Source organism: Yinghuangia soli (assembly GCF_021502675.1).
GTDB classification, from domain to species: domain Bacteria; phylum Actinomycetota; class Actinomycetes; order Streptomycetales; family Streptomycetaceae; genus Yinghuangia; species Yinghuangia soli.
The window spans coordinates 139596-196535 of the sequence record NZ_JAKFHA010000005.1 but is presented as its reverse complement, the minus strand read 5'-3'; the positions used below and the strand labels follow the sequence as shown (position 1 = coordinate 196535).

The window sequence follows — 56940 nt, the reverse complement described above, 5'->3', positions numbered from 1 at the left end:
CCAGGACAACACCAAGCTGACCCGCAAGCACGGCTACCTCTTCGAGGTGCCGCTGGACCGCAAGGCGAAGCGCGAGCCCATCCGCAACGCCGGGCGGTTCCAGCACGAGGCCGCGGCGTTCGACCCGGTGTCCGGCGCGGTGTTCCTCACCGAGGACAACTTCGTGGCCCCGTGCGGCTTCTACCGCTACCTCCCGCCGGTGCACCCGATGAAGGCCGGCCGCCTGCTCGACGGCGGCAAGCTGCAGATGCTGGCGGTCCGCGGGAAGCCCAACGCCGCGCTGCAGCTCGGCCACGAGCGCGGCACGACGTACGACGTGGACTGGGTCGACATCCCGAACCCCGACCCGTCGTTCGCCCCCGGCACCAGCTGGTTCGTGGCCTCGGCCGCGGTCAGCTCGCAGGGGCTGGCCGCCGGGGCCGCGATGTTCTCGCGGCTCGAAGGCGCCACGTACTGCAACGGCACGGTCTACTTCTGCTCCACCCAGGGCGGCGCTACCGCACCCGGCGACGAGCTGCCGCCGGTGCCGTACCCGCGCTTCGGCGAAGGCCGGGGCCAGGTCTGGGCGTACGACGTGCGCCGGAAGCGGCTGCGCCTGGTGTACGAGTCGCCGCACTCGCAGGTCCTCGACCTGCCGGACAACATCGCGTGCTCGCCGAGCGGCACGCTCATCCTGTGCGAGGACGGCGACGGCGACAACTACCTGCGCGGGGTGACCACTTCAGGGGCGCTGTACGACCTCGCGAAGCTGGTCGTCGGGGCGGGCGACGACGACGCGGAGTTCGCGGGTGCGACGTTCTCCGCGGACGGCGAGACGATGTTCGTGAACATGCAGGCGCTGGTCGGCCGCACGTTCGCGATCCGCGGCCCCTGGGACCGCTGCTGACCCCGGCCGCGGCCGGCTGAAGGGGCGGCTGGGCCGGGGTCACACCCGGCCCAGCTCCCGTCCCGCAGCCGCCGTGGCGGCCAGCAGAGCCGCCGCCCACACGCGGCATTCCGCGACGGTCACGCACGACCGGGTGGCCAGCACCGTGAGGCTGTAGCGCTGCACGCCGTGCCGGTCGTACACCGGTGCCGCGATGCCGGACACCGGGACCGGCTCCCCCGGCTCCCCGGGCAGCCCGGTGGCGAACTCGGCCCAGTCCGCGGGCGGCATGCGGCGGCGCAGCTCGGCCAGCACCGGCCTTGGCAGGCCTGCCACTTCGAGGTTGGCCAGGATGATGTTCTGGGTCGGCGCGGCACCGCTCCGCCGCTCGACCAGGTAGCCGCTCCGGCGCGCCGCGCGGACCAGCGCCCAGGTCTCCTCCTCGGCGGCCGCGATCGGCACCAGCGGCGGGCGGGCCAGCCACGCCCGCACCGAATCGTCGTCGCGCCAGGCCACGTTGGCGATGCCCAGCGGCGGCACGAACGGGAAGTGCTCGCCGACCAGGTCCCGGCTGCCGGCCAGCGCGGGCCGGCCCTGCCGGTCCACCACCACGATCCGGTCGCCGTGCACCGCGGCCAGGATGCACGGCCGGCCGAGCACTTCGTGCAGTTCCCGGACATGCGGCCGGACCAGGTCCAGCGCCGCGATGCCGGTCTCCGCGGCCCAGCCGAGCCGCAGCAGCGCGGGGCCGAGGCCGTACGCCTTGGAGGCGTCCCGGGTCACGTACTCCGCTTCCGCCAGGGCCGCCAGGATGCCCAGGCAGGTCGGCTTGCTCAGCCCGAGGCGCTCGGCGACCTGGGTGAGCGTCAGACGCCGGTGCGGGTTCTCGCCCAGCAACCCGAGGACCTGCACCACGCGGTGCGTAGGCGGCGACTGACGTTCCGTCATGGCCGACTCGGGCCCGCCTCTTGAGGGTTCGGCCAGGCTGTGCTTACCTGCACGCCATCGCACGCCCTCGAATTCGGCATTCCACATGTGTACCAGGGCGCGTCAGCCCGGAGAAGAGGCCCGCCTGTGCTCCTCGCCGACAAGACCGTCATCGTGTCCGGGACCGGCCCCGGACTCGGCCGCGAGATCGCGCTGGCCGCGATGCGCGAAGGCGCCAACGTGGTTCTCGGCGCCCGCAACGCGGACCGGCTGGCGGAAATAGCCGACGAAGTCGACCCCACCGGTGCCCGCGTCGTGTGGCAGCCCACCGACATCACCGACCATGCGCAGACCGAGGCGCTGGCCGCACTCGCGGTCAAACGGTTCGGCACCATCGACGCGCTGGTCAACTGCGCCGCGCTGGACACTGTCGCGGGAGGTCTGGAGCAGACCTCGTGGGACGACCTGCGCGCGGTCCTGGAGACCAACCTGGTGGGCAGCCTGGCGATGACCAAGGCCGCGATGCCCGCGCTGCGGCGCGACGGCGGCGCGGTGGTCTTCGTCGGCTCGCAGGTGGACATGAAGGTGGTCGTCGACCACCCGCAACTGGCCTACGCCGCCTCGAAGGCCGGGCTGCGCACCGCCGCGCACTATCTGGCGCAGGAGTACGGCCCGGACCGGGTGCGCGTCAACACCGTGTCGCCGGGGTGGATGCTCGGGCCGCCGGTCGAGGCGTACTTGGGGTACATGTCCGCGGCGCAGCAGGTCTCGCGCGAGGCGGTCCTCGCCGACCTCGAGCAGAAGATGGCGCTGCCGTATCTGGCCAGCGACGGGGACACCGCCGAAGCGGTCGTCTTCCTGGCCTCGGACCGGGCGCGCGGCATCACCGGCCAGACGCTGCTGGTGAATGCGGGCGAATACATGCGCTGAACGGCCGTACGGGCACGGCGGCTTGCCGGGCCGGCGCGGCGAAGTGCCCCGGTGCGCGGTCGGCGCACCGGGGCACTCCTTCGGGCGGCGTCACATGGCGCGGCGGCCGTAGTGCTCCTCGACCAGCCGCTGGTATCCGGAGTCGCCCATGTGCTTGTCGCGGTCGAACTCCGGGGCGCTCTCGATCTGGGACTTGCTCGCCTCGACGTAGACGCGCTTGTCCTCCACGTCGATGCTGGAGATCATCCCGGCCGGGAGCAGCACGTGCTTCCCGAAGATCCAGACGCCGGTGTCGACCACCAGGCAGGAAGCCCCGACTTCGTCGCTGTACTTGTCGATCTTGCCGATGTGCCCGTCGAGGGCCTCGACCTTGAAGCCGATGAGGTCCATGCCGGTCTGGTAGCCGGTCTCCGGGCGGTAGCCCCAGGTGTCCTCGGGCATGGTCGTGTCTCCTTCGGTTGCCTATGGCGTCTCTGCCGCCGGGTCCGCCGGCCGGAGGGGCCGACCGGAAGTCCCGGCACCGGCGCGCTACCCCGAAGCCTTGGGGGCATTCGGCGATCCGGCCGCAAGGAGCGGAACGCAAGCCTCCGGAGGCAAACGGGATTGCCCTCGGCGAATCGTGGTAGCCATGAGAAGACATGCCGTTCGGCGGCGGTGCGCGGACCTCGCGCGGCGCGGCCGGCGGCTCCTGCGGTATGGGTCGAGCAGCGGCCCTCCCGGCACTTCGGCGGCCCTTGGGACCGCCTGCTTGTGGAGGCCTCGATGCCGAATGTCACCGCGCTTGCCCCGAAGACCCGCTCCCACCCCTCCGAAACCGGAGGCGCTGCGGGCGAGCCCGGCCCGGATACCACCGGCGCGCAGATCCGCGAACGCAGCGAAGCGCTGTTCCGGCGCATGCAGATGCTGTCCCCGGGCAGCCCGCGGCACCGCACGCTGCGCAACGAGATCGTCGAGCTGAACCTCAACCTGGCCGCGGTGGTGTGCAACCGCTACCGGCGCCGCCCCGACCTGCGCGAAGACCTGCGCCAAGTGGCGGTGGTGGGCCTGATCAAGGCGGTGGACGGCTACCGGCCGGGCCGCGGCAACGGCTTCCTGGCGTACGCGATGCCGACGATCTCCGGCGAGGTCAAGCGCTACTTCCGGGACCACACCTGGCAGTTGCACGTACGGCGCGGCGAGCAGGAGCTGTTCCTCGCGGTGGTCAAGGCCCGCGACGAACTCGGTGCCGCGCTGGGCCGCGATCCGTCCGACCAGGACATCGCCGAGCGGCTCGGCATCTCCGAGGAGCAGGTGCGGAAGGGCATCGCGCTCGGCGACGCGCACCGCATCACGTCGCTGGACCGCACCCTGCGGCCGGACGCCCCGGACACCGCGCACGCGGTGCACGGCGGCGAGGACCCCGCGCTGGAGCTGACCGAGAATCTGGTGGCGCTGCGCCCGCTGATCGCGCAACTCCCGGCCCGGGACCGGCAGATCCTGGCGCTGCGGTTCTGCGACGACATGACCCAGTCGGAGATCGGCGAGGTCGTCGGGCTGTCGCAGATGCACGTCTCCCGGCTGCTCACCCGCACATGCGCCCGGCTGCGCGACGGCCTCATGGCCGGCTGACGCGCGGCACCGGCGCAGCCCGAAGGGGTGCGCCGCCGGGCCGCCCCCGGCCCGGCACCGCATCTCTTCGTTCCGCGGATCAGGCCACCACGCGCCCGTCGTCGGGCACGCCGCGGCGCAGCGTCCGCCGCATGGCGTGCTCCATCAGCAGCCCGCGCAGCCGCCGCCGGCCCTGGAACAGCCGGGTCATCACGATGCTGCGCGGCACCTCGGTGATCTCCGCGATCTCCTGGTACGAGTAGCCTTCGACGTCCGCGAAGTACAGCGCGACGCGCAGCTCGGCAGGCAGCGCGGCGAACGCATCGACCAGGGCCGCATCGGACAGCTGCTTGAACGCGGCGATCTCCGAGCTGCGCCAGTAGTGCCCGTCGGGCGCATCGAGCAGCGCCACCTCGCGCGCGCTGTCGTCGTGCCGGTAGGAGTTCTCCCACACGTTGTTCTGCATCCGGAACAGGAACGCGGCGAGGTCCGCATCGCAGCTGATCCGGTCGAAGACCCGGTAGGCGCGCACGTAGGTCTCCTGGACGAGGTCTTCCGCCTCGGTCCGGTTGCCGGTCATCCGCAGCCCGGCCGCGTAGAGCCGGTTCAGATGCGCGACCGCATCGCGCTCGAAGCGCGCGTCGCGCTCCTCCCTGGTCTCCCGTCCGGCGGCCGCCGGACGGCCGGTTGTATCGCCTTGCCCGGTGTCCTGTTCTGCAGGGCGCCTGTGTCGCGCAGCCATTGTTTCTCCCCTGGTTCGGTAGCACCTCCACCTTCCGGCCCGCGGGGTACGGCGATCAACGACGGATTCCACAACGCTCAATGCATCTGACTTAACGATAGGCAGGGGCTAATGATCACCCTGGCCGGGGCTCGCGGTCGAGCTGGTGGCCGGGCCCGCGCGGTGTCGGCATGCACCGCGCGGGCCCGGCCGGTCGGGGGTCAGGGCCGGCCGGCCCCGATGGCGGACATCAGCATGGGGAAGGCGTCGACGAGCCCGCGCCGGAAGTACGGGCTGGTATGCGTGCCGGGTCCGCTCCGGACGGTCAGGTCCAGGTGCAGCCGGCGGGCCCGGTCCGCGAACATCTGCGACATCGTGCCGCACAGCCGCTCGATGTCGTCGACCTTGGTGCCCGCGGCGTCCAGCGGCCCGGGCTGCCCGGTGCCCCACGAGGCGAACAGGCGTACCCCGCGCAGCAGGTAGGCCAGGTCGTACGGGTTGAACGCGGCCCACAGGTGCCGCTGCGCCACCGGGTCGCCCCAGAGCGCGGTCGGGTCGGCGCCGGAGAAGCCGACGAACTTGGTGATGATGCCGGGGCCGGACAGGTCGCCGGATTCCATGGCGGTGTGCAGGACGCCGCTGAACGACGCGGCGGCCCGGAACATCCCCGGGTTGCGGGCCGCGTAGGTGAACGCGCCCTGCCCGCCCATGGACAGCCCGGCTGCGGCGCGCTGCGGGCCGGCCCGGTAATCGCGTTCCAGGAGGCGGCGCAGCTCGCGGGTGTGGAAGACCTCCCAGGCCGGGGTCCCCCACGCCCCGTGGTTCCACCAGTTCGAGTAGTAGCTGGTGGCGCCGCCTTCCGGCATGACGACCAGGACGCCGGTGTCCCCGACGATGTCGCGGACGCCGTAGCGGGTCCAGGCTGTCTGGTCGCTGAACGCGCCGTGCAGGAGGTAGAGGACCGGCCACGTGCGCCGGGCGGTGCGGTCCCATCCGGGCGGGAGCAGGAGGCGCACCTTGGCGGTGCGGCCGAGCGCCGCGGAGTCGACGGTCAGGTCGAGGGTGCGGGCGTCCAGGCGCTGTTCGGCCACCACGGTGGCGGGACGGGTGAAGCCCGGCGTGGTGCCGGGTGCAGTGCCGGGTACTGCGCCGGACGGGCCGGCCGCGGGGGCGGCGGCTGCCGCGGTGCCGGACAGCAGCATCGCGGCGGGTCCGGCGGCCGCGGCGGCGGCCAGGACGGATCTGCGGGGCAGGGGTCGGTGCACGGTGGAGCCTCTCGTACTCGAAGGCACAGGGATCCGGGGGGCTGAGCGGCTTCGGGAAGCCGCCGGGTAATGCGGCCGGTCCGGCGGGTCGCGCCGGACCGGCCGGTCAGGCGGACGGCGCGGTAGATGGGGCGCCGCCGACTGCCAGGAGTTCGCGCAGCGCTGCGGTGTCGGTGCGGAGTTCCTGGGGCTTGTCGGTGGTGTGCACGACGTGGCCGCGTTCCAGGACGAGCGCGCGGTCGACGCGGCGCAGCGCGAAGTCGACCTTCTGCTCGACGAGGATCGCGGACGTGCCGCGGCCGCGGAGTTCGTCGACCACGTCGCCGACCCGGGCCACGGTCTGCGGGTCGAGGCCCTCGGTGGGCTCGTCGAGCAGGACGAGGCTGCCGTTGCCGACCAGGGCGCGGCCCAGGGCCAGCATCTGCTGCTGGCCGCCGGAGAGCAGCCCGGCGGACAGGCCGAAGCGCTCGCCGAGGACCGGGAAGCGGTCCACCACGTCGTCGATGGTCCAGGGCTCGGGTGCGGTGCCGCGGCGCACCGCGACCTTGAGGTTCTCCTTCACGGTCAGCGACGGGAAGATGCGGTGCCCTTGCGGCACCAGGGCCATGCCCGCGCGGGCGATGCGCTCGGCCGGGGCGCCGCCGATCCGGCGGCCCCGGAACTCGATCGTCCCGCGCCGCGGTCTGAGCAGGCCGGCGATGGTGTGCACCAGCGTCGTCTTGCCCATGCCGTTGCGGCCCAGGATGCCGAGCACTTCGCCCTCGCCGACGGTCAGCGAGACGCCCTGCAGGACGTGGCTCGCGCCGTAGTAGGTGTGCACGTCACGGAGTTCAAGCATCGGCTGCCTCCCCGAGGTACGCCTCGAGCACGCGGTTGTCGGTGGCCACCTCGTCCGGGGTGCCGGCGGCGATGACCCGGCCCTGCTGCAGCACGCTGACCTGGTCGGACAGCGTGAACGCGACCTCCATGTCGTGTTCGATCATGACCACGGTGATGGTGCGCGGCAGGGCCGCGACCAGGCCGGTGAGCTTGCGGGCGTCCGCGGGCGAGAGGCCCGCGGTGGGCTCGTCCAGGAGCAGCACCTGCGGGTTCCGCGACATCGCCAGGGCGATCTCCAGGATCCGCTGCTGCCCGTAGGCGAGTTCGCGCACCAGCCGGTCGCCGAAGTCGCCCAGGTCCCACTGGGCGAGGACGGCATCGGCCTCGGCGGCGAGCGTGCCGACCGAGCCGAGCGGCCGCCAGAACACCCGGTGCGCGGACGACTGCGCCGCCAAGGTGAGCTGGACGTTCTCGCGCACCGTCAACTCGTCCAGCAGGTCCGTGAGTTGGAAGGTGCGGGCGAGTCCGAGCCGGGCCCTGCGGTGGGCCGGGACGCGGGTCACGTCGCGGCCCAGCAGGGTGACCGTGCCCGAGGTCGGGCGCAGTTGCCCGGCGAGCAGGTTGAACAGCGTGGACTTGCCCGCGCCGTTCGGCCCGATCAGGGCCCGGCGTTCCCCCGCGGGGACCGCGAGGGTGATGTCGTCGTTGGCGCGGAACGTCCCGAACTGCATGGTCAGGTTGCGGCCCGCGATGGCGTAGTCGGTCATGCGGGTGCCTCCGCCGGGAGTTCGGTGCGGTCCTTGGGTGCCGCGGCCGGCGCCGCCGCCGGGCCGGCCCGGAGGTCCTTGGCCCGGCGGACCGCCCAGCCCGCGCGGCCGAGCACGCCGTCCGCGAGGAACAGCGCGGTGGCGATGTAGACGATGCCGAGCACGGTCATCCACCGGTCGGTGTAGGTGCTGACCCACACCTCGAGCCCGGTCACCATGACGGCGCCCAGGAACGGTCCGAGGAAGTGCCGGGCGCCGCCCAGGATGGCGAACACCAGCACCTCGGCGCTGATCTGCCAGTGCATGTTCGCGGTGGACACCGAGCCCTGGAGGTAGACCTCCATGACGCCGGCCACCGCCGCGAAGGCGCCCGAGACGGTGAACGCGATGATCCGCAGCCGCCCGGTGCGGTAGCCGGTGGCGCTCATGCGCGCCTCGCTCTCCCGCACGCCGACCACCGACATGCCCAGCGGGGACCGCTGGTACATCCACAGCAGCGCGACGCAGACCGCGACGACGCCGAGGCTGAGCCAGTAGAACCCGTCGCCTTCCCGGACCGCGGACGGCAGGCCGTCGCGCGAGATGCTCGGGATGCCGTTGTCGCCGCCGGTCCATTCGGTCTGGTAGAACGCCAGGCCGGCGATGGCCTGGGCCAGCGCGAGGGTGAGCAGCAGCAGGTAGATGCCGCGCACCCGCAGGCACATGATCCCGAACACCGCGGCGGCCGCCGCGCCGAGCACGATGGCGACCGGCAGGACCACCAGCGGCGGCCAGTCCCAGCGGGTGACGCCGATGCCGACCGAGTAGCCGCCGATGCCGTAGAACGCAGCGTGCCCGAGCGAGGCCATCCCGCCGAACCCGAAGACCGCGTTGTACGCCGTGGCGAACAGGCCGAGGAGCAGCATGCGGGTGGCCACGAACGTGTAGAAGGAGTCGGTGAGGAAGGGCAGCAGGACCAGCCCCGCGACGGCCGCCAGGCCGGCGGCGAGGGCGGTCAGGCGCCCGGTGGACAGTCCCCTCATCGGAACACCGCCTTGCCGAACAGGCCGCTCGGGCGCACCGCGAGGAGCGCGGCGACCGACGCGTACAGGGTGAACAGCGCCCATTCGGGGAACCAGACCTTGCCGTACTGGTCCACCAGGCCGACGATGAACGCGGCCGTCAGGGCGCCGCCGATCGAGCCGAGGCCGCCGACGACGACCACGATGAGGGCGAGCAGCAGCACCTCGAATCCGCTCTCCGGGGCGAGCGAGGTGAACGCGCCGCCCCAGACCCCGGCGAAGGCGGCGAGCCCGGTGCCGCAGCCGAAGACGAGCAGGAACACCAGCGGGACGCGGATGCCGACCGCGCGGGCGATCTCCTCGTCGTCCACCGCGGCCCGCACCTTCGCGCCGGTCGGGGTGTACTTGAGCAGCGCGCCGACGACCAGCGCGAGGCCGATCGCGACGCCGATCATGACCAGCCGGAACTTCGGGAAGATCCAGTCGCCGATGGTGACCGGGCCTTCGAGGCCGGGCGGGGTGGGCGGCGCGACCGGGTCGCCGCCGTAGTTGGCCAGGATCTGGTCGCCGATGATGTACGCGACGCCCAGGGTCAGGACGATCTGCGGGAGTTCGCGGCCCGCGAGGCGGTGCAGGAACGCCCGTTCGACGATCATCCCGCCGATCGCCGCGGCCACCACGCCGGCCAGCAGCGCCAGCCAGTAGTCGGTGCCGTCGGTGGCCAGGTCGTAGGCGAGGTATCCGCCGATGAGGTAGAAGGCGCCATGCGCGAGGTTGACCGTGCGCATGAGGCCGAACGTGATGGTCAGACCGCTGGCGACCAGGAACAGCAGGGATCCGTAGGCCAGTCCGTTGACCGAGTGGGTGAGCCAGGTCAGCACGCCGCGCCCCTCACTTGGACCACGAGCCCTTGAGCTTCTCGTAGCCCGGGAAACCGAGGTACGTGGCCGGGTCGTAGGTGCCGAACTGCGAGACGTTGGGGACGCTGGTGAGGATCGAGTTGACCCGCTTGCCGTCCTTCTCCTCGACCTTGCGGATGTAGACCGGGTAGACGGCCTGGCCGTAGGCGTCGAAGGAGAGCGGGCCGCGCGGCGCCTCGATCTTGACGCCCGCGAGGGCGGCGCGGATCTTGTCGGGGGTCGGGTCGCTGTCGATCGTCGCGAGCGCGGCCTCCAGCGTCATGCCGGCCGCCCAGCCGTCCTCGAGGTACTGGTTGCCGCCCTTGTCGGCGGCGTCGAGCAGGGCCTTGTTCTGCGGCGAGTCGATCTGCGGCGTGTAGTGCAGCGACGAGATGACGCCGTCGGCGCTGGAGCCCTCGGTGGCCAGGATGGTCTCGTCGACGGTCGCACCGTGCGCGACGATCGGGAGCTTCACGCCGAAGTCGCGGTACGCCTTGAGCAGCCGCACGCCGTCCTGGCCGGGGGCGACGACGTAGACGACGTCGGCGTCCTTCTTGACCTGGTTGACGTACGGGCCCCAGTCCTGGGTGCCGAGCGGGGCGTAGATCTCCTGGACGACCTGGCAGCCGGCGTCCTCGTAGGTGCGCGCGAACCCGCCCGCGGCCTCCCAGCCGAAGGAGTAGTCCAGGCCGAGCACGACGGCCTTCTGCTTGCCCATGTCCTTGCAGGTGTACGGGCCGAGCGGCATCGAGTCCTGCGAGCTCGTGTAGGAGAGCCGGAAGGTGTTGCCGTTCTGCTTGCGGGTCAGGCCGTCCGCGCCGGCGACAGTGATGAGGAGCGGCACCTTGGCGGTGTCCTCCATGTACGGCGCCACCGCGTACGCGATCGCCGAGTTGACCAGGCCGATGACTATCTGGGCCTTGTCCTGCTCGACCAACTGCCGGGCCTTCGTGGTGCCTTGCGCGGCGTCGGTGCCCTCGTCGGCCTTGGCGACCTTGATGGCGTAGCCGGACAGCACGCCGCCCTTGCTCTTGAGGTACGCCTCGAAACCGGCGTTGACGTCCGTGCCGAGTGCCGCGAACGGGCCGGTGGCCGGGTTGAGCAGGCCGACCGTGACGCTGCCCTTGCTGCCGGTGGCCTTGCTGTCCCCGTCCGGGGCGCCCTTCGCGGACGGGTCCTTGCCGCCGCAGGCCGCGACGAGCAGGAGGACCGCGCCGGCCGCGGCGGCCGCCCTCACCTTTGCCATGTCAAATTGCATGAGTCACTCCGATGCTTGCGAGAATCTCCGTATTTCGGGCATTTCGCCTGACCGAGGGTGTGCTGCATCGCCCCGCGCCCTGTACGCGGGGTCACGGGCGCGGGGTCAGGCCCCGGCAGGCACCGGGTAGCGGCCGGTCAGCAGTTCGCCGGCTCCGGGCACGGCGGTCTCCAGGCCGAGTTCGGCGAGCAGGCAGTAGGCGGTGGCCGCCGCCGCGGACAGCACCGGCATGCCGACGGCTTCCTGGACCTCCGGCAGCACCGGCAGCGACGGCATCTGCACGCACGCCGACAGCACCAGGGCGTCCGCCCGGGAGAGGTCCAACTTGCCCACGTGGCCGAGCAGGTCGCGCGGGTCGAGGCGGGCCACCGCGATGTTGTCCGGCACTTCGAGGCTGAGCGTGTCCACGACCTCGGTGCCGGCGTCCTCCAGGTACTCCGCGACCAGGGCGGTCAGCGGCTTCATGTACGGCGTGACGATCGCGACGCGCCGCGCACCGAGCGCCTTGATGCCGGTGATCAGCGCGCCCGCGCTGGACACCACCGGGGCGGCGACGCCTTCCTCGCGCAGCACGCCGGTGATCTCGTCCTCGGCCGTGCAGTGGTAGCCGGGGCCCTGCGCCATGATCGCGACCAGGCACGCGGTGGCGACCGCGTCCGGCCGCGCATCGGCGAGTTCGGCGGCGGCCCGGCGGGTCTGCGCGTTCATGCCGCGCAGTTCCTCCGGGGTGACGTGCTTCATGCGCATGCGGCTGCTGTGGAACACGAAGCGCTCATCGGGGAACAGCGCTTCGCGGGCCCGCATCATGCGCGGCAGCTCGGTCTCCATCGTGAGGTTCGAGCTGGGGACGATCAGTCCGACGTGGTGGTCCTTCGGGTGCTGCGGGTGGTCCGTCACGCGTACTCCAGTGCGGCGGCTACAAAGCCTCGGTCAGGCCCTCCCAGTGACCTGCGAGGGCAGCCAGCGACGTCATCAACTGCTCGCGCTGCTCGGCGTCGAACGGCTCCAGGAGCCGCTCGTCGAGCGCCCGCGCGCGCAGGTTGGCCTCGTGCAGAGACCGCTCACCTTCCTCGGTGAGGTAGAGCAACTTGCGGCGGCCGTCGTCGGCCGCGGTCTTGCGGACGATCAGTCCGCGCGTCTCCAGGCGCCGCGCGACGTCCGCCATGGTCGAGGTGTCCAGGGCGACCGCCGAGGCCAGCGACCGCTGGTCCCGTCCGGGGCCCGCGTCCACCGCGGTGAGGACCGCGAACTGCGGTCCGGTGAGCACCGGGTCGACCGACCGGACCCAGGCCGCGAGGTACGCCTGGTAGAGGCGCCGGACCTGGTAGCCGGGGGCCGCGACGAGGGCGGCGGGCGGCGCGGGAGCGGACGGTGCGGGCGCGGTCTGATCAGCCATGCGCCCATTTGAGCACGCCGCTCCGCGGCTCCGCGGTGCACCTCGCCCACGCCCCTTCCCCGAGGTCAGCGGGTCAGGTCGCGCAGCGCGTCGCGCAGCGCGCCGAGAGCGGCGGGCGGGTTGTCCCAGAACACCATGTGGCCGGCGTCCGGCACCTCGGCGTAGACCGCCCCGGGGTTGGCCGCGGCGGCTTCCGCGGCACCCGCCGCGGTCACCACCGGGCTGTCCGCGCCGCGCACGAACACCGCAGGCGCCGGCACCTCGGGCCACCAGCGGAAGAAGTCCTCCGCCTCGAACCCGCGGTGCGTGGCGGCCACCGCCTCCGTGCCGCAGCTCGCCAGCCAGCGGGCCCGCAGCTCCTGTTCCGGGCGCGGCCACCGCGGCCAGGCCCGGGCCACCTCGTCGGCGTCCGTACCGCGCTGCGCCTCGGCGAGCTGGCCCAGGAACGCCGCCGCGGTGGTCGGGTACGGGTCCCGGCCGGGCCCGCTGAGCGGCGGGTCGACCAGCACCGTGCCGCCCAGCGGGGTCTTGCCGCGGACCGCGGCGGCCGCCGCCACGCGGGCGCCGAGCGAGTGGCCGACCAGGACCGGCCGGTCCAGGCCCAGCCCCGCCACGACCGCCTCGGCGTCCTCGGCGTAGTCCTCCAGCGTGTAGGAGGCGCCCGTATCGGACAGCCCGCGGCCGCGCTGGTCGAGCACCACCGGGCGGTAGGGGCCGACGAGTTCGCGGACCGCGAAGTCCATGCCGACGGCCGGCATCGTGATGCCGGGCAGCACCAGGAGCGGGACGCCGTCGCCGCCGTAGTCCAGGACGTGCAGCCGCAGCGCGCCGGAGCGCACCCAGCGGCTGGTCGCCGGGACCGCGGCCAGGTCGGCGAGTGCCGCCTGCGGCAGCACCCGCTCCGGGGCCACCGGGGCCACCGGGGCCGCAGGAGTCCCGAAGCCGGAATTCTGCGCGGTCATCGTGCCCCTCCCCGCTGCCGGGCGCCCGCGATCGGCCGCGCCGCGCCGGACGCCCTGCGCGATCCCGCGCCTGCGGGCCCGTCCGGGCGTCCGCCGATGCTGCGCAGGTACGCCACCGCCTGGTCGAGCCCGACGACGTCGCCGTACTTGGCCTGGATGTCGAAGAGCGCCGCGTCGTGCGGGCCGCGGGCCCGGTCCCCCGCGCATTCCGCGGGGAGCATGACCGCGAAGCCGGACTGCACGGCGTCCACCGCGGTGGCCCGCACGCAGCCGCTGGTCGTGGCGCCGCACAGCACCGCGGTGTCACAGCCGAGACCGGACAGCAGCGCGGCCAGCGAGGTGCCGAAGAACGCCGATGCGCCCTTCTTGAGCACCAGGTGGTCGCCGTCCTCCCGCGGGAGGCGCGGGTCCAGCGCGACCGCGGCGGAGCCTTCGCGCAGGCTCCGCAGGCCGGGGGCCTTGCGCAGCCACGCCACCGCGTCGCCGTCCGCTTCGGCGGCCGTGTACGAGATCGCGGTGAAGACCACCGGGGCGCCGGCGAAGCGTGCCGCGTCGATGAGTTCGGTGGTGGCCGCGACCACGTCGGTCAGGTCGGTCCCGGTCGGGAAGCCGTCCTCGGTGAAGCCCCGGGTGAGGTCCACCACGACCACCGCGGGGCGGACGCCCACTCCGGCGGCGGCACCGAACCCGGCCCGGTCGTACACGATTTCGGTGGGCGACCCGTACAGGCCGGCCGTGTCGGCGGGGCCGATCCCGCCGATGCTCTCCAATGCGCCCATGGCGGTCACGCCTTTCCTTGTGCCCGGAGCTGCCGCAGCTGCCGCTCGACGCTCACCAGGCGGCCGAGGAGCCAGCCTTCGAACAGGCCGAAGGCGAAGGCACCGACGATCGGCGCGTATTTGGCGACCGCGGGGCCGCCGAGCAGCGCGAGCCCGTCGAGTTCGGGTCCGGCGACCGGCTGGAACGCCGGTGTGCCGGAGGACGACACGGGATGTCCGCCCGCATCGGCATGGGCGGCGGCCGGTCCTGTACGTACCGTCCCCACAGCCGCAAGGTGCCGGCCGCCGTCCCCCGTCCCGTCCCCCAAGACCCCCGAGTCCCCGGCCCCCGTGCCTCCCCCCGTCCCACCCCGCGCCGACGCCGCCGTGGTGGCGTTCGGCAGCGCCGGTGCGGGGTCCCCCCCTTCCAGCAGGCCGCCCAGGTTGCGGGCGAACTGCCGGAGGATCCGGTCCGACACGGCGGTGATGGCGCCCTTGCCGAACTGCGCGATCTTGCCGCGGATGACCAGGTCGGTGACCAGCTCCAGGCGGGCCCCGGCGGGGTCGTCGCGGACTTCGAGCGTGACCTCGGCCTCGGCGTCGCCGCTGCCGTGCGTGTCGGTGCCCTTGGCCTGGACACGCAGCGTGCGCTGCGCGGGGTCGACCTCCAGGAAGCGCACCGTCCCGGCGTACGCCGCGGTCACCGGTCCGACCTTGACCTTCACTCCGCCGTGCCAGGCCTCCCCGTCACGCCCCTGGAGCACCGCTCCGGGCATGCACGTGGCGACCCGCTCGACGTCGTTGATCAGTGCGAAGACCGCGTCGGGCGCGGCCGCGACCGGCACTGTGCTGGTGAACCGCATCACTTCTCCTTCAGGCGCCGGGCGGCGCAGTGGCCGATGGCCTCGGCAATGGGCTGGTAGCCGGTGCACCGGCACAGGTTGGCGGCGACGACCTCGCGGATCTCGTCGGGCTCGGGGTCCGGGCATTCGGCCAGGAACCCTTCCGCGAGCATCAGGAACCCCGGGGTGCAGAAGCCGCATTGCAGGGCGTGGTGCTCGGTGAAGGACTGCTGCAGGTCCCCGAGTCCGCCGCAGCCGTCGCCGAGCGATTCGACGGTGCGCAGTGCGGTGCCCTCGGCCTGGGCGGCGAACATCAGGCAGGCGCGGACCGGCTTGCCGTCGGCGAGCACCGTGCAGGCGCCGCAGATGCCGTGTTCGCAGCCGACGTGCGTGCCGGTCAGGCCGAGGTCGTGGCGGAGCACGTCGACGAGGGTGCGGCGCGGTTCGACGAGGATCTCGTGCTGTTCGCCGTTGACGTCCAGCGTGATCAGCAGGTGGTTCTCTCGCGAGGAAGTGTCCGTCATGGGCGGCTCTCCAGGGCGCGCTGCACCGTCTCGGGGGTGATGGGGGTGCTGTCGAGTTCGACGCCGGTCGGGGCCAGGGCGTCGTTGACCGCGTTGAGGACGGCGGCCGGGGCGCCGATGGTGCCGCCTTCGCCCGCGCCCTTGGCCCCGGTCGTGGTGAACAGGCAGGGGGTTTCCAGGTGGTGGATGGCGACGTCCGGGATCTCCCAGGCGGTCGGCACCTTGTAGTCCATGAAGCTGGTCGCGGACGGTTCGCCCTGGGCGTCGTAGGTGATCTGCTCGAACAGCGCGCCGGCGATGCCCTGCGCGATGCCGCCGCGGCACTGGCCCTCGACCACTTGCGGGTTGACCGCGACGCCGCAGTCCTCGACGCAGACGTACCGCAGGATCTCGACGCGGCCGGTGCCTTCGTGGAGTTCGACGACGACGCCGTGCGTGGCGTTGGAGAAGGTGCCGTCGTCGAAGACGTCGAAGCTCGCGGTCGCGGACAGGCCGGGTTCGATGCCGTCGGGCAGCAGGTTGGAGCGCAGGTAGGCGGCTTCGGCGATGCGCTCGTACGAGACCGTGCGCTCGGGCTCGGCACGCAGCCGCACGCAGCCCGCGCCCAGTTCGGCGTCCTCGGGCTTGGCGTCCATGAGGTGGGCGCCGAGGGCGACCAGCTTGGCGCCGAGCTTCGCGGCGGCGCGCTGCACGGCGCTGCCGCCGACCACGATGGACCGGCTGGCGAACGTGCCCCACCCGTAGGTGATGCGTTCGGTGTCGCCCTGGTGGATGCGGACCTTGCCGAGGTCGACGTGCAGTTCGTCGGCGACGATCTGGGCCATCGTGGTCTCGTGGCTCTGCCCGTGGTTCTGGGTGCCGGTGGTGACGGTGAGCGCGCCGGTGGTGTCCATCCGGACTTCGGAGATGTCGAAGCCGGGCACGACCTGCATCTTGCGGGCCGCGAAGGCGGTGGATCCGTAGCCGGTGCGCTCGCTGAAGCACGAGTAGCCGATGCCGAGGTGGCGGCCTTCGGCGGCGGCCTGCTCCTTGGCGGCGTACCAGCCTTCGTCGTGCAGGACCTTGGCGCACAGGTCGAGGGATTCGAGGTAGGAGCCGGGGTCGTAGGTGATGTTGTTGACGCCGGTGTAGGGGAACTCGGTGATGACGTTGCGGCGCCGGATCTCGACCGCGTCGATGCCGAGTTCGCGGGCGGCGCGCTCCATGAGGCGTTCGACGACCATGACGTACTGCGGGCGGCTGACACCGCGGTACGGGGCGGTCGGGGCCTTGTTGGTGGTGACCGCGCGGCCGCGGACCCGGTACGCGGGGACCTTGTAGACGCTCGGCATCTCGGCGGAGGCCATGAGCGGCTCGATGCCCGCGGTGAACGGGTAGCAGGAGTAGGCGCCCATGTCGCACACGACGTCGGCGTCGAGGGCGAGGATGGTGCCGTCGGCGGCGAACGCGGCGCGCACGTCGTAGCGCTGCTCGCGGGCCAGGAAGGACGCGGTGAGCGCGTCCTTGCGGTCCTCGATCCACTTGACCGGGCGGCCCAGCCGGAGTGCGGCGGCCGCGGCGGCGATCTCCTCGCGGCCGACCACGCACTTCTGGCCGAAGCCGCCGCCCATGTCGGGGACGACCACGCGGACCGCGCGCTCGTCCAGGCCGAGGCAGGCGGCCGCCACGGTGCGGACCTGGTGCGGGGTCTGGGTGCAGGTGTGCAGGACGAGTTGGTCTTCCTTGGCGTCCCAGGCGGCGACCGCGCCGCGGGTCTCCAGCGGCAGCGCGTTCTGCCGGCCGGTGGTGGTGTGCACCTCGACCACGCAGGGTGCGGCGGCGAAGACGTCGTCGATGCCCTCGGTGGCGAACATGGCGACGTCGACGAGGGTGTTGCGGGCGGCCGCGTCGTGCACGAGGGGCGCGCCGGGGGCCAGGGCGGCGGTGTCGGAGACGACCGGGGGGAGGATGTCGTACCGGACCTTGGCGGCCTCGATGCCGTCTTCGGCCGCGTACGCGTCGCGCGCCACCACGATGGCGAGCGGCTCGCCGACGTAGCGGACCCGGTCGCGGGCCAGGATGGGCATGTCGGTCGGCACGAACTCGTGCAGCGGCCGGTCCAGGCGGGCCGCGATGTCCGCGAGGCCGAGGTCGGCGGCATCGAAGACGGCCACCACGCCCGGGACTTCGCGGATCCCGTCGAGGTCCAGCTCGGCGATCCGGGCGTGTGCGACCGTGCTGCGCACGAACTGGGCGTGCAGCATGCCGGGCAGCGCGATGTCGTCCACGAAGCGGCCGCGCCCGGTGAGGAGGCGGGGGTCTTCGCGGCGGCGTACGGACCGGCCGACGAGGCGGTCGCCTTCGGGGCTGCCGTGGGTGCCGTGCGGCGCGGGCGCGGGGTGCGGCGCGGTGGGGCTCATCGGGAGATCGCCTCCTCGCAGGCGCGGCGGATCAGGGTGCGGATGAGGGTGCGCCGGTAGTCGGCGCTGCCGTTCATGTCGGACGGCGGGTCGGCGGCCTCGGCGGCGCGGTCCGCGCAGGCGGCGAACAGCGCGGCGCGGTCGGGGCCGCCTGTGGCCAGGACCTCTTCGGCTTCCGGGATGCGCAGCGGTGCGGGGGCGACGCCACCGAGCGCGACGCGGCCCGCGACGACGGCTCCGGCATCGTCGACGTCCAGGTCGACGGCCGCCGAGACGATGGCGAAGTCGCCGCGCCGCTCCGCGAATTCGGCCAATGCGGCATGCGGCGCGGGACGCGGGAAGCGGATCTCGGCGAGGACCTCGTCGGCTTCCAGGGCGGTGGTGTAGAAGCCGTGGAAGAACTCGGCCGCGGGGATGGTGCGTTCGCCGTGCGGTCCGACGGCGGTGATCTCGGCGTCGAGCAGGAGGGCGAGCAGGCACCATTCGGCGGTGGAGTCGCCGTGCGCGAGGCTGCCGCCGACCGTGCCGCGGGTGCGGATCGGCAGGTGGCCGATCCACGGCATGGCGTCGCGCAGCACCGCGAAGTCCCGGCCGAGGACCGCCTCGGCGGCGGTCTCGACGGTGTGGTGGGTGGTGAGCGCGCCGATGCGCAGGCCGCCGGTGCCGTCCGGGCGCAGGTAGGCCAGTTCGGCAAGGCCCCCGATGTCCACGAGATGGCCGGGGCGGGCCAGCCGGAAGTTCATCATCGGGATCAGGCTCTGGCCGCCGGCCAGCAGCTTGGCGTCCTCACCGCGTTCCGCGAGTTCGGCGAGGAGCCGGGCGGCGCCGGCCACGTCGCGGGCGCGGTGGTAGGCGAACGAGGCAGGCTTCATGAGGCTCCTCCTCCTTTCCGGGTCGGACGGGGTGCGGGGGTGGTACTGCTGGTTCGATTCAGCGGGCGATGCGGGAGCATCCGCATCACCGCGCGAACTGGTAGGCGAAAGCGCCGAGGTCGGGGTCGTCGAGCGGGGTGCCGGACCACAGCCAGTCGTACGACAGGTCCGACTCCCCGGTGAACCCGCGCCGCAACTTCTCGTCGCGGTCGCGCTGTTCGGGCCCGTCGGGCAGGTGGTAGAGGGCCATGTTGCGCACCGAGGCCTCCTGCACCATGCCCGCGTGCTTGGCACGCCGGTCGACGTACCGGCGCAGCGCGGTCTCCGCACCGTCCGCGGTCACCCGGCCCAACTCCTCGGCCAGCACGGCCGCGTCCTCCATGGCCTGGGAGGCGCCCTGGGCCTGGTAGGGCAGCATGGCGTGGCACGAGTCGCCGAGCAGCGCGATGCGGCCGTCCATCCAGACCGGGTCGCGGCGCCGGTGGTAGAGCGCGAAGCACGCGACGTCGTCCTTGGCCTTGGAGAGCATGGCCGGCACCCGGTCGTCCCAGCCGGCGAAGGCGTCGACGAGGTCCTGCGCGGTGGACGGGACGGTCCACTGCTCGGCGACCTCGTCGGTGCACGGCACGCAGCCGACCACGTTGAGGAACTCGCCGCCGCGGATCATGTAGTGCACGAGATGCCGGTCCGGGCCGTACCAGATGGTGCTCTGGTAGCGGTCCACGAGCCAGCGGGTGGCCGGGTCGGCGGCGATCGAGTCGCCGGGGATGAGCGCCCGGAAGGCCATCTCGCCGGAGAACCGCAGGGTGTCCTCGGCGCCCATCAGGTCGCGGACCGCGGAGCGGATGCCGTCCGCACCGATCAGCACGTCGGCCTCGTGGCGCTTGCCGTCCGCGGTGAGCGCCGCGGGCCGCTTCGGGTTGCCGCGGTCCAGGCCGACCACGCGGCTGTCGGTGCGCAGTTCGACGACCGGTCCGGCGCCGTCCGGGTCCGTGCAGGCGTCCATGATGACGCGGTGCAGGTCGGCGCGGTGGTAGTGCCAGTAGGGCGCGTTGTAGGTGCGCGTGCAGAAGTCGCCGAGCGGAGTGAGGCCGATGATGCTGCCGTCCGCCCAGCGCCGCCGGACCTGGTCGAGCGGCTCGGTGCGGATGGCCTCCATCTGCTCGCGCAGTCCGAGGCCGAGCAGGATGCGGCTGGCGTTCGGCGCGGTCTGGATGCCCGCACCGATCTCGCCCAGCTGGGCCGCCTGTTCGAGCACGGTCACGCGCAGGCCGCGTTGGCGCAGGGCCAGCGCGGCGGTCAGCCCGCCGAGTCCGCCGCCGACGACGGTGACTTCGTACGACTGGGTGGAGGCCACGGTTCTTTGTCTCCTTATGCGTTGTTCAGGCGGGGAGCTTGCCGTCGACGACGACGTCGGCGCCGTCCACGGTCACGGTGCAGCCGCGCATGGCGATGTCGAGGTGCGCGTAGGACTCGCGGCCGAGCACCGGGTGCGGTCCGGTGGACCACAGGAAGTTCCCGGCGAATGCGCGTGCGTCCATGCCCATCAGGTCGCCCTTGCCGTACATCGCGGTGGCGAACCAGTCGGCGGTGCGCATGAGGCCCCAGCCCATGTGCGAGAGGCTGCGCCCCCACGGGTCGGCGGCGTCCGCGAAGAAGGTCGTGAGCAGGTGCGCCTCGGCGCCGCCCGCGATGTCCTCGATGCGGCCGTCCGCGACGGTCAGCGTGACCGGGTCGCGGACGTACTCCTTGAAGGGCAGCAGGATGTCGCCGGGGGCGAGCACGATACGGCCGTTGCTGATCTCCGGCCAGCACAGCACCATCGTGCTGGGCCAGTGGTCCCAGCGGCCCGGGTCGTCCGCGAAGCCGCACTGGAACTCGGGTTTGGCTCCGGCGAGTTGCACTTCCAGGTCGGTGCCGGCCGCGGACCGCACGTGCATGGCCGAGGCCGACTTGAGCAGGTCGACGCCCTTGAGCACGTCCTCCTTGTCGGAGGCCTTGGGCAGGTTGCGGATCAGCACGTCCGGGGCGTCGCAGACGAAGATGATGCGGGTCCCGCTGCGCAGGATCTCCTGCTGCACGGGGGCGTGGATGAAGCCCTCGGAGGTGAGGTCGACGACCAGGTCGGCGGACTTGAGCAGGTCCTGGGCGGCCCGGTCGTTGAGCACCGACACCAGGCCGGGGCCGGCCCCGGTGTGCGTGCTGGGCATCGGCGCGGGGCTGCCGCCGGGGACCGTGGCGGCGATGACGTGCGCGCCGCAGGCCTTCGCGGCGCCGAACGCGGCGGCGACGTAATCGCCGCGGCTGGCCGGTTCGGCCAGCACCACGACGTGCTCGCCGGGGACGAGCTTGCACAGCTTCAGCTCGGCGGTGAAGGCGTCGAGCAGGTCGGCGGAGGAAAGATCGAACACGGTGCCGCTCCAAGGCTGGGGTGGACTTCCGCGCCCTGCTCCCCCGCGGACCCGGGCAGGCCTGGGCAGGCCCGAGCAGGTCGGTGCAGGTGGGACGGGGTACGGGAGTCGCGGGATCCGTGGGGTGGGCGGGCCGGGGAGGCTCTGCGGGCAGCGCAAGGCAGCACAGGGCACAGCACGGCCGTCGGTACTTGAGCCGGGCGGCGGGCCGCCCGACGGAGATAATCCGAACACGTACTATCTCCGTCGTGCAAGGCCTTGCGGCCGAGTTAACCGGGATGTTTCATTCCGAGCGGAGCCAACCGGTCCGGTTGTTCTGCGGCCCCGTCCGGCGTCGAGGTGACGGAATCGGCCACGTTCATGGCCTGGCGGCTGCCCTTTGCGACACGGTTCCCTGGGAGGCGAGCCAGGGTCCTGTGCAGGATTCCCACGATCCAGGGGCACCCCATGCAAACTTCCCGCACCGCCTACGCCGCGGACGGCGACATCGACCGCTCCGCCGGCGCCGACGCCGACGAGCTCGACCTGGTCCTGATCAACGCACTCCAACTGCGGCCGCGCGCCACCTGGACCGAGCTGGCCCCGGTCCTCCGCGTCGACGCGGTCACCCTCGCCCGCCGCTGGCGCCGTCTCGTCCGGGACGGCTGCGCGTGGGTCACCTGCTACCCGCGGCCCGGCCACATCGGCGATGCGAACGGCGGCCTCGCCTTGGTCGAGATCGACGTGCGCCGGGGTGCGTTGGACGAGGTCGCGGCCCGCCTCGCGGACGACCCGTACGCGGTCTCGGTGGAGCGCATGACCGGCGGCCGCGACCTGCTCGTGTCGCTCATGACCTCGCGCGTCGAGATCCTCCTCGACTACGTGCAGCGCCGCTTCACCGCGATCCCCGGCATCACCGCCACCCGCACCCACCTGGTCACCCACATGTACGCCGAGGGGAGCGGCTGGCGGCTGCGCTCCCTGGATGCCGCGCAGCGCGCCGCACTCGGCCCGCCGGCTCCGCGCAGCCGCCCCGCGCCGGGCGGCCTCGGCCCGGCCGACCCGGACCTGATCGTGGCGCTCGGCGAGGACGGCCGCGCCTCGCACACCGAACTCGCCGCGCACACCGGGAGCAGCACCACCACGGTCGCCCGGCGGCTGCAGCGGCTGGTCGCCGCCGACCTGATCCGGCTGCGCTGCGAGGTCGCCCAGCCGCTGTCCGGCTGGCCGATCCGGGCCACGCTGTGGCTGCGCGTACCGCCCGCCGCACTGGACGCCACCGCCCGGCAGCTCGCCGCGCACCCCGGCGTCCGGATGTGCGCCGGGGTGGCCGGCAGCGCCAACCTCATGCTCGTCGCATGGCTGCGGCACGTCGCCGACGTCCCGCGCCTGGAGGTCGAACTCCTGGAGCGCTTCGGGGACATCGCGGTCATGGACCGGGCCGTGACGCTGCGCATGGTGAAGCAGATGGGCCGCATCCTCGACGACCGGGGCCGCGCGGTCCGGCATGTGCCCATGGACCTGTGGGACTTCCCCGCGGCGCGGCGCGCCCGCTGAGCGGGCCGCCGCGGGCGATTTCGGCGTGCGCCGCGGCCCGGCCGGGCGATTCCGGCGGAAGACCGGCTTCCGGGCCGCCGACCTTGATCCTGATCCGCACCAAGGACCGGTGCCCCGCGCGGGCACCGGCCGCGACCGCCGGGGAACAGCCCGGCGGGCTCGTCCCCGTGGAGGAGAGAGTCCGATGACACGAGTCAACCGGCGCTGGGCGGCGGGCGTCTCGACCGCCGCCCTGGTGCTCCTGGTTCCCGCCTGTACGACCGGGGGCACCGGTTCCTCCGGTGACGACGGCCCGTCCGGCGGCGGCAGCACGGTGGTGCGCACCACGTTCACGTCCGACCCCAAGAGCTTCGACCCGGCCAAGGGCGACAACCTGAACGACTACATGGCCGCCCGGGTCCTGTACGACACGCTGGTGCGCCGCGACGACGCCGGCACGATCATCCCGGGCCTGGCGGCCACTTGGACCGTCGCGCCCGACAAGATCGAGTTCAAGCTGCGGGACGGCATCAAGTGCTCGGACGGCACGCCGCTGACCGCCACCGCGGCCGCCGCGTCGCTCAACTACTTCGCGGCCCCGGAGACCAAGGCGCCGGCCGCCAAGCAGGTCTTCGGCACCGGCAAGACCACCGCGACCGGCGACGACGCCGCCAATACGGTGCGCATCGAACTCGACCACCCCTGGGCCGACATGCTCTACGGCCTCGCGATGCCGCAGACCGGCATCGTGTGCGCCGTCAAGGACCCGGCCGCGCTGGCGGCCGGCAAGGCCCCCGGCACCGGCCCGTTCACGCTCGCGGAGAGCCAGCGCGGGGCCACCTACACCTTCACCCGGCGCACCGACTACACGTGGGGCCCGGCATTCTCGAAGATGCCCGAGGGCAAGCCGCCCACCTCGCTGGTCGCCGCGGTGGTGCCCAACGAGAGCACCGCGGCCAACAAGCTCACCACCGGCGACCTGGACCACATCGCGATCACCGGCCCGGACATGGACCGGTTCGGTACCGACTGGGCCTCGACCACGCTGTCCAGCTCGAACCAGTTCATGGTGTTCAACCAGCGCCCCGGGCACCCGGGCGCCGACCCCGAGGTGCGCAAGGCGATCGCCGCGGTGACCGACCGCGTCGCGTTCAACAACGCCTCGACACGCGGCAAGGGCCAGATGCTCACCAGCATCACCGACGCCACCAGCCCGTGCGTGCTCCAGCGGGAGTACGCCGGCCCGGGCATGGACAAGGCCACCGCCGAGGGCATCCTCAAGGGCAAGAAGATCCGCATCCTCGGCCTCAACGTCGTCTCCGGCGGGGCCGGCACCGCATACCTGCAGGCCGCACTCGAAAAGGCCGGGGCCAGCGTCGAGTTGCGCAACGTCGATCTGGCCACCTGGGCCACCGAGTTCATCGGCAACACCGGGCAGTGGGACCTGGGTGTGATGATCAACATCAACCTGTCCGCGACACTCACCACGCCGGGCAGCTTCATGCACGGCGAGGACCCGCCGAAGGGCCGCAACATCGGCGGCACCCAGAACCCGGACTACTCCAAGAACTTCCTGGCCGCGCTGGCCACCACCGACCCGGCCGAGCACTGCGCCCGCTGGACGGACGCGCAGAACGCGCTGATCCAGCGCGTCGACACGGTCCCGCTGTCCACCGTGCCGCAGAAGAACATCTACTCCAAGCGGATCTCCGCGGTCACCCCCGGCGGCTACTCCGACCTGACGCTCCTCTGGGTCAAGGGCTGAGCCGTGGCACTCGCGAACCATCCCTCTGCGGCGGCGCCCGGGGGCGCCGCCGCAGGGCCTCCCGCACCCCCCGGCACGGCCGGCGCGCCGACCGCACCCGGCGGGCTGCGCGGCGTACTCGCCTCGCCCTGGCTGGTGTTCGCCATGCGGCGGCTCGGCGGCGTGGCCCTCGTGCTGACCGTCCTGGTCACCCTGACGTTCGCCATCGTCCAGCTCATGCCGGGCGACCCGGCGCGGGTCGCGGCGGGCAACAACGCCACCCCCGAGCAGCTCACCCAGATGCGGCACGACCTGGGCCTGGACAAGTCGGTCGCGGCGCAGTTCGGCGACTACGTCGCCGGGCTGTTCCGCGGCGACCTCGGGCACAGCTTCCAGACCGAGGAGAAGGTCTCCGACATCATCACGGACCGGCTCCCCTACACCGCCGAACTCGCCCTGCTGGGCGTGGCCGTGGTGCTGGTGGTCGGCGTGCCGCTCGGCATGGCGATCGCGGTCGCCTGCCGGGACGGGCGCCGCCGCAGGCTCGACGGCGGGTTCACACTCGCCACCGGCCTGGTCGGCTCGACACCCGAATACGTGCTCGGCACCCTTCTGGTGCTGGTGATCGGCATCCAGCTGGAATGGCTGCCGGTGGCCGGCGCGGCCACCCCGTCCGCACTCGTGCTCCCGGTGGTGGCGATCTCGCTCGGCCCCGTGTGCACGATCGCGCGCATCGTGCGCCGTGAGACATCCGTCGTCCTGGCCCAGGACTACCTGCGCACCGCGCGCGGACGCCGCCTGCCGGCCCGCCGGCTGTACCTGCGGCACGCCCTGCCCAACCTCCTGACCAGCACGCTCACCCTGGCCGGCCTGCTGCTCGCCGGGCTGCTCGGCGGCACCGTGGTCATCGAGAGCGTCTTCGCCTGGCCCGGCCTGGGCACGCGCGTGGTCGAGGCCATCACGCTGCGGGACCTGCCGGTCATCCAGGGCGTGGTCCTCGTACTCGGCGTCCTGGCCTGCCTGCTCAACCTGCTCATCGACATCGTGCTGGGCCTCCTGGACCCGCGCACCCTGTCCGGGAAGGCCGCGTCATGACCGCGACGAACCTGCTGCCCCGGAACCGGCGCCCGGCCGACGGCCCGTCGCCCGGCTCCGCGCGCACCAAACGCCGGCGCCGCCCCGGGCTGATGCTCACACTCGGCCTGACCGGGCTCGGACTGCTCGTCGTCCTCGCCGTGGTCGCCCCGTGGATCTGGGGGGACCGCGCCGAGGAACTCGGGCCGTCCGTGCACCTCGGGTCGTCCGGCGAGCACTGGCTCGGCACCGACGCCCTGGGCCGCGACATCTTCGCGCGCACCATGGTCGCCACCCGGCTGACCCTCGAACTGTCCGCGCTGGCCACGCTCATCGCGTCGACCGTCGGCATCACCCTGGGCACCCTGATCTGGGTCAGCGGGCCGCGCATCCGGGCCGTGGGACTGCGCGTGATCGACGTGATGATCTCGTACCCCGCGGTGATCCTGGCGCTGGCCATCGCGGCGATCCTCGACCCCGGACCGAAGGCCTGCGTGATCGCCATCGGTGCCGCGGGCAGCCCGTCGTTCGCCCGGCTGACCGCGAACCTGGCCGCCTCGGTGGCGGGCCGCGACTTCGTCGGCTCGGCACGGCTGCTCGGCGTGGGACCGCTGCGGCTGATGCGCCGCCACATCCTGCCGAACATCGCCGAACCGCTGCTGGTGCTGCTGTCGGTGTCGTACGCGCACACCCTGATGGCGCTGTCCGGGCTGTCGTTCCTCGGCCTCGGCGTGCAACTCCCGGACTACGACTGGGGGCAGCTGCTCGCGGGCGGCCTGCAGAGCCTGTACACCAACCCGGTCGAGGCGGTCGGTCCGGCCGTCGCCATCGTCCTGGCCGGACTCAGCGCGAGCTTCGTGGGCGACGGCCTGGCCGCCGCGGCCAACCGGTCGCGGCGTGCGGACGCACCGGCCAAGGCGACCAAGCCTGCCGAGGCGAACGCGGCCGCGGCGGTCGGCACCGCTCCGGCCGTCCCGGACGACGCCGTCCTGGTGGTCGACGACCTGCGCGTGCTGCGCAAGGACGGCACCGCGCTCGTGGACGGTGTCAGCTTCCACATCGGTGCCGCCGAAATCGTGGGCGTGGTCGGCGAGTCCGGCTCCGGCAAGAGCCTGACCGCGATGGCCGCGGCCCGGCTGCTGCCGGGCGGTCTGCATGCCACCGCCCGTACCGCGGAACTGCGGCACCCCGACTCGGCGGCCCTCGACCTGGTCGCGCCGGGCGCGGAGAACGCCGAGACCCGGCGCCGCCTCGCGGTCGAGATCGGCATCGTCTACCAGGATCCGTCGGCGTCCTTCAATCCGGCGCTCAAACTCGGCGGCCAGCTCACCGAGACGCTGCGCGTGCACCTGAAGGCATCCCGCCGCGAGGCCCGCGAACAGGCCATCGAGCAGCTGGACTTCGTCCGGCTCACCGACCCGGCGTCCCGGCTGCGGCAGTACCCGCACGAGCTGTCCGGCGGCATGCGGCAGCGCGCGATGATCGCCGCCGCACTGCTCACCCGGCCGCGGCTGATCATCGCGGACGAACCCACCACCGCACTCGACGTCACCGTGCAGGCCGAGGTGCTGCGCCTGCTCCGCGCCGCGAACGAACGCGACGGCACCGCCATGCTGTTCATCTCGCACGACATCGCGGTGGTCGGCGACCTGTGCGACCGCGTCCTGGTCATGTACGCGGGCCGGCTGGTCGAGGAACTGACCGCCGAGGACGTCCGCGAGGGGCGGGCCCGGCACCCGTACACCCAGGCGCTGCTGGCCGCGACACCGCGGCTCGACACGGCCGCGGCCGCACCCGCCGAGTCCGCCGGCGGCCCGGAGGCATCGGCCGGGGAGCCGGCATCCGCCGAACCCGTGCGCACCCTCGCCGCGATCCCCGGCCGGCCGCCGCAGCCCGACGAGCGGCCGCCCGGCTGCGCGTTCGCGCCGCGCTGCCCGCAGGTGCTCGCGGCCTGCCACGACACGCCGCCGCCGGTGCACTCCCCCGCACCGGGGCTGAGCGTCCTGTGCCACCTGGAGCAGGCCGGCGCGCGTACCGGAGAGACCGGCACGGACAAGCCGCTGGAGGCCGCCCGATGACGCCCGTCCTGCAGATCCACGGCGTCGACGTGTCGTTCGGGCACGGACCGCGCCGCAAGGACGTCCTGCACGGCATCGACCTCGCCCTGCCGCGCGGCCGCACGCTCGGCCTGGTCGGCGAGTCCGGCTCCGGCAAGTCCACGCTCGCCAAGGTGGTCGTGGGGCTGGTCCGGGCGTCCTCGGGACAGGTGTCGCTGGACGGCACCGACGTGACGCGGCTGCGCAGCCGGGCCGACCTCTTCGCGCTGCGCCGCCGCGTCCAACTGGTCCCGCAGGACCCGTACGCCTCGCTGAATCCGCGCATGACGGTCGGCGAGACCATCGCCGAGGCCATCGACCCGCGGCGCGGCGGCGCGGCCCGGCACCGCGCCGCGGTCGCCGAGCGGCTCGCCCAGGTCGCGCTGGGCGCGGACGCGGCGGACCGGTACCCGCACGAGTTCTCCGGCGGGCAGCGCCAACGCATCGCCATCGCCCGGGCGCTGGCCGTCGAGCCGGACCTGGTCATCGCGGACGAGGTGACCTCGGCGCTGGACTGCTCGGTGCAGGCCGAGGTACTCAACCTGCTCGCCGCACTGCGCCGGGACCTGGGCCTGACCATGCTCTTCATCTCGCACGACCTGGCCGTGGTCCGGCACGTCAGCGACGACGTGGCGGTGATGCACCACGGCCGGATCGTGGAGTCCGGCACCGCGCAGGCGGTGTTCGACACTCCGCGCGAGGCGTACACGCAGTTGCTCCTGGCCAGCGTGCCCGGCCGCCGCCGGGACGCCGCATGACCGGGCCCCGGGAACCGGGCCCGGTCCCGGCGTACTTCCGCTTCCCCTTCCAGCACAGCACTCGGGAGACGACCAGATCATGATCAGCCGACGCAGATTCCTCGCCCCGCTGGCCGCGCTCCCGCTCGCCGCCGCGCTCCCGGCCGGCCAGGCCCGGGCCCACGACGGATCCCCGGGCAGGACCCGGGACCGCATCCGCGTGGTGTCCGAGCGCCGCGACGGCCGCGTCCTGGACCTCACCGTCGCCTCGCCTGCGCTGGGCGGCGCCGAGGCGGTGGTCCGCCTGCTGCTGCCGCGCGGCTGGCAGCCGGGCACCCACCGCCGCTGGCCGGTCCTCTACATGCTGCACGGCGCCACCGGCGACCACCGCATGTGGAGCGAGCGCACCGACCTGCCGGAGATCACCGAGGACCGCGACGTGCTCGTGGTGATCCCGGACGGCGGGCCGTTCAGCTACTACTCGAACTGGTGGAACCACGGCTCCTACGGCGCCCCGGCCTGGGAGACCTTCCACCTCGACGAGATGCGCACCCTGCTGGAGCACAACTACGGTGCCGGGACCCGCCGCGCGATCGCGGGCCTGTCGATGGGCGGGCAGGGCGCGTTCAAGTACGCGGCCGCGCGCCCCGGCATGTTCCGGATGGCGGCGTCGTACAGCGGTGTGCTCAACACCACCGCGCCGCGCGTGGTGATCGGCGGCCCGTTCGGCGACACCGACTTCGCCACCGCGCAGGGGATGTTCATCGACGCCTACGGCACCGACCACCTGCGGTTGTGGGGCGACCGGTACAAGCAGGCCGCGGTCTGGGCCGCGAACAATCCCACCGACCTGGCCTGGCGGCTGCGGGGCATCCCGCTGTATATCTCGGCAGGGGACGGCAATCCCGGCCCGCTCGACCCGCCCGGCACCAAGTTCGACACCGGCGAGGCGATGTTCGGTCCCATGTCGAACGACTTCGTGGCCGCCGGACGCAGGCACCGGCTCAGGATGACCACTGCTCTCGGCCCCGGCACCCACACGATGCCGTACTGGCAGCACCACCTGCACAAGTCGTTCCCGATGCTCATGGATGTGCTTGGTGACTGAAGCGCTCTCCCGTACCGACCGCGGCGAACTCCCGGGCCCCGGCCCGGGGTCCGCCGGACCTCCGACTGCCGGACGCGGGTACGACGACGACGGGCTGTGCGATTTCACCGCACGGGAACTGGCCGCCCTGCTGGCGGCCGGCGAGGTGTCGGCGCGCGAGGTCGTCGGGGCGCACCTGCGGCGTATCGAGGCGGTGAACCCGGCAGTCAACGCCATCGTGACGCTGCTCCCCGAGCACGCGATGGACCAGGCCCATGCCGCCGACCAGTTGCAGGCCCGCGGCGGCGATCTCCCGCCGCTGCACGGGCTGCCGATGGCGCACAAGGACACCCACGACACCGCGGGGATCCGGACCACCTACGGCACGCCGCTGCTGGCCGACAACGTGCCGGCCCACGACGAGCTGATCGTCGAGCGCATGCGGGCCGGCGGGGCGATCACCATCGGCAAGACGAACGTGCCGGAGTTCGCGGCGGGTTCGCACACCTTCAACCGGGTCTTCGGGCCCACCCGCAATCCGTACGACCTGACCCGGTCGGCAGGCGGCAGCAGCGGCGGCGCGGCCGCGGCGCTGGCGTGCGGGATGCAGCCGCTGGCGGACGGCAGCGACATGGGCGGTTCGCTGCGCAATCCGGCGTCGTTCTGCAACGTCGTGGGGTTCCGGCCCTCGCCGGGCCGGGTGCCGACCTGGCCGGAGGACATGGCGTGGGCCACGATGGCCGTGCAGGGCCCGATGGCCCGCACCGTCGCGGACACCGCGCTGCTGCTGTCGGTCGTCGCGGGCCCGGATCCGCGGTCGCCGATCTCGTTGGAGACCCCGGGCAGCACGTTCCGCAAATCGCTGCACGCGGACGTGTCCGCCCTGCGGGTGGCGTGGTCGCCGGACCTGGGCGGCCTCCCGGTGGAGCGCCCGGTCGTCGCGGCCGTCGAGGACGCCGCGGCGGTCTTCGGCGAGCTGGGCTGCACGGTCGAGCGGGACTGCCCGGACTTCACCAGCGCCGAGGAGGTCTTCCGGACGCTGCGGGCCTGGCAGTTCGAGGCCGGGCTGGGCGGCGTGCTGGACCGGAACCCGGATGCGGTCAAGTACGACCTGGCCGAGAACATCCGGGCCGGCCGCGGGTTGACCGCCGCCGACCTGGCCCGCGCCGAGCAGCTGCACACCGCGCTCTACCACCGGGTGCGGCTGTTCTTCGAGCAGTACGACGTGCTGCTGCTGCCGGTCAGCCAGCTCGTGCCGTTCCCGGTGGAGTGGGAGTGGCCGCACGAGGTGGCCGGCGAGGCGATGCACACGTACCTGGACTGGATGCGGTCCGCGTACTGGGTCTCGGCTGCGGGCTGCCCGGCCCTGTCGGTGCCGGGCGGCTTCACGGCGGGCGGGCTCCCGGTCGGTGTCCAGATCGTCGGGGCGCCGCGCGCCGACCTGACGGTCCTGCGCGCCGGCTACGCCTTCGAGCAGGCCACCCACCACGCCGCCCGCAGGCCCGTTCTGCCCTGACTGCCCTGACTGCCCGAGGTACCCCGGGTATTCGATGAGTCCGGCGGGCCCGTGGTCCGTGCCGTCGCACGACGGCACCGACCACGGGCCCGCTCGGGCGCTATGCACCTGTTGTTTCGGTATCGGCCGCCGGGCGGTGGACGGGCGACGGATTTGGCCTCATCCTGGGCCCGTGGTCGAACAAACCCAGCACCAGACCGTCGATGCCCTGGACCGCCGCATCATCGGTGCGCTCCAGGTCGACGGCCGGGCGTCGTGGCGGCGTATCGCCGCCGCCCTCGACGAACCCGAGCGCACGGTCGCCCGGCACGGCGCACGGCTGCTCGAGCAGCGCGTGGTCGTGGTCACCGGGCTGGGGGTCCGCGGCGGCGCGGTCCTGGTCCGCGGGCAGTGCCTGCAGGCGGCGGCGCGGGTCGCCGCGGGGGCACTCGCGCGGCATCCGGACACGACGTTCGCGTACATGCTCACCGGTGCCGCGGACTGCCTGGCCGAGGTCATGTGCCCGGCCGGCCGCCTGGCCACCCTGACCCTCGACGAACTCCCCGGCATCCCCGGCCTGGTGCAGAGCACCACGCTGCCCGTGCTGCGCTACTTCCGGACCGTGCACGACTGGCAGCCCGGCATCCTCACCGCCGCCGAGGCCGACGCGGTCCGCGAGTACCCCCCGCTCACCCCGCTGCCCACCGACGACCGGGTGGCCGGGCTCGGGCGCGAGGAGCGCACCATGCTGCGCGCGCTGGCACTGGACGGGCGGCGCACGCACGAGGAGATCGCCCGCATCGCGGGGGTCTCCGAGCCGACCGCGCGGCGCCGGGTGGACTGGATGCGGCGTACGGGTGCGCTGCACATCCGCGCGGTGGTGGATCCGGCGGTGATCGGGCTGCCGGTGCAGGCGATCCTGTGGGTCAAGGCCACCCCGGCCAAGGTCGAGGCGGTCGGCGAGGCGCTGCTCGTCTCGCCGCTGGTGCGGTACGTCGCGGCGGTCATGGGCGAGCACCAGATCGTCGTGGACGTCACCGTGCCCGACCGCACCGCGCTGTACGAGTTCGTGACCCGGGCGCCGTGGGTGCGGCACACCGAGGCGATCGAGACGTCGCTCGTCATCCGCACGCTCAAGCGCAGCGGGGTGCTGAGCGACGCAGCCCCCGAGTTCGCCTGAGCCATCCCTGTCCCCGGCACCGCTGCGGTGCCGTGCGGGATTTCGCCTGCCCGGCGGCCGTTTCCGTCGGAATCCTGCATTCCGTTGTCGCGCCCCGGCGGCCGGGCCATTCTGGACGCCGCGCACGGTCCCGGACCGGGCGCGTCCGCCCCGCTCCACGGCCGGCGCGCTCGCCGCGCGGCCGGCCACCCTCCCGGAGTCCACGTGCCGCCGCATGTCGCCTCGTCCGCCCGTCCCGCCGGCCCGTACAGCGCCCCCGTGTCCGGCACCGAGCCCAGCGCGATCGAGGTCGCCGGGCGGAGTCTGAGCCGGGAAGACCTCGGTGCCGCCGCCGCGGCCATCGCCGACGGCATCGCCGGAGCGCCCGCCGTCGCGGTGCGCGCCACCGCGTCCCTGGAGACCGTCGCCGCGGTGCTCGCCGGGCTCACCTGCGGCGTGCCGGTGGTGCCGGTCCCGCCGGACGCCGGACCGCGCGAACGCGGGCACATCCTGAGCGACTCCGGGGCCACGCTGTTGCTCGATCCGGATCCGGCCGGCGGCGCCGCGCTCTGGGACGACGTCGACCTCGACATCCGGCCGGTCGACCTCGGCGCCCGGGCGTCGTCCCCGCACCCGGTGCCTGACCCGGCGAGCCCGGCGCTGATCCTGTACACCAGCGGAACCACGGGTCCCCCCAAGGGCGTTCTGGTGTCGCACCGGGCCATCGCGGCGGACATCGACGCGCTCGCCGACGCGTGGGACTGGACACCGGACGACGTCCTCGTCCACGGCCTCCCGCTGTTCCACGTGCACGGCCTGGTCCTGGGCGTCCTCGGCGCGCTGCGCGTCGGGTCGGGGCTGGTGCACACCGGGCGGCCCACACCCGCGGGCTACGCCGAGGCGGCGGGCCGCGGCGGCTCGCTGTTCTTCGGGGTCCCCACCGTGTGGTCGCGGATCGCCGAAGACGCGCCCGCGGCAAGCGCCTTGGCGTCCGCACGGCTGCTGGTCTCGGGCAGCGCGCCGCTGCCCGTCCCGGTGTTCGAGCAACTGGCGGCCCGCACCGGGCACCGGCCGGTGGAGCGGTACGGCATGACCGAGACGCTGATCACGGTCAGCACCCGGGCGAGCGGCGACAAGGCCCCGGGCACCGTCGGCACGCCGATCGCCGGAGTGTCGACGCGCCTGGTCGGCGAGGCCGGCGAGCTGCTGCCGCACGACGGCGCGACGGTCGGCGAACTGCAGGTCACCGGGCCGACCTTGAGCGACGGATACCTCGGGCTGCCGGAGGCGAATGCCGAGGCATTCACCGCGGACGGCTGGTTCCGCACCGGCGACGTCGCCACCATCGCGCCGGACGGCGGGCACCGCATCGTGGGCCGGGCGTCCACCGACCTGATCAAGAGCGGCGGCTACCGCGTCGGCGCCGGCGAGGTGGAGGGCGCGCTGCTGGCCCACCCCGGAGTGCGCGAGGCCGCGGTCGTCGGCGCGCCGCACGACGACCTGGGCCAGGAGATCGTCGCGTACGTGGTGGCCGACCCCGGCGTGGACACCGCGGCGCTGGGCGACTTCGTGGCCCGCACGTTGTCGGTCCACAAGCGGCCGCGGCGCGTGGTCCTCATGGCGGAGCTGCCGCGCAACGCGATGGGCAAGGTGCAGAAGAAGCAACTCGGCTGACCGGGCCGCCGCCGCGTACTGCCGTGCGGACCGGGCCCGGCAGCACGTGGCGGCCTGCGGTGCCCTGCCCGCGCGGACGCGGCGCGCACCCGGGCACGAACGTGAAGGACCGCGGAACCTCCGACTTCCCCCGGCGGTTCCGCGGTCCTTCGCCGCATGTCAGTGGCAGCAATCCCCCGTGCCTGCCTCGGCGGCATCCGGCGCGGCGGCGTGCCTCTTCGCCGTCGAGGGGACGTCAAGGGTCGGATTGCGGTCGAAGAAGCCGACCGGCTTGAGGGTGAATCCGGCGTAGTCCACGGGCATGACCGGCCAGTCCTCGGGCCGCGGGAAATGCGTCAGCCCGAAGGTGTGCCACAGCACGATGTCCTGGCCGTCGATGTCGCGGTCCGCGGCCGTCCAGGCGGGCAGGCCCGCGCCGCCGGGGTGCTGGTTGACCAGGTCGCCGGCCGGGAACCGCTCGGCCGGGTCGTACCGGGTGACCCACAGGTGCTTGGCGGCGAACGCGGCGCGCGCCCGGATCGACGATTGCTCGTCCGCCAGCAGCACCGGCAGGCCTTGCGGGTGCAGGGCGTACCCGACGTTCTGGCCGAGCCGGTTCCGCACCTCGGGGTTGACGATGTGCCAGACCCGGCCGCGGCTGCCGTCCGCGAGGCGGGCCGCCTCGGACTCCCGCGACAGCCGGGTGCGTTGCGCCCGGAAGCCGTTGCCGTACGGGTTGTCCGGACCGATCGGCGCGGGGACCGCGTCGACCTCGTCGACCGCGTTGGCGGTGCCGTCCACGGTCATGTCGAGCCGGGCGGAGAAGAGGTGCTGGTGGTACGGCGCGCCGAGGCCGGGGGCGATCTCGGTGGCGAAGTCGTGCGGCCCGTCCGGCAGCGCCGAGGTGAAGACTATGCCGGTGGCCTTGGACTCCAGCTGAATCGTGCCGTCCAGGTAGAGGTACCAGTAGAAGCCGTAGTCATAGTTGCCGATCGTGGTGAAGAAGGAGATCACCAGGCGGCGTTGGCGGCGGGTCTCGTTCGAGCCGGTGTAGAGGTCGGTGTGCTTCCACAGCACGCCGTAGTCCTCCTCGTGCATGCAGATGCCGTTGCGTATCGTGCGCGGCGCGCCGAGTTCGTCCGGCAGCACCACGTCGAAGTAGTGGATCTCGCCGAGGCAGTCGCAGCCGAGTTCGAGCGAGTTGGTGTACCGCCCGAACATGTACTCGCCGGTGTCGAAGTAGTTCTGCCAGTAGCGCACCGGCGAGGGGTCGGCGTACGGCACGACCATCTCGGCGATCGAGGCGCGGTAGACGAGCGGTCGGTCGCGGCCGCCGTCCCGGAAGCCGATCTGGTGCAGCGTCAGGCCCTCGCGCATGTTGAAGCCGATGCGCAGGCTCCAGTTCTCCCAGCGCACCAGGTTGCCTTCGACGGTGAAGCTCGGGCCTTCCGGCTGCGTGATCGCGATCGGCTTGAGTGTGGTGCGCTGCGTGCCGACGTAATCGGGGTCGTCGAAGTTGCCGCTCTCCGCGGGCACGGCGAGGACGCGGTCGTCGACGATGCGGGTGACGCGCCGGCTGGTGGTGTCGACGTACGCGGCGAGCCCGTCGACCGGATGCGCCCAGGCGTGGTCCGCGGGGTGGTTCTGGACGAAGCCCAGCGAGCGGATGATGCGGCGGCCGGCCTCGTCGGGGTGGCCGTAGGAGCCCGCGGAAAGCGGTACGGCCCGCACGGTGGCCGGGTCGATGCCGCGCTTGGCGAGGGCCGCGCACCAGCCCTCGTCGGCGTTGAGGATCTCCTCGATCGAGGCGAACTCTTCTTCCAGGATGGGCGGTTGCCCGTCCTTGACGGGGTCGATCGGGACTACGGCCGCGACCTCGGCGCGGGTCAGCGAAACGGTCGCTTCGCACGAGGCGCCGGTGGCCACGTCGAGGAGCAGGGCCTGGACGCGGCGGTCCGGCACCGGACCGCCGGCCGCGTGGGCGAGGACCTCGGCCTTGTGCGGTTCGCTGGGGCCGAAGTAGGCGAACCGCACGGTGTCGCCGAGCAGTCCGGCGGCGTCCAGGATGCCGCGGGCGGCGGATATCTCGTCCGCGGTCAGCATGGCGAGCGGATGCGGTGCGGGTGCCGCGGGTGCCTCAGGTGTCTCGAGTGCCGCCGTGGTCGGTCGGCGAGGATCGGTCAGGGTCACGGACGCTCCAAGGGTTTGACGCGGGAGAGCACGGCGCCGATCACGAACGCGGCGCCGAGCACGACTTCGATCACCGTCGCCCGGGTCTCCGAACCACCCACCAGAGTCGGGAAGTTGGCGACCACGGGGATCAGCAGGACGAGGAGGCCGGCGAGGCCGAGAAGCGGTGCGGCCAGGGTGTGCCACAGCCGCGTGTCCGCCCGGGTGCGGCGGAAGAACCGGATCACCGCGGCGCAGGTCAGGACCATCAGCAGCATGACCCCGAGCGTCGCGACGCCGCCGAGCCAGGTGAAGACCTCGGCGATCGGCTCCAGTCCGGCGGCCGCGCACGCGCCGACCAGGATCGCGGCGGTGGCGGACTGGACGAGCGAGGCGGCGTACGGCGAGCCGTGCCTGCCGTGCCGGCGGCCGAGCGCGCGGGGCAGCACACCATCGTTGCCGAGCGCGAACATGTAGCGGGCGAGCACGTTGTGGAAGGCCAGCAGCGCTGCGAACATGCTGGTCACCATGAGGATCTGCACGGCGTCGTCGGACCAGCTGCCCAGATAGCGCGCGGCGGTATCGGCGGTGAGCGTCTCCGGCGAGGTCCGGGCACGCTCCACCGCGTTGCGGTCGCCCCACGCACTGACCACGGCCCAGGCCGACACCGTGTAGAAGACGCCGATCAGGATCAGCGAGAGATAGGTGGCGCGCGGCACGGTGCGGTGCGGGTCGCGGGCCTCGTCGCGGAACACCGCGGTGGCCTCGAACCCGATGAAGCCGGCGATCGCGAACATGATCCCGATGCCGGGCGAACCGCTCGCGAACTCGTCCGGCCGCGCGAATGCGGTCGACATGCCGCCCTCGCCGCCGCGCAGCAGTACGGCGGCGTCCAGCGCCAGCACGATGCCGATCTCGGCGATCAGCAGCAACCCGAGTACCCGGCCGCTGAGTTCGATGTGCCGGAAGCCGAACAACCCGGCCACCGCGAGCATCGCCGCGGCCCACAGCCACCAGGCGAAGTCGGGTCCCCCGTGGTCGACGACCAGCATGCGGGTCGCCTCACCGGCAAACCCGTACAGGCTCACCTGGATCGCGGTGTACGACACCAGCGCGAGCATCGCGGCACCGAGGCCGGGCGCCCGGCCGAGCCCGCGCTCGACATAGGAGTAGAACGAACCCGCCTCGGCCACATGCCGCGACATGGCCGCGAATCCGGCGGCGAACAGGAGCAGGACGGCCGCGCACACCGCGAACGCGGCGGGGAACGCGGCACCGTTGCCGATCGCGATGCCGAGCGGCGCGGACCCGCCCACCACGGTCAGCGGCGCCGCGGCGGCGAGCACCATGAGGACGACGGACCGGGTGCCGAGCGCCCCTTCGAGCCGGCCCGGCCGCGGCGCGGCGGCCGGCTCGGCAGCCGGGCCGCCGGGCCGCGGGACGGAGGATCCGGCGGGTCTGGTGGGAGTTGCGTGCGACATGGCGGCTCCGCGGTGTCGGCGGCCGCCGGGCGGGCGGACCGGAACGGCCGCAGTCTGTCCCGCCGCGGTTTCCCGGCCGTCACGACGCGATCAACGCGCCGCGGAATGCAAGCGCGAATTCAGCCGCAGGAGTTACCACTCGCCATGTGCACGGTCGTCATCCGGGCGAAACACGCCGGCAGCACGCCCCGGCTAGCCTCCGGCCCACTGCACCCGCGCGCCGGACGAGGTACCGGAATTGCCCTGGGGTCCTGCCGCCGCCTCGCCTCGGTTCGGAAGCCTTGCCCGCTTCGGCGTCCTGTTCCCCGGCCGGGAGGTCCTTGTGCACCACACCAAGGCTGTGCGCGGCGTCTCGCCTGTCGCCGGGCTGGACCGGCGCAACTTGCCTGCCGCCCACGTATGGACGCAGTCGGTCTCCGCCGTGGCCCCGTCCGCGGCGATGGCCACCACTCCCGTGCTGGTGCTGGGCGCCGCCGGGGACGCGGCTGTCTGGTCGGTGGTCGTCGCAGCGGTGCTGGCCTTGCTGGTGGCGGACTGCGTGGGGCAGTTCGCGCGGCGGATGGCGGCCCCCGGGTCGCTGTACAGCTTCACGGCACGGGGGCTGGGTGCGGTGCCGGGATTGCTGTGCGCGGCGGCGCTGCTGGTCGGATACGCGTTCCTGGCCATGGCGGCGCTGGTGGGGTGTGCGGCGTACGGGCGGTCCGCGTCGGTGCGTGCGGGTTGGCCGGTGCTGCCCGAACGGCTCGTGGTCGGGTTGCTCGTGACGGCCGCCGCGGTGGTGATCGCCGGTTGTCTGGTGCGCGGAGTGCGCGTGTCCTCGCGGGTGGCGCTGGCGTTCGAGGCCGTGTCGATCATGTCGGTGTCGTGCGTGCTGGCAGGGGTCCCGGGCGGCGGGGCGGCGCAGGGGAATGACGGCGGCGTGGCGGCCGGCACGGCGCTCGCCTTGACGGCGTTCATCGGGTTCGAGAGCGCGGCCGCGCTCGGTGCCGAGACGCGGCGGCCGTTCCGGGTGGTGCCCGCCGTCATGCGCGGCACGGTGCTCGGGGTGGCCGGGCTGTACGTCTTCGCCACGATTGCGCTGACGCGGGGCGGCGGTCCGGCGTGGAACCGGGACGGCTTTGCCGCGTACGGGTTCTCGGGCGCCTGGCCGTCCGCGCTGCTGGATGCCGGCTTGGCGTCCTCGTTCTTCGCCTGCGCGCTTGCCTCGGGAACTGCGCTGGTCCGCTTGCTGTTCTGCCTCGGCCGTGAGGCGGTAGGCCCTCGGCGGCTCGGGGCGGCGCATCCCCGGCATCGGACGCCGCATGTGGCGGTGCTGGCCGCGATGCCGGTGGTCGCCGGGGTGCCCTGCCTGCTGCTCGCCGCGGGGCTGTCGGCGTGGGAGGTGTTCGGCGCGGTGACGGGGCTGTTCACGTTCGGCCATATGACCGCCTACCTGCTGGTGTGCCTTGCGGCGCCGGTCTTCCTGCGGCGGATCGGGGAGTTGACGCTGCGTCCGGTGCTGGCCGCGGCAGTCGCGGTACCGGGGCTGGCGGTCGCCGCGGTGACGTACGCGCAGTCGTCCGCGCCGGGTGCCGACCCGCGGATGCCCGGCATCTTCGGGCTGCTCGCCGTCGCCGGCCTGGCGCTGCTGGCGGGGCCGGCGGTGCTGCGGCCCGCGCGGGTACGTGCGGTGGGGTCGTACGACGAGACGACCGCGGCGGACGTGCTCGGCGCGGCACCGGGCCGCCGCCTCGGTGCCTGAGCATGGCCGCCGAACCGTCCCCGCTCTCGCTGACCGGCCGTCAGCCGCGGGCCGTGCGGGCCGCGTTGGCGGTGCTGGAGGAGGTCGCGCGGGCCGGGCCCGGGGTGACCGCCCGGCAGCTTGCCGGCGCACTGGGCTTGGCCCCGGCCACCGCGTACCGGGTGATCAACCTGCTGGTCGCGGACGAGTACCTCGTGCGGCTGCCGGACCTGAAGGGCTTCGCGCTGGGCCGCCGGGTCGCGGACCTCGCGGTCGCGGCGCTGCCCCCGCGGCCGCCGCTGGCCGCGCGCCGGTGTGTGACGCGGCTTCGCGGGCGCACTCGCTGGGGCGTGCACCTGGCGGTGTTCGTCGGCGACCGCATATGCGTGGTCGACCCGGATCCGGACCACCCGCCCACCGACGACCGGGTGCTGACGGCCCGTCCGCAGGACAGTGCGCTGGGCCGGCTGCTCCTGGCCGAACGGGACGATCCGCGGCTGGCGGCCGCGGATCTGGCCCGGTACGTGGCCAGGGGGCGCATCGAACAGCACGGGGGCACCCGCCCGGACCGGGCCTGCCTCGCGGTGCCGATCCGCGATCCGGTCGGCGGGGCGCTGGTCGCCGGGCTTGCGGTGTCGGCGCCGCCGGAGAGGCTCGCGGTCCCCGACCCGGTGCTGGTCCACGAACTGGACATGTGCGCCGCGGAACTCGCTCCGCTGCTGGCCTGATCGGGCGGATCGAGGGACTTCCCTGCGATTTCGCTGCCAATACGGGCAATTCGCCATCCGTGGCCGGGCGATACCGCACCGAGGCTCGTGTACCGCGGCAGAGGCCGGTACGTTGCCCGCGTGACCTCCTCGATACCCCCTGGCTGGTACGACGACCCTGCAGGGCCGGGCATGGAGCGCTGGTGGGACGGCTCCCAGTGGACCGACTCGACGCGCCCGCCGAGCGGCCAGGGCTTCCCGCCCGCGGCCGGCCCCGCGGCGATGCCGCCCGCTCCGGCGGGCCCGCCGCCGATGCCGGTCCAGTACGGCGGTTACCCGTCCGCCCCCGGCACGTCGCCGGACGGCAAGCGCAACCGGAACATCATCCTCGCGGTGGTCGCACTGCTCCTGGTGGGCGGCCGGGGCGCGGGCGGCGTCGCCGCCCGCGGCGGCGCCTACAAGAAGGACGAGCAGGCCGGCGGCACCCCGACCGCGACGGTCCCCGGACCGGCGACCGGCCCCGGGAAGAACACCTCGCCGGCGCCGCCGCCCGGCCCGGCCACCGACGGCACCGTCAAGGATCCGACGACCGGCATCACCGTCCCGAAACTGAAGGGCTGGGAGGCCTCCACCGACGACGATTCGCCCGCGCTGCAGCGCAAGGACAAGATCCCTTGCGAGGTCGGCGCGTCGGCGTCCCCGGACGACGACGGCAACTGCTACCTCGGCGAAATCGACGTCGTGTACGTCGAAGGCCCGTCCCTCAGCCGGGTCGTGGCCGAAGTGAACGGCGACATCAACACGAACAGCGACTACCGTGTGGTGCAGACGGTCAAGGACGAGGCGACCAAAGCGGACGGCGCCGACGCCCATTTGCTGACCTTCGACATCGAGGAGAACCAGAAGGACGCCGCGGGGAAGAGCCGCACCGCCACGATGCAGCTCGTCTTCGTCGACTCGCCTTTCCAGTACAAGGGCACCACCGCCTACCCGGTCGTGTTCGTCGCGCTGTACACCGACCCGAAGGGGCCCCCGAAGGCGGTCATGGACACGGTCCGCGACGGCATCAAGGTGGGCACCCCGCAGCCGGCCTCGACCTGACCACCGCACTTCCCGTACGGCCTCGCGCACGGCACGGGGACCCGCGGGAGGGCAGCCGGCCGCAGACGCCGCACGCCGCCTCCGGACGGCGGCCGAAGGGGCCGAACGGGCCGCCTCGGCAACCGTTCGAGGCGAATCGCGGCGGTGTTTCCGGCCGCTCGGCGCGGCGTGGGCGATGCTGGTCCCGGGCCAGTCCGCGATCTTGAGGATGCGAGTGCATGGAACGGTTGTCCGGCTCGGCGGCAGGCGCGGCGCGCATCGTGCACGCCCGCTCCGGCCCCGGCAGCGCGGAGCCGCCCGAGTGGTGGCCCGACCTCGCGGCCGACCCGGTGTTCGCGGACTGCCCGTTCGGCATGGCGGTCCTCGACCCGCGGGCCCGGGTGCTGACCGCGAACGCCGCGCTGGCCGCACTGCACGGCGTGGTGCCGCAGCAGCTGCGCGGCCGCGCGTCGGCCCGGTTCGACGGCCCGCTGGCGCACCCCGAGGTCCAGGAGGTCGTGCGCGGCTGCGCCCGCACGGGTCAGCCGTCGGTACACCGGGTGATCCGGGGCGACCGCAGGGACTCCGGGACTTCGTACCTGTGCACGTTCGGCGTGTGGCCGATCCGGGGTGCGGACGGGGTGCGCGGCATCGGCGTCACGATCACCGACGTGTCCGGCGACCAGGCCGCGCTGACCCGGCTCGAACGGGCGCGGGCCCGGCTGGCCCTGGTCAACGAGGCCGAGTTGCGCATGGGTTTCAGCCAGGACGTGGTGGGCTGCGCCGAGCAGGTGCCGCAGGTCGCAGTGCCGTCCTTCGCGGACGCCGCGGCCATAGGGCTGTTCGACCACCCGTTACCGCCGAGCTCGGTGCCGGAGAACGGCTTCGACCCGCCGCCCGGCACCATGATGCGCATCGTGGCCGCCGCCCTGCACCCGGACCGCCCGCCGCTGCGCTCGCTGACGCCGCGCGACTACGCGCACCCGTTCCCGGTCACCCCGGAGTCGCGGGCCGCGCTGCGCCTGCAGCGCGCCGAGCTCAGCAGCACCGCGCCGCCGCCGGAAGGGCACGGCGCGGACGGGATAGGAGCGGGCACCGGCGACGTCCCGCCGCTGCGCCAATATCTCCTCGACGAGGGCCTGCACTCGCGGATCGTGGCGCCGCTGGTGGCACGCGGCCGGGCGATCGGCGTGGCGATGTTCGGCCGGCTGTCCGGCAGCCCGCCGTTCGAGGCCGACGACGTGCGCACGGCCGAGGAGTTGGGGATGCGCGCCGCCGCGTCGATCGACAACGCGCAGGCGCACGCCCGGCAGCGCCAGGCGGTCCGCACGCTCCAGCGGCACCTGCTGCCGCGCGACCTGCCGGTGGTCGGCGGCCTGGCGTTCTCGTACGCGTACCAGCCGGCCCGTACCGACCGGCTGGCGGGCGGCGACTGGTACGACGTCATCCCCTTGAACGCGGGCCGGGTGGCGCTGGTGGTCGGCGACGTGACCGGGCACGGGCTGCAGGCGGCCGCGCTGATGGGCCAGTTGCGGGTCGCGGTGCGCGCGGTCGCGCGGCTCGGCCTGCCGCCGTCCGCGCTGCTGTCGCACGTCGACTCGCTGATGGACGACTTCGCGGTGGACGGTGAACTGGCCAGTTGCGTCTACGCGGTGTACGACACCCAGCGCCGGGTCCTGACCTGGGCGCGGGCCGGGCATCCGCCGCCGCTGCTGCTCTCCCCCGGGCAGCCGTGCCGGGTGCTGGACGCGCCGCCCAACGCGCTCCTCGGCATCGGCGGCATCGCATTCGAGCAGACGTCCTGCACGGTGCCGCCGGGCACTTCGGTGGTGCTGTACTCGGACGGCCTGGTGGAGCGCCGCGGGTACGACATCGACACCGGCATCAAGGATCTGGCGGGCACGCTGGACGCCGCCTGCACGGCCGCCGAGGGCGTGCCGTCCCCGGACCGGCTGCGGGACGCCGCGCTGCGGGTGCTGCCCAGCGACCCCGAGGACGATGTCGCGCTGCTGATCGCGCACTTGGCCTGATCCCGGACCGGCTCGGCCGGATGCAGCCGGCCCCGGCGGCGTGTCCCGGGACGCGTGTGCGAGTGCGGTGCGCGCCGTCCCCGGCGCGGCGCGCACCGCATCCCGACGCGGCGGGCGCGGCACCCGGCCCGTCAGGTCATGACCGGCCCCGCCGCGAGGCGGAACCAGACCTCTTTGCCGCAGCCGGTGCCCCGTGCGCCCCACTCTTTGGCCAGCCGGTCCACGATCGAGAGCCCCCGCCCGTCCTCCTCCCCCTCATCGGCCGTCCGCATGCCGGGCAATTTGGGCGAGCAGTCCGCGACCGAGCCGAGCAGCGTGCCGCGCGCGGTGCCTTCCGGCTGGACCCGCAGCGAGACGGCGAGGTGGCTGGAATCGGTGTGCCGCAGGACGTTGCCGACCAGTTCGGAGACGATCACCTCGGTGTCGTCGATGAGATCGGCGTGCTGCCAGGCCTCCAGCACCGTGGCCGCGAAGCGGCGGACCGTGCGGCTGACCGCGCCGTGCGTGCGCAGCACCAGGTGGGCGTCCAGCGGGACGGGGACCGCCCAGGGCCCCGCCGGGTGCGCGGCGCCGGCCACGGGCATGCGTCGGTCGAGGGCGGATCGGCCGTGATTCATCGAGGTTCACCCGGTTCTCGCGCCCTGTGCGGGCCCAGTGGTCCGCACCGACGATATCCAGTAGCCGGGCGAATGGGACGTATCGCCGTCGGCCCGTCGCACCCGGTGTCACCCTCCCGTGGGAACGGGCAACGCCGGTCGGGCCGTTGGGCCGCCGACGATCCCATGACCATCCGAGCACATCAGGCATTCGTCATGACCTTCACATGATGTCCCCTATCACCCGCATGCCTCCGCCCCGGCCGGTCCGGGAGACCCGCGGCAGCGGTGCGCAGCCACCCGAACTCCGTTAAACCGTGCGGTCGATAGGTGGTATTGACAACTGTTCAAGTGCATGATTCCGTCGGGCCACGGCAGGCGGGGACGTCTGGGCACGTGGGCGTTTCCGCTCCGATCCGTCGTCCGCTCCCAGGAGGTCCAGCGCGTGCACAGCATCACGAAGCCGACCGTCGACCAGGCCACTCTCGATGCGCTGGTGACGGTCGTGTTCGGCGGCGCCGCCTTACCCGCGCTCTGCCGCGAGGCGACCGAGGGCATGTACAACACGGTCTTCCGGCTGACCCTCGCGGACGGCCGCGAGGTGGCGCTCAAGGCGGCCCCCGCGCCGGACGCTCCGCGGCTGGGCTACGAGTACAACATCCTGCGCACCGAGTCGCTGTTCTTCACCCGGCTCGCCGAGGTCGACGGCGTCCCGACGCCGCGCGTGCTGTCCACCGGCTTCGAACGCAACCTGATGCCCGGCGACTACCTGTTCATGACGGCGCTGCCCGGCACCCCGCTGGACCGCCTGCGCGCCGACCTCTCACCGGACGAACTGGCCGCGGTACGCCGCGATCTGGGCGGCATCGTGGCCCGCATGCACGCCGTGCACGGCATCCGGTTCGGCTACCCGCAGAGCGAGAGCGCGCCGGCCCGCTGGCCGGACGCCTTCCGCGGCATGGTCGAGGCGGTGCTCGCGGACGCCGCCCGGCTCGGCGCCGACCTGACGCGCCCGGCCGCCGAGATCCTCGCTGCGGTCGAGGACAACCTCGGGCTGCTGGCGGACGTGGACAGCCCGGTCTTCGTGCACTTCGACCTGTGGGACGGCAACATCCTGGTGGCGCGCGACGGCGGCGGCGCCCGGGTGGGCGGCGTGATCGACGCCGAGCGGGCGTTCTGGGGCGACCCGTGCGCGGACTTCGTCTCGCTGGCGCTGTTCGCCGACATCGAGGCGGACGTCGACTTCCTGGCCGGCTACCGCGAGGCGGGCGGCACCGTCGAGTTCACCCCCGAAGTGCGGCGGCGGATCAGCCTGTACCGGATCTACCTCTACCTGATCATGCTGACCGAGGGCGCGGTCCGCGGCTACGACAAGGAGACCGCGACCGGGCTGCGCGAGTGGGTCGGCATGCTGCTGGCCGGCGAACTCGACGCGCTGGGCGATGAACTGAGCGATGAACCGGGCGAGACGGACAGCCAGGCAGACAGCGAGGCGGACGGCGACGCGGCGGACGACGTGCCGGTCCAGGCCGGCTGAGGCCGGGCCGCCCGGCGCACGACCGGCTGCGCGCGGCGCGGGCCGACGTGCCCGACTACAGCAGCATGCCGGCGAAAGAGGCCGCGGCGGCGTGGTGAGCGGGCCGGGCGTCCCCGGCTCCGGCCGGTGCGCCGGGCCCTTGGTCCCGGGTCCGCGCCGAGGGCCTGCGGCGATTCAGATTCTTGTCCCATGAAGGCGTAATGTGACAGCGGCGTCCCCGGCACCCGGCCGGGCGGGCGTATCGGGCAAGGCGGACCGGCACGTCGCGGGACGGCCGGCCGGAAGGAGCGCGCGTGCTGGAACGCCATGAGATCGAGGCTTTCCTCGCGGTCGCCGAAGAGCTGCACTTCAGCCGGGCCGCGGAGCGGCTGCAGGTCTCGCCGGCCCGGGTGAGCCAGACCGTCCAGAAGCTCGAGCGCCGGGTCGGCGCGCCGCTGTTCGAGCGCACCAGCCGCAAGGTCCGGCTGACCCCGCTCGGCCGCCAGTTGCGCACCGACATAGCCCCGCACCACCAGGCCATCAACGACGGCTTCGCCCGCGCGGTGGCTGCCGCCCGGGGCGTGAGCGGAGTGCTGCGGCTCGGCCTGATGGGCGCGTACGGGCAGCTGATGCTCGACATCTTCGACGTCTTCGCCAGCCGCCATCCGGACTGCGAGGTGCAGATCCGCGAGATCGTCTTCGGCGACCCGTTCGGCCGGCTGCGGGACGGCGAGGTGGACATCGCGGTCGCCTGGCTGCCGATCGCCGAGGCCGATCTGCATGTGGGGCCCGCGGTCGGCACCGAGTCGATCATCCTCGCGGTCGGGGCCCGGCACCGGTTCGCCGGCCGGGCGTCGGTGGACCTGGAGGAGCTTGCCGAGGAGCGCATCGTCAAGGTGCAGCCCGGTGCCGCCCCGGACTACTGGGTCGACGCGCATGCGCCCCGGCGCACGCCCAGCGGGGTGCTCATTCCGGAGGGCCCGACGGTGGCGACCTTCCACGAGCTGCTCGGTGCGGTGTCGACCGGGCAGGCCATCTCGTACGTCTCCGGCCATGCGGCGAAGTTCTATCCGACGCCGAGTGTCGCGTACGTGCCGCTCACCGAGGACCCGCAGGTCACCTGGGCGCTGGTGTGGCGCAAGAGCGGCGAGAACCACCGCGTGCGCGCCTTCGCGCAGGCCGCCCAGGATGTCCAGGCGGCGCTGCGCGCGGCGGACGACGCGGCGACCGGGAGCCCCGCCGCGCTCTGACCGGCGGCTGCGCGGTTCTGCGGCGCTCCGGCCCTGCCGCCGTGGGGGTCAGGCCGGGGCGAGTGCGTCCTCGGCGTCCAGCAGGGCCAGGTCGGCGGCACTCAGTTCCAGGTCCGCGGCCCGGGCCGAGTCGGTGATCGACTGCGGCCTGCTCGCCCCCGGCACCGGGACCATCGCGGGACTGCGGGCCAGCAGCCAGGCGAGGCCGACCTGTTGCGGGCTGACGCCGTACTGCGCGGCGACCTTGTGGAACGCCGTGGCGTGGGCGGGCCGTGCGGCAGCTCCGGAGGCTCCGGGGCCCGGACCGTCCAGGGCGCTGCGCGAGATCCCGCCGAGCGGGCTCCACGGCAGGAACGCCAGGCCGAGTTCGGTGGCGAGCTGCAACTCGGGCTCGCTGTCCCGTACTTCCGGAGAGTAGCGGTTCTGCACCGACACCAGGGCCGGGCCGAGGATCGTGTGCGCCTCGCGGATCTGCGCGGTGTCCGCGTTGGAGATTCCGGCGGCCCGGATCACCCCGGCGTCGACCAGGTCGCGCAGTGCGCCGACCGAGTCGGCCCACGGCACGCGCGGGTCCGGCTTGTGCAGCTGGTAGAGCCCGATGGCGTCGGTGCCGAGGCGGCGCAGCGAGGCGCGGGCGGCGGCCTTCAGGTGCCCGGGGCTGCCGTCGACCGTCCACGAGCCGTCGCCCGGCCGGCCCCGGCCGCCCTTGGTGGCCACCAGGATCCGCTCGGCGCCCGGCCCGTAGGCGGCGAGGGCGCGGGCGATCAGCGCTTCGTTGTGGCCCTCCTCGCCCGCATCGCGGTGGTACGAGTCGGCGGTGTCGAGCAGGGTGACGCCGGCGTCGAACGCGGCGTGCAGCGTGGCGATCGCCCGGGCCTCGTCGGGGCGGCCCTCGATGGACAGCGGCATGGCGCCGAGCCCGATGGCGCCGACGGTGCGGTCTCCGATGCGGCGGGTCTTCATGTCAGGCGTCCTTCCCGGCGCGCCGGGTGCGCAGCGCGTCGTCGATCGCGCCGGGCAGCCAGTCGGACACGTCGGAGAACGTGAAACCGAGGCGGCCGGCGAGGTGGTTGTCCATCGCGTAGAAGCGGTCGAAGGAGTACGGCGAGGCCTCGGCGGGGCCGGCGCCGCCGGGAGTGCCGGGGTCGGCGCCATCAGGAGTGCCGACGACGGCGAAGCGCGGCTCGCGGCCGAGGTGCGCACCGATCCGGGCGGAGAGGTCAAGGGCCGACAGCGCGGTGCGGGACGCCGCGTTCACCGGTCCGGTGAAGTCGGCGCCGGCCGCCCAGGCCAGCACCCGGGCGATCTCGGTGTGCCCGATGAACGAGGTCGGCTGCGGTGCGGCGTGCACCGCGACCGGGCGGCCGTCGGCGATCCGGTCGACGTAGTGCGCGAGCCGGCCGGTGAAGTCCCGTGCGCCGCCGCCCGCGACGTGTGCGCTGCGCACGCTCGCGAAGGCGAACTCCGCCTGGGCGGCGAGGACCGCTTCGGCCTGGCGCTTGCCTTCGGCGTAGTGCGTGGCCTCGTCGTACGCGGCGGCGGCCCGGGCCGGGTCGCGCCACAGGTCCGCGTCGACCGGCCACTCCCGCGGGTCGACGGCGTCCTCGGGGATGCCCCGCAGTGCGGCCCCGCTCGGCCGCAGCCGCGCGCCGGACAGCGCGGGGGCGGTCGCCGGGTCGTACACCTCCATGGTCGAGGTGGCGACGTACCGCGCGGTGCGCCCGGCGAACACGTCGCGCGCAGTGGCCGCGTCCGCGGGGGTGTAGAGCACCTGGTCGACCACCGTGTCGAAGGTGCGTCCGCCGAGCGCGGCGGCCAGCGCCGGTCCGTCCGAGCGGTCCGCGGCAATGTGCCCGACACCGGCCGGCGGGGCCGACGCGCCGCGGTTGAGGACCGTGACGCGGTCGCCTGCGTCGCGGAGCAGTTCGACGAGGTGCCGGCCGAAGTACCGGCTGCCTCCGATGACCAGGATCTTTCGCATGCGACCGATCCTGGCTGGATAGAGTGTTCAGCGGAACTGGTCACTTGCTTACTCGGCTTTAAGGACGGCCTAATGACCGACTTGCAGCGGCTGCGCGTGCTGCGCGAGGTGGCGCAGTACGGAAGCTTCAGCAAGGCCGCGGCCGCGCTGCACGTGACCGCGTCCGCGGTGTCCCAGCAGATCGCCGCACTCGAACGCGGCCTGGGCGCCGCGGTGGTCGAGCGCAGCCCGCGCGGCGTGGTGCTCACCGAGTCCGGCCGGCTGCTGGTCGAGGCGGAGGAGATCGTGTCCGCCGAACTCCGGCACGTGCGCGACCGCATCGCCCGGCTCGCCGCGGGGCGGGCCCGGCTGACCGTGGCGACGTTCACCAGCGGCGGCCGGCACCTGCTGCCCGCCGCGCTCGCGCACTTCGCGGTCGGCCACCCGGACGTCGAGCTGAACGTGGTCCAGCACGAGCCCGAGGACGCGCTGCCGCTGCTCCGCGAGGGCGGCGCCGACCTGGCACTGGCGTACCACTTCGACGGGCCGGTGCCGGTCCGCGCGGGCGACCGGTCCGGGCTGGCCTGGGAGCCGCTGATGGAGGACCCGATGTCCGCGGTGCTGCCCGCCGGGCATCCGCTGGCCGGGCGCGACGCCGTCGACCTGTCCGAACTGGCCGAGGACACCTGGGTGATGGGCTGCAGCAAGACCGCGGCGTACCTGCGGCGGCTGGCCGCCACGGCCGGGTTCGAGCTGAAGGTCTCGGGCAGCACGACCGACTACTTCTTCGCGGTGTCGCTGGTCGCCGCGGGGCTCGGCGTCACGCTGGTGCCGTTCGTGTCGCTGGTCAACTTGCCGCCGGACGTCGCGGTGGTGCCGCTCCGGCCGCCCCGGCCCACCCGGTACCTCGGGATCGCGACTGCCCGGCGCGGCCGGGCCCTGCCGTACACCGAGGCGTTCGCGGCCGCGCTCCGGAAGGCCGCCGAGCCTGCGCGTACCGGCGCCTGAACTTCCCGGCAACCCGACGGTCCGGTCCGGACACTCCTGGGATGTGATGACCCATCAGAGGCACGACCTCACGGATCAGGCCCTGTGGCTGCGCATCGCCGAGGGGGACCGAGGTGCGTTCGCGGACGTCTTCGACCGGTACGCCGGCGCGGTGTACGGCCATCTGCTGCGCCGGACCGGGGAGCACACCGAGGCCGAGGACCTGACCTCGGCGGTCTTCCTGGCCGCCTGGCGGCGCCGGGCCGAGGTGCGCATCGACCGCGAGAGCGTCCTGCCGTGGCTGCTCGGCACGGCGAACCGCACGCTGGCCAACCGCAGGCGCGCGCTGCGCCGGTACCGGGCGCTGGTCGAGCGCATACCGCCGCCGCCCGACGTCCCGGACCACGCCGACGACGTCGCGGCCCGGCTGGACGCGGAGCGCCGCGCGGCGGCCCTGCGCCGCTCGGTCGGCCGGCTGCCGCGCCACGAGCGCGACGTCGTCGAACTGTGCGTGTGGGGCGGCCTGGACCAGCAGGCCGCCGCGGTGGCCTTGGGGATTCCGCTCGGCACGGTCAAGGCCCGGATGCACCGGGCGCGGGCACGGCTCGGCACGCTGGTGCCGGAGGAGTTGGAGAACGAGCGATGAGCCCGAACCACGACGACAGGCTGCCCGGGCACGACCGCCGGCGCCGCGAACTCATGGACTTGCTGGAAGCGGACGAGTACACCCCCGAGCCGCGCCGCATCGCCGTGCCGCTCATGGCCACCGCCGCGGTGCTGGTGGCCGCGGGCGTGGGGGTCGGCGTCGCGCAGCCGTGGGCGGACGGCGCGCAGCGGAGCGCCACCGCCGGGGAGGCGGGGGTGCCGCGGGAGTCGGCGAAGCCCGGCGACCCGGTGCCGGCGGACGTGGCGAAGGCGGTGTTGCGGACGTGCATGGAGAACGGCCGCAAGGGCGGGTCGCCGCCGCCGATGCCCACGCTGTCCCCGACCGCCAAGCCACCGATGCCGAGCATGATCCCGTCGGCGGTGCCCCGGCCGAGCGACGCCACTCCGACGTGGCCCGGGTCCGGTGCGTCGCAGCTGCCGCCCGACGCGCCGTTCTACTCGCCGCCGGCGGCGTCGGAAAGCGGCATGGCCGGGTTGCCGGGGTCGCCGGGCTCGCCGGGGTCGGTGCCCGGGAAGACCGAGCCGCCGATCGCGAGCGACCTGCCGGCGCAGATGCCGGCGAGCGCGACGATCATCTCCATGCCGTCCGGCCTGACGTGGTCCCCGACGGCCGGCCAGGCTTGGACTCCGGCACCCGGTGTGTCGTGGTCTCCGCCACCCGGCGTTCCGACCGCGTGGGCAAGCGCGATGGGGTCCGGCAAGCCGGGCTCTTCCGCCCCGATGCTGCGAGGGCTCCCCGAAAAGGAGTCCGCGTACAAGCCGGTGTTCACGGCCTGGGAGCCGGACGCCGACGGCAAGCTGGTGCCATTCGTCGTTGGCAAGGCGAATGGCCCAGTGGTGGTTCCGTGCAGGGGCGAGCCGTCGTTCCCGGACGGGCCGCTCGGGTGGCTCACCGACGACCTGAACGGTGCGTTCTCCACGTTCGCGCGCACGGCCGCGTCGAACGGCATCGCGGCGGTCCCCGCCGAGCTGCCCCGGACATCGTTCACGCTGTGGGGTCGAGCCGCGGACAATGTGGCGCGCATCGAGGTCACCGGCCCGGACGGTGTTCTGGCGCTGGCCGCGACGCGGGGCGGGTACTGGTTCGCGCACGGTGAGTTCGGTGTCGGGATGCGGATCGGCCCGGACGGGAAGATCCTCAGCTTCGGAGGGGTCGAGGCAACGGTGCGCGCCTACGACGGCGCCGGTCAGTTGCTGCGCGAGTACAAGTACGGGTCCGATCAAGGCTGATTCGCTGTCGCCGCCCCGGTCCCCTGCCGGCATCCCGCACATGCCCCGGCCGACAGGGCGGTGGGGAACCCCGATGGGCACGACGTTTCGGAAGCCCGCCCGCGTACTCGCGCGGCGGGCTTCCCCGCGTCTGCGCAGCAGGGCGGGCAACCCGCGTAGACCCCCGCCGTACTCACCGGTAAGTCGACGTGTCTATCATCTTCGCCGCGGCACGCCCGCGCCCGAAATCCGGGGGGATTCCGGGGCTCCCTCCCATTCCCGCTTTCCTGGCGCGGCTTCGCGCTGCCCGAAAGGACCCCTGCCGTGGGGCACATCCACCACTTCTCCTCCGGCCCGCTCACCCCGGTCCTCGCGTACGCGATGTCGTGCGTGGGCGCCGCCCTCGGCCTGCTGTGCACGTCGCGGGCCCGGGCGCTGTCCGGGTGGTCGCGCTCCGGGTGGTTCGCCCTCGCCGCCGTCTCGATCGGCGGCACCGGCATCTGGGTCATGCACTTCATCGCGATGCTGGGTTTCTCGGTCGAGGGCACCCCGCTGCGCTACGACGTGACCCGCACCGTGGTGAGCCTGCTGGTCTCGGTCGCGGTCGTGGCGGCCGGCCTGGTCACCGCGGCGACCGGCCGGTCCCGGTGGCCGCGCCTGGTCGCGGGCGGCGTGCTGACCGGGACGGGCGTCGCGGCGATGCACTACCTGGGCATGTCCGCGATGAACATGCGCGGCTCGCTCGGCTATGCGACACCGACCGTCGTGGCCTCCGTGGTCATCGCGATCGCGGCGGCGACCGCGGCGCTGTGGTTCGCCCTGAACGTGCGCGGTGCGCTCGCGACCACAGGCGCGGCCCTGGCGATGGGCGTCGCGGTGTGCGGCATGCACTACACGGGCATGTCGGCGCTGAGCGCGAAGGTCACTGCGACCGCGGCGAGCGTGCCGGGCGCCGAGACGTCGAGCTTCATCGCGCCGCTGATCACCGGCATCAGCCTGTTCACCGTCGTGACGCTGTTCATCGTGGCGCTGTCCCCGACCGAGGACGAGCTGCTGGAGGACGCCGACTTCGACGAGCGCCTGGACCGGCTCACCCGGGGCCGCGAGCAGTCGTACGAGAACTTCGCCGGCTGACCGGGCGGACCGGGCCGCGCAGGCCGAACGAGCCGAGGACGCCGGGCAAATCCCTTTCGGGAATCGGAAATAGCGGCGCCTGCCCCGTTGCTGCACCGGGGCAGGCGCCGCTTGGTTGCGCCGATTTTCCGCCGTCCCGAAGGGATTCCCATGCCCGCGTTCGTCCCGAACACCAACGCCCTGTCCGCCGATCTCGACTCCGAGCTGGTCCACGACGTGGTCCGCGAACTGCGCGACCGGGCCGAGATCGCGGACGCGCTCCTCAGGTTCGGTCTCGGCGTGGACGAGCGTGATCCGGACGTGTTCACCAGCGCGTTCACGCCGGACGCGGTATTCGACTTCCGTCCGGTGGCGGAGCGCCTGGGCCTCGAAATCCCGGTCATGGACGGTTTCGACGCGATCCTCGCGGTGCACTTCAACGACGGCTGGAACCTCGACACCACGCACTCGGTCACCAACGTGCGCATCGCCGTCGACGGCGACGAGGCGCGCCTGACCGCGATCGTCGAGGCCCAGCACCTGCCGAAGCACGACCACAGCCGGCACCTGCTGCTGAAGAACCGCTACGACGTCGAGCTCGTGCGTACCGGCAGCGGGTGGGCGATGCGGCACCTGCTCGTGAAGAACGTGTGGTTCACCGGCGAGCCGAAGGTGCTCGCGGGCGAGTGAGCCGCGCGGGTCAGCCGGCCGCGGTGAGCGCCACGGCCGCTTCCGGCGAGTAGAGCGAGAACGTGAGCGACTCGGTCAGGTAGAGGCGCACGGTGGACGCATCGTGCGCCTCGTACCCGATCGAGAGGTCCTGCCCGAGGTGCATCTCGAAGTCGCCGCCGCGGGTCGACAGCAGCACCGCGCCGGCCAGCGCGGGCGCCCACACGATCTCGCCGCCGGACAGCACGCGGGCGACGTGCTCGCGTACCGGGTAGCCGTGGTTGGAGGTCTCGTTGACCGCGGTGTACGTGTCGGCGCCCAGGAGCAGCGCGTACGGGCCGCCCACGCCGGCCAGGCGCAGCCCGGTCAGCGCGCGCGAGACCGCGTCGGGGTAGTCCTCGACCCGCTCCGGGAGTTCGACCGGCGAGGTGTCGGCACCGGCCCGGATGCCGGTGATGCCGGCCTCCGCCCAGCCCTCGAAGACGGCCCGGTCCTCGGCCAGCGCCATGGTGCGGGCGGCGTCCTTGACCGGCTGCCAGTCGGAGTCCTTGGAGCCGCGCAGCACGTCGTCGACGGCCTCGCGGTCGAGCGTGAACGGCACCCGCAGTTCGACCACGCGCTGGGCGTCGCGGCTGACCGCCTGCACGCCGGCGCCCGGCGAGCCGAGCGGCGTGACGTGCCCGGTGCCGACCGCGGCCAGACCGGTCCCGGACGGCCCGTCCAGGTCGACGACGCGGCGGCCGGCCAGGTGGAGGGTGAAGGTCCGGCGGGCCTCGTCCTCGATCTCCGCCCAGGCGGCGTCGGAGATCGGGGCGAGTTCGCGGTGCAGGTTGTTCATCGCGCGTTGCTCCTCTTCAGGCTGCCGATGCGCAGCGAGCCGTCGAACGGGTCGGTCACGGAATCGGGGTCGTCGGCTTCTCCATCGGCCTCGGCTTCTCCGGCGGTCTCCGCCGCGGCAGTCTCACCGGGCGGCCCCGGCGGGTCGTCCAGGAAGTCCTGGGACGGCACGAAGTACAGCGACCCGGTGACCGCGGTCGAGAAGTCGAGCAGGCGGTCGTGCACGCCGGGCGGGCTGCCCAGGAACATGTTGTCGAGCATCTCCTCGGTGACCGAGGGCGTCGCGCAGTAGCCGATGAAGTACGTCCCGAACTCGCCGCGGCCCAGCGTGCCGAAGGGCATGTTGAGGCGCACGATCTGCTGCTGGACGCCGTCCGCGTCCTCGACCGTGGTGAGCGCGACGTGCGAGTTCGGGGGCTTCTCCTCGTCGCTCATCTCGATGTCGGAGAGCTTGGTCCGGCCCACCGCGCGCTCCTGGGCCTCGACGGGCAGCGCGTTCCAGGCCTCCATGTCGTGCAGGTACTTCTGCACGATCACGTAGCTGCCACCGGCGAAGTCGGGGTCGGCCTGCGCGGTGGTGAACGCCGCACGGTGCGCGGGCGAGCCGACCGGGTTCTCGGTGCCGTCCACGAAGCCGAGCAGGTCGCGGTCGTCGAAGTATTTGAACCCGTGCACCTCGTCGCGTACCGTCACGGCGCCCTTGAGCCGGGCCATCAGGTGGGTGGCCAGCTCGAAGCACAGGTCCATGCGCTGCGCGCGGATGTGGAAGAGCAGGTCGCCGGGGGTGGAGGGGGCGCGGTGGGCGGCCCCGGTGCGCTCGGCGAGGGGGTGCAGCTCGGCCGGGCGCGGGCCGCCGAACAAGCGGTCCCAGGCGTCCGAGCCGATGCCCGTGATGCAGGTGAGGCCGTCCTCGGGGGCCCGGAAGCCGACCGAGCGGACCAGCCCGGAGATGTCCGGGACCAGGTCGCGTACCTGCTCCTCGCCGCCCGGGTCGACCGTCACGACCAGGAACACCGCAGCTTTGGTGAGAGGTGCGAGGACCGCCTGGAGGACCGGCTGCGGCTCGGCGGACGGAGCGGAGGTCATGCGGCGTGCTCCCACGGGCGTCGGGAAACGGGACAGAGCAACAGGTGCCCGGGAGTCGCGCGGGGCATACCTGACTTTCGTCCCGATTTGCCGGGCCGGACGCCCTGGCCTGCCGCGGCGCGTGTCGGACCGATGGGCGAGGATCGGACCCATGCGCCTCGAACTCTGGCAGGACACCCCCGAGCACCTCGGCCTCCTCGTGCGGCACAACGCGCCGGAGATGACCGACCACCTGGGCGGGCCCGAGACCGACGAGAAGGTGCGCGAGCGCAACGTCCGGTACGCGGCGCTGGCCGGCAAGGACGGCAGGCGGATGTTCCGCATCATGGTCCCGGCCGACGGCGGCGAGGCCGCCGCGGGCACGGTCGGCTACTGGGAGCGCGAGTGGCACGGCGCGACCGTGTGGGAGGCGGGCTGGGGCGTACTGCCCGAGTTCCAGGGCCGCGGCCTGGCCGCCGCCGCGGTGACCGCGCTGCTCGCCGAAGCGAAGGCGCACGGCAAGCACCGCCTGGTCCACGCGTACCCGGCGGTCGACCACCCGGCGTCCAACGGGGTGTGCCGCAAGGCCGGGTTCACGCTGCTGGGCGCGGAGCAGTTCGAGTACCCGGTCGGGCACTTCATGCAGTGCAACGACTGGCAGTACGCCCTGTGGCCGGCCTGACCTACTTCTTCGCGGCGAGCCGCTCCAGGAGCACCGACAGGTAGCTCTCCGCCGGATCCTTGACCGCGGTCAGCAGCGTGACCGTGCCCTTCTCCGCCGCGGCGCGCAGCTTCGCCAGCCCGGTCTGCTGCTCGGCGCCGTCCAGCTCCGCCGCGTAGCGCTCCGCGAACTCGTCGTCGCGCTCGTGCCCGGTCGCGGCGTGGAACCACTTGCGCAGCTCGGTGGACGGCGCGACCTCCTTGGCCCAGTCGTCCAGTTCGGCCTTGTCCTTGCTGAGGCCGCGCGGCCACAGCCGGTCCACCAGCACCCGCTGCCCGTCCTCGGCGGCGGGTGCGTCGTACACCCGCGCCACCCGGAAACCGGACATGGCGTCCACCCCTCGTCTCACCGGCCGACCGCGGCAACCGCCCTCACACCGCCTTGATCGATAATGCGGGAAGCTGGGCCGTACCGAGCACGAATACGCACGCGACGCGCCCGCTCCTCCCACGAAAGAGAGTCGATGACCACCCAGCTCCACACGCCCGCGGCCGACGTGATGGGCATAGCCCTCGTCGCCCACGACAGCTGCAAGCCCGACATGGTCGCGTGGGCGCGCGAACACCAGGCCATCCTCGGGCAGCACCGCCTCTACGCCACCGGCACGACCGGCGGCTTGGTCGCCGACGAGACCGGCCTCCCCGTCGTCCGCTTCCGCAGCGGCCCCCTGGGCGGCGACCAGCAGGTCGGCGCGCGCATCGCCGAGGGCGACATCGACCTGCTCATCTTCTTCTGGGACGCGCTGACCGCCCAGCCCCACGAGCCCGACGTCCGCGCCCTCCTCCGGCTCGCCGTCCTGGCCAACGTCCCCGTGGCCTGCAACCGCGCCACCGCCGACCTGGTGATCACCTCACCGCTGCTGGCCGCCCCGGACCGCGAACACGTGGACACCCGCCTGGCCGGCCGCCACACCTCCTGACACCCCGCAGCCGCCCGGACACAACTGAAGCAGACAAGAACGCCGCGCCGCCGCCTCCTAAGGCCGCGGCGCTTTCGCACGAGGCAAGGCAGTGAGCGGAATCTGCACGACCGAGACAGCCGCGCAGCGAGGGCGCGTACGGGAAAAGCATGGAGAGCTGTGGCGAGGCCGCGGTCCGCGGGCTCGCCGACAAACACCCACCTCCGACGCCCCGCAAACGCATATGGCACCAACTCGGCGCTCCCCCGACACTGCCCCTCAGAGCAGCCCCGTGCCTGAACGGAACTCAACGGGCAAGAGCCCAACTGCCTAAAGAACAAGGCATGTTGCGCCGCCGACCCGTCGGGCGGCGGCGCTTCACACACAGCAAGCAGAAGTGGCGTCCGGACGGGCCGGAGACAGCCGCAGGACGAGAACAAGTACGAGGTTGAACGTGGAGGATTCGGGGGGGCCCCCCAACCCCCGCGCGGCCCCCCAACCCC

General features: G+C 73.3%; 52 protein-coding genes (1 of these 52 cut by a window edge). 25 read left to right on the top strand and 27 right to left on the bottom strand.

Annotated features, from left to right (window positions below):
- A protein-coding gene (locus tag LZ495_RS12130) for an alkaline phosphatase PhoX (RefSeq protein ID WP_235052127.1) crosses the window boundary here: on the top strand, positions 1-886 show its 3' portion. The gene continues 542 nt to the left of window position 1, outside the view; 886 of the gene's 1428 nt are visible here — the last part of the coding sequence; its start codon lies off the left edge, out of view; the stop codon is at positions 884-886.
- Between the two features lie 39 nt (positions 887-925).
- On the opposite strand, the gene LZ495_RS43965 is transcribed toward LZ495_RS12130, so the two are convergent.
- Positions 926-1813, bottom strand: a complete 888-nt coding sequence (locus LZ495_RS43965) for an IclR family transcriptional regulator (protein WP_268822665.1) — start codon at positions 1811-1813, stop codon at positions 926-928.
- A 126-nt stretch (positions 1814-1939) separates the two neighbouring features.
- On the opposite strand from LZ495_RS43965, the gene LZ495_RS12120 reads away from it, so the two are divergent.
- The gene (locus tag LZ495_RS12120) at positions 1940-2722 is read left to right on the top strand and encodes an SDR family oxidoreductase (RefSeq protein WP_235052126.1); all 783 of its coding nucleotides are present in this window, start codon (positions 1940-1942) and stop codon (positions 2720-2722) included.
- Positions 2723-2812: 90 nt separating this feature from the next.
- Here the strand turns inward: LZ495_RS12120 and LZ495_RS12115 are convergent, their stop codons facing one another.
- On the bottom strand, positions 2813-3163 hold the full coding sequence (locus tag LZ495_RS12115) for a PRC-barrel domain-containing protein (RefSeq protein ID WP_235052125.1): 351 nt from the start codon (positions 3161-3163) through the stop codon (positions 2813-2815).
- A 321-nt stretch (positions 3164-3484) separates the two neighbouring features.
- Between LZ495_RS12115 and LZ495_RS12110 the strand changes: the two genes are divergently transcribed.
- Positions 3485-4330 carry a sigma-70 family RNA polymerase sigma factor gene (locus tag LZ495_RS12110; RefSeq protein ID WP_235052124.1) on the top strand — a complete coding sequence of 282 codons (846 nt, stop codon included), beginning with the start codon at positions 3485-3487 and terminating at the stop codon, positions 4328-4330.
- A 79-nt stretch (positions 4331-4409) separates the two neighbouring features.
- Here the strand turns inward: LZ495_RS12110 and LZ495_RS12105 are convergent, their stop codons facing one another.
- From LZ495_RS12105 to LZ495_RS12025, 17 genes are all read right to left on the bottom strand, one after another.
- Positions 4410-5051 carry a sigma-70 family RNA polymerase sigma factor gene (locus LZ495_RS12105; protein WP_235052123.1) on the bottom strand — a complete coding sequence of 214 codons (642 nt, stop codon included), beginning with the start codon at positions 5049-5051 and terminating at the stop codon, positions 4410-4412.
- Positions 5052-5251: 200 nt separating this feature from the next.
- On the bottom strand, positions 5252-6295 hold the full coding sequence (locus tag LZ495_RS12100) for an alpha/beta hydrolase (RefSeq protein ID WP_235052122.1): 1044 nt from the start codon (positions 6293-6295) through the stop codon (positions 5252-5254).
- A gap of 106 nt (positions 6296-6401) precedes the next feature.
- Positions 6402-7133 carry an ABC transporter ATP-binding protein gene (locus LZ495_RS12095; RefSeq protein WP_235052121.1) on the bottom strand — a complete coding sequence of 244 codons (732 nt, stop codon included), beginning with the start codon at positions 7131-7133 and terminating at the stop codon, positions 6402-6404.
- On the bottom strand, positions 7126-7881 hold the full coding sequence (locus LZ495_RS12090) for an ABC transporter ATP-binding protein (RefSeq protein WP_235052120.1): 756 nt from the start codon (positions 7879-7881) through the stop codon (positions 7126-7128). Before LZ495_RS12090 ends, LZ495_RS12095 begins: the two co-directional genes overlap by 8 nt.
- Positions 7878-8903: a branched-chain amino acid ABC transporter permease gene (locus LZ495_RS12085; RefSeq protein WP_235052119.1), complete on the bottom strand. Its 1026-nt coding sequence runs from the start codon at positions 8901-8903 to the stop codon at positions 7878-7880. The genes LZ495_RS12090 and LZ495_RS12085 overlap by 4 nt, the downstream gene beginning before the upstream one ends.
- A complete protein-coding gene (locus tag LZ495_RS12080; RefSeq protein WP_235052118.1) occupies positions 8900-9763 on the bottom strand; it encodes a branched-chain amino acid ABC transporter permease in 864 nt (287 codons plus the stop codon). The genes LZ495_RS12085 and LZ495_RS12080 overlap by 4 nt, the downstream gene beginning before the upstream one ends.
- A 10-nt stretch (positions 9764-9773) precedes the next feature.
- Positions 9774-11027 (bottom strand): ABC transporter substrate-binding protein, encoded by a 1254-nt coding sequence (locus LZ495_RS12075; protein ID WP_235052117.1) that lies wholly within the window; start codon positions 11025-11027, stop codon positions 9774-9776.
- Between the two features lie 117 nt (positions 11028-11144).
- Positions 11145-11936: a maleate cis-trans isomerase family protein gene (locus LZ495_RS12070; protein ID WP_372498557.1), complete on the bottom strand. Its 792-nt coding sequence runs from the start codon at positions 11934-11936 to the stop codon at positions 11145-11147.
- 19 nt (positions 11937-11955) lie between these two features.
- Entirely contained in the window at positions 11956-12435 is a 480-nt protein-coding gene (locus tag LZ495_RS12065) for a MarR family winged helix-turn-helix transcriptional regulator (RefSeq protein WP_235052116.1), read from the bottom strand.
- A gap of 65 nt (positions 12436-12500) precedes the next feature.
- Positions 12501-13397, bottom strand: coding sequence for an alpha/beta fold hydrolase (locus LZ495_RS12060; protein ID WP_235052115.1), 897 nt, complete (start codon positions 13395-13397; stop codon positions 12501-12503).
- Positions 13394-14176, bottom strand: a complete 783-nt coding sequence (locus LZ495_RS12055; protein ID WP_235052308.1) for an isochorismatase family protein — start codon at positions 14174-14176, stop codon at positions 13394-13396. Before LZ495_RS12055 ends, LZ495_RS12060 begins: the two co-directional genes overlap by 4 nt.
- A 5-nt stretch (positions 14177-14181) precedes the next feature.
- Positions 14182-15018, bottom strand: a complete 837-nt coding sequence (locus LZ495_RS12050) for an SRPBCC family protein (RefSeq protein WP_235052114.1) — start codon at positions 15016-15018, stop codon at positions 14182-14184.
- The gene (locus tag LZ495_RS12045; RefSeq protein WP_235052113.1) at positions 15018-15521 is read right to left on the bottom strand and encodes a (2Fe-2S)-binding protein; all 504 of its coding nucleotides are present in this window, start codon (positions 15519-15521) and stop codon (positions 15018-15020) included. The genes LZ495_RS12050 and LZ495_RS12045 overlap by 1 nt, the downstream gene beginning before the upstream one ends.
- A complete protein-coding gene (locus tag LZ495_RS12040) occupies positions 15518-17920 on the bottom strand; it encodes a xanthine dehydrogenase family protein molybdopterin-binding subunit (protein WP_235052112.1) in 2403 nt (800 codons plus the stop codon). Before LZ495_RS12040 ends, LZ495_RS12045 begins: the two co-directional genes overlap by 4 nt.
- A complete protein-coding gene (locus tag LZ495_RS12035) occupies positions 17917-18792 on the bottom strand; it encodes an FAD binding domain-containing protein (protein WP_235052111.1) in 876 nt (291 codons plus the stop codon). Before LZ495_RS12035 ends, LZ495_RS12040 begins: the two co-directional genes overlap by 4 nt.
- An 85-nt stretch (positions 18793-18877) precedes the next feature.
- A complete protein-coding gene (locus LZ495_RS12030; protein WP_235052110.1) occupies positions 18878-20149 on the bottom strand; it encodes an FAD-dependent monooxygenase in 1272 nt (423 codons plus the stop codon).
- A gap of 25 nt (positions 20150-20174) precedes the next feature.
- Positions 20175-21203 (bottom strand): 2,5-dihydroxypyridine 5,6-dioxygenase NicX family protein, encoded by a 1029-nt coding sequence (locus LZ495_RS12025; protein WP_235052109.1) that lies wholly within the window; start codon positions 21201-21203, stop codon positions 20175-20177.
- Between the two features lie 447 nt (positions 21204-21650).
- Between LZ495_RS12025 and LZ495_RS12020 the strand changes: the two genes are divergently transcribed.
- The 9 genes from LZ495_RS12020 to LZ495_RS11980 all read left to right on the top strand — a co-directional run bounded on the left by LZ495_RS12020 (position 21651) and on the right by LZ495_RS11980 (position 33784).
- The gene (locus LZ495_RS12020) at positions 21651-22739 is read left to right on the top strand and encodes an Lrp/AsnC family transcriptional regulator (protein ID WP_235052108.1); all 1089 of its coding nucleotides are present in this window, start codon (positions 21651-21653) and stop codon (positions 22737-22739) included.
- A gap of 184 nt (positions 22740-22923) precedes the next feature.
- A complete protein-coding gene (locus LZ495_RS12015) occupies positions 22924-24483 on the top strand; it encodes an ABC transporter substrate-binding protein (RefSeq protein WP_235052107.1) in 1560 nt (519 codons plus the stop codon).
- Positions 24484-24486: 3 nt separating this feature from the next.
- Positions 24487-25557, top strand: a complete 1071-nt coding sequence (locus tag LZ495_RS12010; RefSeq protein ID WP_235052106.1) for an ABC transporter permease — start codon at positions 24487-24489, stop codon at positions 25555-25557.
- Positions 25554-27614 carry a dipeptide/oligopeptide/nickel ABC transporter permease/ATP-binding protein gene (locus tag LZ495_RS12005; RefSeq protein ID WP_235052105.1) on the top strand — a complete coding sequence of 687 codons (2061 nt, stop codon included), beginning with the start codon at positions 25554-25556 and terminating at the stop codon, positions 27612-27614. Before LZ495_RS12010 ends, LZ495_RS12005 begins: the two co-directional genes overlap by 4 nt.
- Positions 27611-28390: an ATP-binding cassette domain-containing protein gene (locus LZ495_RS12000; protein WP_235052104.1), complete on the top strand. Its 780-nt coding sequence runs from the start codon at positions 27611-27613 to the stop codon at positions 28388-28390. The genes LZ495_RS12005 and LZ495_RS12000 overlap by 4 nt, the downstream gene beginning before the upstream one ends.
- 79 nt (positions 28391-28469) lie before the next feature.
- Positions 28470-29477, top strand: coding sequence for an alpha/beta hydrolase (locus LZ495_RS11995; RefSeq protein ID WP_235052103.1), 1008 nt, complete (start codon positions 28470-28472; stop codon positions 29475-29477).
- Positions 29470-30972 (top strand): amidase, encoded by a 1503-nt coding sequence (locus tag LZ495_RS11990; RefSeq protein ID WP_443732542.1) that lies wholly within the window; start codon positions 29470-29472, stop codon positions 30970-30972. The genes LZ495_RS11995 and LZ495_RS11990 overlap by 8 nt, the downstream gene beginning before the upstream one ends.
- Before the next feature lie 172 nt (positions 30973-31144).
- Complete coding sequence (locus LZ495_RS11985) at positions 31145-32131, top strand: Lrp/AsnC family transcriptional regulator (RefSeq protein ID WP_235052102.1); 987 nt, start codon at positions 31145-31147, stop codon at positions 32129-32131.
- 258 nt (positions 32132-32389) lie between these two features.
- On the top strand, positions 32390-33784 hold the full coding sequence (locus LZ495_RS11980; protein WP_235052101.1) for an AMP-binding protein: 1395 nt from the start codon (positions 32390-32392) through the stop codon (positions 33782-33784).
- 159 nt (positions 33785-33943) lie between these two features.
- Here LZ495_RS11980 and LZ495_RS11975 read toward each other — a convergent pair whose 3' ends face one another.
- Both LZ495_RS11975 and LZ495_RS11970 read right to left on the bottom strand, forming a co-directional pair.
- A complete protein-coding gene (locus LZ495_RS11975) occupies positions 33944-35953 on the bottom strand; it encodes a primary-amine oxidase (protein ID WP_443732541.1) in 2010 nt (669 codons plus the stop codon).
- Positions 35950-37413 carry an APC family permease gene (locus LZ495_RS11970; protein WP_235052100.1) on the bottom strand — a complete coding sequence of 488 codons (1464 nt, stop codon included), beginning with the start codon at positions 37411-37413 and terminating at the stop codon, positions 35950-35952. The genes LZ495_RS11975 and LZ495_RS11970 overlap by 4 nt, the downstream gene beginning before the upstream one ends.
- 322 nt (positions 37414-37735) lie before the next feature.
- Here LZ495_RS11970 and LZ495_RS11965 point away from each other — a divergent pair, with 322 nt between their 5' ends.
- The 4 genes from LZ495_RS11965 to LZ495_RS11950 all read left to right on the top strand — a co-directional run bounded on the left by LZ495_RS11965 (position 37736) and on the right by LZ495_RS11950 (position 42950).
- Positions 37736-39154 (top strand): APC family permease, encoded by a 1419-nt coding sequence (locus LZ495_RS11965; RefSeq protein ID WP_235052099.1) that lies wholly within the window; start codon positions 37736-37738, stop codon positions 39152-39154.
- Between the two features lie 2 nt (positions 39155-39156).
- Positions 39157-39861, top strand: coding sequence for a helix-turn-helix domain-containing protein (locus LZ495_RS11960; RefSeq protein ID WP_235052098.1), 705 nt, complete (start codon positions 39157-39159; stop codon positions 39859-39861).
- A 120-nt stretch (positions 39862-39981) separates the two neighbouring features.
- Positions 39982-40941 carry a DUF2510 domain-containing protein gene (locus tag LZ495_RS11955; protein WP_235052097.1) on the top strand — a complete coding sequence of 320 codons (960 nt, stop codon included), beginning with the start codon at positions 39982-39984 and terminating at the stop codon, positions 40939-40941.
- Between the two features lie 218 nt (positions 40942-41159).
- The gene (locus LZ495_RS11950) at positions 41160-42950 is read left to right on the top strand and encodes a GAF domain-containing SpoIIE family protein phosphatase (RefSeq protein WP_235052096.1); all 1791 of its coding nucleotides are present in this window, start codon (positions 41160-41162) and stop codon (positions 42948-42950) included.
- Between the two features lie 131 nt (positions 42951-43081).
- Here LZ495_RS11950 and LZ495_RS11945 read toward each other — a convergent pair whose 3' ends face one another.
- Positions 43082-43534 carry an ATP-binding protein gene (locus LZ495_RS11945; RefSeq protein WP_235052095.1) on the bottom strand — a complete coding sequence of 151 codons (453 nt, stop codon included), beginning with the start codon at positions 43532-43534 and terminating at the stop codon, positions 43082-43084.
- 457 nt (positions 43535-43991) lie between these two features.
- On the opposite strand from LZ495_RS11945, the gene LZ495_RS11940 reads away from it, so the two are divergent.
- The gene (locus tag LZ495_RS11940) at positions 43992-45083 is read left to right on the top strand and encodes a phosphotransferase family protein (protein ID WP_235052094.1); all 1092 of its coding nucleotides are present in this window, start codon (positions 43992-43994) and stop codon (positions 45081-45083) included.
- A 293-nt stretch (positions 45084-45376) separates the two neighbouring features.
- Entirely contained in the window at positions 45377-46312 is a 936-nt protein-coding gene (locus LZ495_RS11935) for a LysR family transcriptional regulator (RefSeq protein ID WP_235052093.1), read from the top strand.
- A 48-nt stretch (positions 46313-46360) separates the two neighbouring features.
- On the opposite strand, the gene LZ495_RS11930 is transcribed toward LZ495_RS11935, so the two are convergent.
- Complete coding sequence (locus LZ495_RS11930) at positions 46361-47275, bottom strand: aldo/keto reductase (RefSeq protein WP_235052092.1); 915 nt, start codon at positions 47273-47275, stop codon at positions 46361-46363.
- 1 nt (position 47276) lies between these two features.
- Positions 47277-48293, bottom strand: a complete 1017-nt coding sequence (locus LZ495_RS11925) for an NAD-dependent epimerase/dehydratase family protein (protein ID WP_235052091.1) — start codon at positions 48291-48293, stop codon at positions 47277-47279.
- Positions 48294-48365: 72 nt separating this feature from the next.
- Between LZ495_RS11925 and LZ495_RS11920 the strand changes: the two genes are divergently transcribed.
- The 5 genes from LZ495_RS11920 to LZ495_RS11900 all read left to right on the top strand — a co-directional run bounded on the left by LZ495_RS11920 (position 48366) and on the right by LZ495_RS11900 (position 52937).
- On the top strand, positions 48366-49280 hold the full coding sequence (locus tag LZ495_RS11920; protein ID WP_235052090.1) for a LysR family transcriptional regulator: 915 nt from the start codon (positions 48366-48368) through the stop codon (positions 49278-49280).
- 46 nt (positions 49281-49326) lie between these two features.
- On the top strand, positions 49327-49905 hold the full coding sequence (locus LZ495_RS11915; protein WP_235052089.1) for an RNA polymerase sigma factor: 579 nt from the start codon (positions 49327-49329) through the stop codon (positions 49903-49905).
- The gene (locus tag LZ495_RS11910; protein ID WP_235052088.1) at positions 49902-51155 is read left to right on the top strand and encodes a hypothetical protein; all 1254 of its coding nucleotides are present in this window, start codon (positions 49902-49904) and stop codon (positions 51153-51155) included. The genes LZ495_RS11915 and LZ495_RS11910 overlap by 4 nt, the downstream gene beginning before the upstream one ends.
- A gap of 303 nt (positions 51156-51458) precedes the next feature.
- On the top strand, positions 51459-52268 hold the full coding sequence (locus LZ495_RS11905) for an MHYT domain-containing protein (RefSeq protein WP_235052087.1): 810 nt from the start codon (positions 51459-51461) through the stop codon (positions 52266-52268).
- Between the two features lie 150 nt (positions 52269-52418).
- On the top strand, positions 52419-52937 hold the full coding sequence (locus LZ495_RS11900) for a nuclear transport factor 2 family protein (protein WP_235052086.1): 519 nt from the start codon (positions 52419-52421) through the stop codon (positions 52935-52937).
- Positions 52938-52947: 10 nt separating this feature from the next.
- Here the strand turns inward: LZ495_RS11900 and LZ495_RS11895 are convergent, their stop codons facing one another.
- Both LZ495_RS11895 and LZ495_RS11890 read right to left on the bottom strand, forming a co-directional pair.
- Positions 52948-53754, bottom strand: a complete 807-nt coding sequence (locus LZ495_RS11895) for a family 1 encapsulin nanocompartment shell protein (RefSeq protein WP_235052085.1) — start codon at positions 53752-53754, stop codon at positions 52948-52950.
- Entirely contained in the window at positions 53751-54839 is a 1089-nt protein-coding gene (locus LZ495_RS11890) for a Dyp-type peroxidase (RefSeq protein ID WP_235052084.1), read from the bottom strand. Before LZ495_RS11890 ends, LZ495_RS11895 begins: the two co-directional genes overlap by 4 nt.
- A gap of 151 nt (positions 54840-54990) precedes the next feature.
- On the opposite strand from LZ495_RS11890, the gene LZ495_RS11885 reads away from it, so the two are divergent.
- Positions 54991-55500, top strand: coding sequence for a GNAT family N-acetyltransferase (locus tag LZ495_RS11885; RefSeq protein WP_235052083.1), 510 nt, complete (start codon positions 54991-54993; stop codon positions 55498-55500).
- A 1-nt stretch (position 55501) separates the two neighbouring features.
- On the opposite strand, the gene LZ495_RS11880 is transcribed toward LZ495_RS11885, so the two are convergent.
- Positions 55502-55867, bottom strand: a complete 366-nt coding sequence (locus LZ495_RS11880; protein ID WP_235052082.1) for a DUF488 domain-containing protein — start codon at positions 55865-55867, stop codon at positions 55502-55504.
- A 135-nt stretch (positions 55868-56002) separates the two neighbouring features.
- Here LZ495_RS11880 and LZ495_RS11875 point away from each other — a divergent pair, with 135 nt between their 5' ends.
- Complete coding sequence (locus LZ495_RS11875) at positions 56003-56458, top strand: methylglyoxal synthase (RefSeq protein WP_235052081.1); 456 nt, start codon at positions 56003-56005, stop codon at positions 56456-56458.
- Positions 56459-56940: the final 482 nt, after the last annotated feature.

Coding starts and splice junctions, on each gene's coding strand:
- LZ495_RS43965 (WP_268822665.1), bottom strand. CDS start 1,813: ATGACGGAACGTCAGTCGCCGCCTACGCACCGCGTGGTGCAGGTCCTC.
- LZ495_RS12115 (WP_235052125.1), bottom strand. CDS start 3,163: ATGCCCGAGGACACCTGGGGCTACCGCCCGGAGACCGGCTACCAGACC.
- LZ495_RS12110 (WP_235052124.1), top strand. CDS start 3,485: ATGCCGAATGTCACCGCGCTTGCCCCGAAGACCCGCTCCCACCCCTCC.
- LZ495_RS12105 (WP_235052123.1), bottom strand. CDS start 5,051: ATGGCTGCGCGACACAGGCGCCCTGCAGAACAGGACACCGGGCAAGGC.
- LZ495_RS12095 (WP_235052121.1), bottom strand. CDS start 7,133: ATGCTTGAACTCCGTGACGTGCACACCTACTACGGCGCGAGCCACGTC.
- LZ495_RS12090 (WP_235052120.1), bottom strand. CDS start 7,881: ATGACCGACTACGCCATCGCGGGCCGCAACCTGACCATGCAGTTCGGG.
- LZ495_RS12085 (WP_235052119.1), bottom strand. CDS start 8,903: ATGAGGGGACTGTCCACCGGGCGCCTGACCGCCCTCGCCGCCGGCCTG.
- LZ495_RS12075 (WP_235052117.1), bottom strand. CDS start 11,027: ATGGCAAAGGTGAGGGCGGCCGCCGCGGCCGGCGCGGTCCTCCTGCTC.
- LZ495_RS12065 (WP_235052116.1), bottom strand. CDS start 12,435: ATGGCTGATCAGACCGCGCCCGCACCGTCCGCTCCCGCGCCGCCCGCC.
- LZ495_RS12060 (WP_235052115.1), bottom strand. CDS start 13,397: ATGACCGCGCAGAATTCCGGCTTCGGGACTCCTGCGGCCCCGGTGGCC.
- LZ495_RS12055 (WP_235052308.1), bottom strand. CDS start 14,176: ATGGGCGCATTGGAGAGCATCGGCGGGATCGGCCCCGCCGACACGGCC.
- LZ495_RS12050 (WP_235052114.1), bottom strand. CDS start 15,018: ATGCGGTTCACCAGCACAGTGCCGGTCGCGGCCGCGCCCGACGCGGTC.
- LZ495_RS12045 (WP_235052113.1), bottom strand. CDS start 15,521: ATGACGGACACTTCCTCGCGAGAGAACCACCTGCTGATCACGCTGGAC.
- LZ495_RS12040 (WP_235052112.1), bottom strand. CDS start 17,920: ATGAGCCCCACCGCGCCGCACCCCGCGCCCGCGCCGCACGGCACCCAC.
- LZ495_RS12035 (WP_235052111.1), bottom strand. CDS start 18,792: ATGAAGCCTGCCTCGTTCGCCTACCACCGCGCCCGCGACGTGGCCGGC.
- LZ495_RS12020 (WP_235052108.1), top strand. CDS start 21,651: ATGCAAACTTCCCGCACCGCCTACGCCGCGGACGGCGACATCGACCGC.
- LZ495_RS12015 (WP_235052107.1), top strand. CDS start 22,924: ATGACACGAGTCAACCGGCGCTGGGCGGCGGGCGTCTCGACCGCCGCC.
- LZ495_RS12005 (WP_235052105.1), top strand. CDS start 25,554: ATGACCGCGACGAACCTGCTGCCCCGGAACCGGCGCCCGGCCGACGGC.
- LZ495_RS12000 (WP_235052104.1), top strand. CDS start 27,611: ATGACGCCCGTCCTGCAGATCCACGGCGTCGACGTGTCGTTCGGGCAC.
- LZ495_RS11995 (WP_235052103.1), top strand. CDS start 28,470: ATGATCAGCCGACGCAGATTCCTCGCCCCGCTGGCCGCGCTCCCGCTC.
- LZ495_RS11970 (WP_235052100.1), bottom strand. CDS start 37,413: ATGTCGCACGCAACTCCCACCAGACCCGCCGGATCCTCCGTCCCGCGG.
- LZ495_RS11960 (WP_235052098.1), top strand. CDS start 39,157: ATGGCCGCCGAACCGTCCCCGCTCTCGCTGACCGGCCGTCAGCCGCGG.
- LZ495_RS11950 (WP_235052096.1), top strand. CDS start 41,160: ATGGAACGGTTGTCCGGCTCGGCGGCAGGCGCGGCGCGCATCGTGCAC.
- LZ495_RS11945 (WP_235052095.1), bottom strand. CDS start 43,534: ATGCCCGTGGCCGGCGCCGCGCACCCGGCGGGGCCCTGGGCGGTCCCC.
- LZ495_RS11930 (WP_235052092.1), bottom strand. CDS start 47,275: ATGAAGACCCGCCGCATCGGAGACCGCACCGTCGGCGCCATCGGGCTC.
- LZ495_RS11925 (WP_235052091.1), bottom strand. CDS start 48,293: ATGCGAAAGATCCTGGTCATCGGAGGCAGCCGGTACTTCGGCCGGCAC.
- LZ495_RS11920 (WP_235052090.1), top strand. CDS start 48,366: ATGACCGACTTGCAGCGGCTGCGCGTGCTGCGCGAGGTGGCGCAGTAC.
- LZ495_RS11915 (WP_235052089.1), top strand. CDS start 49,327: ATGACCCATCAGAGGCACGACCTCACGGATCAGGCCCTGTGGCTGCGC.
- LZ495_RS11910 (WP_235052088.1), top strand. CDS start 49,902: ATGAGCCCGAACCACGACGACAGGCTGCCCGGGCACGACCGCCGGCGC.
- LZ495_RS11900 (WP_235052086.1), top strand. CDS start 52,419: ATGCCCGCGTTCGTCCCGAACACCAACGCCCTGTCCGCCGATCTCGAC.
- LZ495_RS11895 (WP_235052085.1), bottom strand. CDS start 53,754: ATGAACAACCTGCACCGCGAACTCGCCCCGATCTCCGACGCCGCCTGG.
- LZ495_RS11890 (WP_235052084.1), bottom strand. CDS start 54,839: ATGACCTCCGCTCCGTCCGCCGAGCCGCAGCCGGTCCTCCAGGCGGTC.
- LZ495_RS11885 (WP_235052083.1), top strand. CDS start 54,991: ATGCGCCTCGAACTCTGGCAGGACACCCCCGAGCACCTCGGCCTCCTC.
- LZ495_RS11880 (WP_235052082.1), bottom strand. CDS start 55,867: ATGTCCGGTTTCCGGGTGGCGCGGGTGTACGACGCACCCGCCGCCGAG.
- LZ495_RS11875 (WP_235052081.1), top strand. CDS start 56,003: ATGACCACCCAGCTCCACACGCCCGCGGCCGACGTGATGGGCATAGCC.